55 protein-coding genes and 1 pseudogene (2 of these 56 cut by a window edge) are annotated in these 55,911 nt (G+C 65.7%); 33 read left to right on the top strand and 23 right to left on the bottom strand.

Features of this window, described 5'->3' with window-relative positions:
- From RCH15_RS08585 to RCH15_RS08620, 8 genes are all read left to right on the top strand, one after another.
- Window positions 1-633, top strand: the final stretch of a protein-coding gene (locus RCH15_RS08585) for an ABC transporter ATP-binding protein (RefSeq protein ID WP_326960015.1). 1,107 nt of this gene lie to the left of the window's left edge; only the last 633 of its 1,740 coding nucleotides appear in the window; the start codon falls outside the window, past its left edge; the stop codon is at window positions 631-633.
- Window positions 630-2,666, top strand: coding sequence for an ABC transporter ATP-binding protein (locus tag RCH15_RS08590; protein WP_326960017.1), 2,037 nt, complete (start codon window positions 630-632; stop codon window positions 2,664-2,666). Before RCH15_RS08585 ends, RCH15_RS08590 begins: the two co-directional genes overlap by 4 nt.
- Window positions 2,667-2,870: 204 nt before the next feature.
- Window positions 2,871-4,076 carry an MFS transporter gene (locus tag RCH15_RS08595; protein WP_326960019.1) on the top strand — a complete coding sequence of 402 codons (1,206 nt, stop codon included), beginning with the start codon at window positions 2,871-2,873 and terminating at the stop codon, window positions 4,074-4,076.
- Window positions 4,077-4,532: 456 nt separating this feature from the next.
- A complete protein-coding gene (locus RCH15_RS08600) occupies window positions 4,533-5,579 on the top strand; it encodes a CAP domain-containing protein (RefSeq protein WP_326960021.1) in 1,047 nt (348 codons plus the stop codon).
- 218 nt (window positions 5,580-5,797) lie between these two features.
- Window positions 5,798-6,361, top strand: a complete 564-nt coding sequence (locus RCH15_RS08605) for a dihydrofolate reductase family protein (RefSeq protein ID WP_326960023.1) — start codon at window positions 5,798-5,800, stop codon at window positions 6,359-6,361.
- 82 nt (window positions 6,362-6,443) lie between these two features.
- On the top strand, window positions 6,444-6,923 hold the full coding sequence (locus RCH15_RS08610; protein WP_326960025.1) for a hypothetical protein: 480 nt from the start codon (window positions 6,444-6,446) through the stop codon (window positions 6,921-6,923).
- Between the two features lie 306 nt (window positions 6,924-7,229).
- Window positions 7,230-7,988, top strand: a complete 759-nt coding sequence (locus RCH15_RS08615; protein ID WP_326960027.1) for a DUF998 domain-containing protein — start codon at window positions 7,230-7,232, stop codon at window positions 7,986-7,988.
- A complete protein-coding gene (locus RCH15_RS08620; protein ID WP_326960029.1) occupies window positions 7,985-8,944 on the top strand; it encodes an amidohydrolase family protein in 960 nt (319 codons plus the stop codon). The genes RCH15_RS08615 and RCH15_RS08620 overlap by 4 nt, the downstream gene beginning before the upstream one ends.
- Before the next feature lie 244 nt (window positions 8,945-9,188).
- Here the strand turns inward: RCH15_RS08620 and deoC are convergent, their stop codons facing one another.
- From deoC to RCH15_RS08650, 6 genes are read right to left on the bottom strand one after another with little or no spacing between them, the layout of a single operon-like run.
- Window positions 9,189-9,857, bottom strand: a complete 669-nt coding sequence (gene deoC / locus RCH15_RS08625; protein ID WP_326960031.1) for a deoxyribose-phosphate aldolase — start codon at window positions 9,855-9,857, stop codon at window positions 9,189-9,191.
- Window positions 9,858-9,892: 35 nt separating this feature from the next.
- Window positions 9,893-11,884, bottom strand: coding sequence for an ABC transporter permease/substrate-binding protein (locus RCH15_RS08630; RefSeq protein ID WP_326960033.1), 1,992 nt, complete (start codon window positions 11,882-11,884; stop codon window positions 9,893-9,895).
- On the bottom strand, window positions 11,881-13,371 hold the full coding sequence (locus RCH15_RS08635; RefSeq protein ID WP_326960035.1) for a sugar ABC transporter ATP-binding protein: 1,491 nt from the start codon (window positions 13,369-13,371) through the stop codon (window positions 11,881-11,883). The genes RCH15_RS08630 and RCH15_RS08635 overlap by 4 nt, the downstream gene beginning before the upstream one ends.
- A gap of 1 nt (window position 13,372) precedes the next feature.
- Window positions 13,373-13,777, bottom strand: a complete 405-nt coding sequence (rbsD, locus tag RCH15_RS08640; protein ID WP_326960037.1) for a D-ribose pyranase — start codon at window positions 13,775-13,777, stop codon at window positions 13,373-13,375.
- A 56-nt stretch (window positions 13,778-13,833) separates the two neighbouring features.
- Window positions 13,834-14,808, bottom strand: coding sequence for a ribokinase (locus RCH15_RS08645; protein WP_326960039.1), 975 nt, complete (start codon window positions 14,806-14,808; stop codon window positions 13,834-13,836).
- A gap of 21 nt (window positions 14,809-14,829) precedes the next feature.
- Window positions 14,830-15,855 (bottom strand): LacI family DNA-binding transcriptional regulator, encoded by a 1,026-nt coding sequence (locus RCH15_RS08650; protein ID WP_326960041.1) that lies wholly within the window; start codon window positions 15,853-15,855, stop codon window positions 14,830-14,832.
- 738 nt (window positions 15,856-16,593) lie between these two features.
- Here RCH15_RS08650 and RCH15_RS08655 point away from each other — a divergent pair.
- Window positions 16,594-16,770 (top strand): CsbD family protein, encoded by a 177-nt coding sequence (locus tag RCH15_RS08655; protein WP_326960043.1) that lies wholly within the window; start codon window positions 16,594-16,596, stop codon window positions 16,768-16,770.
- A gap of 19 nt (window positions 16,771-16,789) precedes the next feature.
- Here RCH15_RS08655 and RCH15_RS08660 read toward each other — a convergent pair whose 3' ends face one another.
- Window positions 16,790-17,662 (bottom strand): phosphatase PAP2 family protein, encoded by an 873-nt coding sequence (locus tag RCH15_RS08660; RefSeq protein WP_326960045.1) that lies wholly within the window; start codon window positions 17,660-17,662, stop codon window positions 16,790-16,792.
- 277 nt (window positions 17,663-17,939) lie between these two features.
- On the opposite strand from RCH15_RS08660, the gene RCH15_RS08665 reads away from it, so the two are divergent.
- The 4 genes from RCH15_RS08665 to RCH15_RS08680 all read left to right on the top strand — a co-directional run bounded on the left by RCH15_RS08665 (window position 17,940) and on the right by RCH15_RS08680 (window position 20,786).
- A complete protein-coding gene (locus RCH15_RS08665) occupies window positions 17,940-18,215 on the top strand; it encodes a hypothetical protein (protein ID WP_326960047.1) in 276 nt (91 codons plus the stop codon).
- A 163-nt stretch (window positions 18,216-18,378) separates the two neighbouring features.
- The gene (locus tag RCH15_RS08670) at window positions 18,379-18,894 is read left to right on the top strand and encodes an acylglycerol kinase family protein (protein ID WP_326960049.1); all 516 of its coding nucleotides are present in this window, start codon (window positions 18,379-18,381) and stop codon (window positions 18,892-18,894) included.
- 124 nt (window positions 18,895-19,018) lie between these two features.
- On the top strand, window positions 19,019-20,341 hold the full coding sequence (locus tag RCH15_RS08675; protein WP_326960051.1) for an ISL3 family transposase: 1,323 nt from the start codon (window positions 19,019-19,021) through the stop codon (window positions 20,339-20,341).
- Window positions 20,342-20,357: 16 nt separating this feature from the next.
- Window positions 20,358-20,786: a diacylglycerol/lipid kinase family protein gene (locus tag RCH15_RS08680; protein WP_326960053.1), complete on the top strand. Its 429-nt coding sequence runs from the start codon at window positions 20,358-20,360 to the stop codon at window positions 20,784-20,786.
- A gap of 33 nt (window positions 20,787-20,819) precedes the next feature.
- Here the strand turns inward: RCH15_RS08680 and RCH15_RS08685 are convergent, their stop codons facing one another.
- Window positions 20,820-22,076, bottom strand: a complete 1,257-nt coding sequence (locus RCH15_RS08685) for a phospholipase D-like domain-containing protein (RefSeq protein ID WP_326960055.1) — start codon at window positions 22,074-22,076, stop codon at window positions 20,820-20,822.
- A 327-nt stretch (window positions 22,077-22,403) separates the two neighbouring features.
- Here RCH15_RS08685 and RCH15_RS08690 point away from each other — a divergent pair, with 327 nt between their 5' ends.
- Window positions 22,404-23,792, top strand: coding sequence for a sigma 54-interacting transcriptional regulator (locus RCH15_RS08690; protein WP_326960057.1), 1,389 nt, complete (start codon window positions 22,404-22,406; stop codon window positions 23,790-23,792).
- A gap of 30 nt (window positions 23,793-23,822) precedes the next feature.
- The gene (locus RCH15_RS08695; protein ID WP_326960059.1) at window positions 23,823-25,826 is read left to right on the top strand and encodes a vWA domain-containing protein; all 2,004 of its coding nucleotides are present in this window, start codon (window positions 23,823-23,825) and stop codon (window positions 25,824-25,826) included.
- A 68-nt stretch (window positions 25,827-25,894) separates the two neighbouring features.
- Here the strand turns inward: RCH15_RS08695 and RCH15_RS08700 are convergent, their stop codons facing one another.
- On the bottom strand, window positions 25,895-26,926 hold the full coding sequence (locus RCH15_RS08700; RefSeq protein ID WP_326960061.1) for an NAD-dependent epimerase/dehydratase family protein: 1,032 nt from the start codon (window positions 26,924-26,926) through the stop codon (window positions 25,895-25,897).
- Window positions 26,927-27,107: 181 nt separating this feature from the next.
- On the opposite strand from RCH15_RS08700, the gene RCH15_RS08705 reads away from it, so the two are divergent.
- A complete protein-coding gene (locus tag RCH15_RS08705; protein ID WP_326960063.1) occupies window positions 27,108-27,275 on the top strand; it encodes a hypothetical protein in 168 nt (55 codons plus the stop codon).
- A gap of 40 nt (window positions 27,276-27,315) precedes the next feature.
- Window positions 27,316-28,095 carry a GOLPH3/VPS74 family protein gene (locus RCH15_RS08710; protein WP_326960065.1) on the top strand — a complete coding sequence of 260 codons (780 nt, stop codon included), beginning with the start codon at window positions 27,316-27,318 and terminating at the stop codon, window positions 28,093-28,095.
- Between the two features lie 52 nt (window positions 28,096-28,147).
- On the opposite strand, the pseudogene RCH15_RS08715 reads toward RCH15_RS08710, so the two are convergent.
- The 3 genes and pseudogenes from RCH15_RS08715 to RCH15_RS08725 all read right to left on the bottom strand — a co-directional run.
- A pseudogene (locus RCH15_RS08715) lies at window positions 28,148-28,367 on the bottom strand (type I methionyl aminopeptidase); the annotation flags it as partial.
- A gap of 1 nt (window position 28,368) precedes the next feature.
- A complete protein-coding gene (locus RCH15_RS08720) occupies window positions 28,369-29,262 on the bottom strand; it encodes an alpha/beta fold hydrolase (protein WP_326960067.1) in 894 nt (297 codons plus the stop codon).
- A 77-nt stretch (window positions 29,263-29,339) separates the two neighbouring features.
- On the bottom strand, window positions 29,340-30,071 hold the full coding sequence (locus RCH15_RS08725; protein WP_326960069.1) for an SDR family NAD(P)-dependent oxidoreductase: 732 nt from the start codon (window positions 30,069-30,071) through the stop codon (window positions 29,340-29,342).
- A 138-nt stretch (window positions 30,072-30,209) separates the two neighbouring features.
- Here RCH15_RS08725 and RCH15_RS08730 point away from each other — a divergent pair, with 138 nt between their 5' ends.
- The 3 genes from RCH15_RS08730 to RCH15_RS08740 all read left to right on the top strand — a co-directional run bounded on the left by RCH15_RS08730 (window position 30,210) and on the right by RCH15_RS08740 (window position 33,582).
- Window positions 30,210-30,824 carry a helix-turn-helix domain-containing protein gene (locus RCH15_RS08730; RefSeq protein WP_326960071.1) on the top strand — a complete coding sequence of 205 codons (615 nt, stop codon included), beginning with the start codon at window positions 30,210-30,212 and terminating at the stop codon, window positions 30,822-30,824.
- A 194-nt stretch (window positions 30,825-31,018) separates the two neighbouring features.
- Window positions 31,019-32,263 carry an acetylornithine deacetylase gene (argE, locus tag RCH15_RS08735; protein ID WP_326960073.1) on the top strand — a complete coding sequence of 415 codons (1,245 nt, stop codon included), beginning with the start codon at window positions 31,019-31,021 and terminating at the stop codon, window positions 32,261-32,263.
- Window positions 32,260-33,582, top strand: coding sequence for an MFS transporter (locus RCH15_RS08740; RefSeq protein WP_326960075.1), 1,323 nt, complete (start codon window positions 32,260-32,262; stop codon window positions 33,580-33,582). Before argE ends, RCH15_RS08740 begins: the two co-directional genes overlap by 4 nt.
- A gap of 75 nt (window positions 33,583-33,657) precedes the next feature.
- On the opposite strand, the gene RCH15_RS08745 is transcribed toward RCH15_RS08740, so the two are convergent.
- Together RCH15_RS08745 and RCH15_RS08750 are read right to left on the bottom strand one after the other, a co-directional pair.
- The gene (locus tag RCH15_RS08745) at window positions 33,658-34,479 is read right to left on the bottom strand and encodes a cytochrome c oxidase assembly protein (protein WP_326960142.1); all 822 of its coding nucleotides are present in this window, start codon (window positions 34,477-34,479) and stop codon (window positions 33,658-33,660) included.
- Complete coding sequence (locus tag RCH15_RS08750; RefSeq protein WP_326960077.1) at window positions 34,479-35,051, bottom strand: DUF2243 domain-containing protein; 573 nt, start codon at window positions 35,049-35,051, stop codon at window positions 34,479-34,481. The genes RCH15_RS08745 and RCH15_RS08750 overlap by 1 nt, the downstream gene beginning before the upstream one ends.
- 132 nt (window positions 35,052-35,183) lie before the next feature.
- On the opposite strand from RCH15_RS08750, the gene RCH15_RS08755 reads away from it, so the two are divergent.
- Together RCH15_RS08755 and RCH15_RS08760 are read left to right on the top strand one after the other, a co-directional pair.
- Entirely contained in the window at window positions 35,184-35,672 is a 489-nt protein-coding gene (locus tag RCH15_RS08755; RefSeq protein ID WP_326960079.1) for a GNAT family N-acetyltransferase, read from the top strand.
- Window positions 35,673-36,023: 351 nt separating this feature from the next.
- Window positions 36,024-38,243: a putative bifunctional diguanylate cyclase/phosphodiesterase gene (locus RCH15_RS08760; RefSeq protein WP_326960081.1), complete on the top strand. Its 2,220-nt coding sequence runs from the start codon at window positions 36,024-36,026 to the stop codon at window positions 38,241-38,243.
- Window positions 38,244-38,245: 2 nt separating this feature from the next.
- On the opposite strand, the gene RCH15_RS08765 is transcribed toward RCH15_RS08760, so the two are convergent.
- Window positions 38,246-38,557, bottom strand: a complete 312-nt coding sequence (locus RCH15_RS08765; RefSeq protein WP_326960083.1) for a hypothetical protein — start codon at window positions 38,555-38,557, stop codon at window positions 38,246-38,248.
- Here RCH15_RS08765 and RCH15_RS08770 point away from each other — a divergent pair.
- The 3 genes from RCH15_RS08770 to RCH15_RS08780 all read left to right on the top strand — a co-directional run bounded on the left by RCH15_RS08770 (window position 38,538) and on the right by RCH15_RS08780 (window position 40,876).
- Window positions 38,538-39,278, top strand: coding sequence for an SDR family oxidoreductase (locus RCH15_RS08770; RefSeq protein ID WP_326960085.1), 741 nt, complete (start codon window positions 38,538-38,540; stop codon window positions 39,276-39,278). The genes RCH15_RS08765 and RCH15_RS08770 overlap by 20 nt on opposite strands.
- A gap of 184 nt (window positions 39,279-39,462) precedes the next feature.
- Entirely contained in the window at window positions 39,463-40,392 is a 930-nt protein-coding gene (locus tag RCH15_RS08775; protein ID WP_326960087.1) for an NADP-dependent oxidoreductase, read from the top strand.
- Between the two features lie 247 nt (window positions 40,393-40,639).
- On the top strand, window positions 40,640-40,876 hold the full coding sequence (locus RCH15_RS08780; protein WP_326960089.1) for a hypothetical protein: 237 nt from the start codon (window positions 40,640-40,642) through the stop codon (window positions 40,874-40,876).
- A gap of 83 nt (window positions 40,877-40,959) precedes the next feature.
- Here the strand turns inward: RCH15_RS08780 and RCH15_RS08785 are convergent, their stop codons facing one another.
- Window positions 40,960-41,544: a histidine phosphatase family protein gene (locus RCH15_RS08785; RefSeq protein WP_326960091.1), complete on the bottom strand. Its 585-nt coding sequence runs from the start codon at window positions 41,542-41,544 to the stop codon at window positions 40,960-40,962.
- A 369-nt stretch (window positions 41,545-41,913) separates the two neighbouring features.
- On the opposite strand from RCH15_RS08785, the gene RCH15_RS08790 reads away from it, so the two are divergent.
- From RCH15_RS08790 to RCH15_RS08800, 3 genes are all read left to right on the top strand, one after another.
- The gene (locus RCH15_RS08790; RefSeq protein ID WP_326960093.1) at window positions 41,914-42,675 is read left to right on the top strand and encodes a C2 family cysteine protease; all 762 of its coding nucleotides are present in this window, start codon (window positions 41,914-41,916) and stop codon (window positions 42,673-42,675) included.
- 155 nt (window positions 42,676-42,830) lie between these two features.
- Window positions 42,831-43,841 (top strand): alkaline phosphatase family protein, encoded by a 1,011-nt coding sequence (locus RCH15_RS08795; protein WP_326960095.1) that lies wholly within the window; start codon window positions 42,831-42,833, stop codon window positions 43,839-43,841.
- Window positions 43,838-45,460, top strand: coding sequence for an alkaline phosphatase family protein (locus RCH15_RS08800; protein WP_326960097.1), 1,623 nt, complete (start codon window positions 43,838-43,840; stop codon window positions 45,458-45,460). The genes RCH15_RS08795 and RCH15_RS08800 overlap by 4 nt, the downstream gene beginning before the upstream one ends.
- On the opposite strand, the gene RCH15_RS08805 is transcribed toward RCH15_RS08800, so the two are convergent.
- Complete coding sequence (locus tag RCH15_RS08805; protein WP_326960099.1) at window positions 45,454-45,891, bottom strand: VOC family protein; 438 nt, start codon at window positions 45,889-45,891, stop codon at window positions 45,454-45,456. The two genes, RCH15_RS08800 and RCH15_RS08805, sit on opposite strands and share 7 nt — an antisense overlap.
- A gap of 134 nt (window positions 45,892-46,025) precedes the next feature.
- On the opposite strand from RCH15_RS08805, the gene RCH15_RS08810 reads away from it, so the two are divergent.
- Genes RCH15_RS08810 through RCH15_RS08825 form a run of 4 tightly spaced genes read left to right on the top strand, consistent with a single transcriptional unit; the run spans window position 46,026 to window position 49,214 of the window.
- On the top strand, window positions 46,026-46,799 hold the full coding sequence (locus RCH15_RS08810; protein WP_326960101.1) for a phosphatase PAP2 family protein: 774 nt from the start codon (window positions 46,026-46,028) through the stop codon (window positions 46,797-46,799).
- A gap of 10 nt (window positions 46,800-46,809) precedes the next feature.
- Entirely contained in the window at window positions 46,810-47,550 is a 741-nt protein-coding gene (locus tag RCH15_RS08815; RefSeq protein WP_326960103.1) for a DedA family protein, read from the top strand.
- Window position 47,551: 1 nt separating this feature from the next.
- Window positions 47,552-48,226, top strand: a complete 675-nt coding sequence (locus tag RCH15_RS08820; RefSeq protein WP_326960104.1) for a response regulator transcription factor — start codon at window positions 47,552-47,554, stop codon at window positions 48,224-48,226.
- Window positions 48,219-49,214, top strand: a complete 996-nt coding sequence (locus RCH15_RS08825; RefSeq protein ID WP_326960106.1) for a sensor histidine kinase — start codon at window positions 48,219-48,221, stop codon at window positions 49,212-49,214. The genes RCH15_RS08820 and RCH15_RS08825 overlap by 8 nt, the downstream gene beginning before the upstream one ends.
- A 59-nt stretch (window positions 49,215-49,273) precedes the next feature.
- On the opposite strand, the gene RCH15_RS08830 is transcribed toward RCH15_RS08825, so the two are convergent.
- From RCH15_RS08830 to pxpA, 5 genes are read right to left on the bottom strand one after another with little or no spacing between them, the layout of a single operon-like run.
- Window positions 49,274-50,260, bottom strand: a complete 987-nt coding sequence (locus RCH15_RS08830; RefSeq protein ID WP_326960108.1) for a biotin-dependent carboxyltransferase family protein — start codon at window positions 50,258-50,260, stop codon at window positions 49,274-49,276.
- Complete coding sequence (locus tag RCH15_RS08835) at window positions 50,250-51,155, bottom strand: 5-oxoprolinase subunit B family protein (RefSeq protein WP_326960110.1); 906 nt, start codon at window positions 51,153-51,155, stop codon at window positions 50,250-50,252. The genes RCH15_RS08830 and RCH15_RS08835 overlap by 11 nt, the downstream gene beginning before the upstream one ends.
- Window positions 51,152-52,504, bottom strand: a complete 1,353-nt coding sequence (locus tag RCH15_RS08840; RefSeq protein WP_326960112.1) for an acetyl-CoA carboxylase biotin carboxylase subunit — start codon at window positions 52,502-52,504, stop codon at window positions 51,152-51,154. The genes RCH15_RS08835 and RCH15_RS08840 overlap by 4 nt, the downstream gene beginning before the upstream one ends.
- A gap of 2 nt (window positions 52,505-52,506) precedes the next feature.
- Window positions 52,507-52,746, bottom strand: a complete 240-nt coding sequence (locus RCH15_RS08845; RefSeq protein ID WP_326960114.1) for an acetyl-CoA carboxylase — start codon at window positions 52,744-52,746, stop codon at window positions 52,507-52,509.
- Window positions 52,747-52,782: 36 nt separating this feature from the next.
- Window positions 52,783-53,526, bottom strand: a complete 744-nt coding sequence (gene pxpA, locus RCH15_RS08850; RefSeq protein ID WP_326960116.1) for a 5-oxoprolinase subunit PxpA — start codon at window positions 53,524-53,526, stop codon at window positions 52,783-52,785.
- 119 nt (window positions 53,527-53,645) lie between these two features.
- Here pxpA and RCH15_RS08855 point away from each other — a divergent pair, with 119 nt between their 5' ends.
- The gene (locus RCH15_RS08855) at window positions 53,646-55,091 is read left to right on the top strand and encodes a PucR family transcriptional regulator (protein ID WP_326960118.1); all 1,446 of its coding nucleotides are present in this window, start codon (window positions 53,646-53,648) and stop codon (window positions 55,089-55,091) included.
- Window positions 55,092-55,151: 60 nt separating this feature from the next.
- Here RCH15_RS08855 and RCH15_RS08860 read toward each other — a convergent pair whose 3' ends face one another.
- A protein-coding gene (locus RCH15_RS08860) for a LacI family DNA-binding transcriptional regulator (protein WP_326960120.1) crosses the window boundary here: on the bottom strand, window positions 55,152-55,911 show its 3' portion. 266 nt of this gene lie beyond the right edge of the window; only the last 760 of its 1,026 coding nucleotides appear in the window; its start codon lies off the right edge, out of view — the gene reads right to left on this strand; the stop codon is at window positions 55,152-55,154.

The following is a 55,911-nucleotide window of genomic DNA, read 5'->3' on the forward strand; positions in this document are numbered from 1 at the left end:
GGCGCCACAGGCTCCGGCAAGACCACCCTGGTCAACCTCATGCCGCGCCTGTTCGACGCCACCTCCGGCGCGGTGCGGATCGACGGCGTGGACGTCCGGGAACTGCACCCGGACCTGCTCTGGGGCCACATCGGCCTGGTCCCGCAAAAGCCCTACCTGTTCTCCGGCACGGTCCGCAGCAACCTGCTCTACGGCAAACCCGACGCCACCGAGGACGAACTCTGGCAGGCGCTCGCGATTGCCCAGGCGGAGGATTTCGTCCGGGAAATGGAGGGCGGACTCGACGCGCCCATTTCCCAGGGTGGCACCAACGTCTCCGGCGGGCAGCGGCAGCGGATCGCGATCGCCCGGGCCCTGGTGAAACGGCCCGAACTTTACATCTTTGACGACTCGTTCTCCTCGCTGGACACCGCCACGGACGCCCGGCTGCGGCAGGCACTGCAGCGGCACACGGCCGGCGCCACCCTGGTGATCATCGCCCAGCGGGTGTCCAGCATCGTGGACGCGGACCAGATTTTGGTGCTCGACGACGGCAGGATCGTGGCGCTCGGTTCGCACGAGGAGCTGTTGGAGGCCTCGGAGACGTACCAGGAGATTGTGAATTCCCAGCTCGCAGCGGAGGAGGCGGCATGAGCGCTCCGCACCGCGCCGGCCCGCAGGCCGCAGCCGACGGGCAGGCCCGCGGCGGGGCCGGGGCACCCGGCGGGGCTCCCGCCGTCGAACGCATTCCCCGTCCGCGCGGCGGCCCCGGCCACGGCGGACCGTTCGCGGGGATGAACGTGCCCGCGGAGAAGGCGATGAACTTCGGCCCGTCCGCCAAAAGGCTGCTGGGCCAGCTCCGGCCCGAGCGGCTCTGGCTGATGCTGGTCCTGGCGCTCGCGGTGGTGAGCGTTGCGTTCTCCGTGATCGGGCCGCGGCTGCTCGGGGAGGGCACCAACCTGATCTTCGCCGGCGTCGTATCCAAACAACTCCCCGCCGGGGTGGGCAAGGAGCAGCTGATCACCCAGTTGCGCGCCGCCGGGGAGGGCCAGAAAGCGGACATGCTCAGCGCCATGACGCTGACGCCGGGCATCGGAATCGACTTCGGCGCGCTGTCCAGCGTGCTGTTGTGGGCGCTGGTGCTGTACGTGCTGGCGTCGGCGTTCAGCTGGGTGCAGGCGTATGTGCTCAACGGCGTGGTGCAGCGCACCGTGTTCCGGCTGCGTGAGCGGATCGAGGCCAAAATCAACCGGCTCCCGCTGCGCTACTTTGACTCGGTGCAGCGCGGTGAGCTGCTCAGCCGGGTCACCAACGACGTTGACAACATTTCCCAGAGCCTGCAGCAGTCCATCAGCCAGGCGGTCACCTCGCTGCTGACCGTGCTGGGGGTGCTGGTGATGATGTTCATCCTCTCGCCCACGCTGGCGCTCATTGCGCTGGTCACCATTCCGCTGACGCTGGTGACCACCGCGCTGATCGCCAAGCGCTCGCAGAAGCTGTTCGTGGCGCAGTGGAAGCACACCGGGGAACTGAACGGCCAGATCGAGGAGACCTACACCGGGCACGCGCTGGTGAAGGTGTTCGGCCGGCAGCGTGAGGTGGAGGAGCGGTTCCGGCAGAAGAACGCGGAGCTGTACCAGGCCAGCTTCGGCGCGCAGTTCATTTCCGGGCTGATCATGCCGGCCATGACGTTCATCGGGAACCTTGTCTATGTGGGGATCGCCGTGGTGGGCGGGCTGCAGGTGGCGTCCGGGGCCATGCAGCTTGGCGATGTGCAGGCGTTCATCCAGTACGCGCGCCAGTTCACCCAGCCGCTGGCCCAGTTGGGCTCGATGGCGAACCTGCTGCAGTCCGGGGTGGCCTCGGCGGAGCGGGTGTTCGAGCTGCTGGACACCGAGGAGCAATCGGCCGATCCTGTTCCCGGGGCCGCGCCGGAGTCCAAGCGCGGACGGCTCGTGTTCGAAAACGTGTCCTTTGCCTACACGCCGGATAAGCCGCTGATTTCCGAGCTGAGCCTCGTGGCCGAGCCCGGGCAGACCGTGGCGATTGTCGGCCCGACCGGGGCCGGGAAGACCACGCTGGTGAACCTGATGATGCGGTTCTACGAACTCGATGCCGGGAGAATCACGCTCGACGGCGTTGACGTCACCGCGATGACCCGCAACGAGCTGCGCTCGCGGATGGGCATGGTGCTGCAGGATACGTGGCTGTTCGGCGGCACCATCCGGGACAACATCGCCTACGGCCGGCCCTCTGCCTCGGAGGCGGAGATCCTTGAGGCGGCGAAGGCGACGTACGTGGACCGGTTCGTCCGGTCCCTGCCGGAGGGATACGACACCGTGCTCGACGACGAGGGCGCCAACGTGTCCGCAGGGGAGAAGCAGCTGCTGACGATTGCCCGGGCGTTCCTGGCCCGCCCGTCGGTGCTGATCCTGGACGAGGCAACCAGCTCGGTGGACACCCGCACCGAGGTGCTGGTACAGAAGGCGATGAGTGCGCTGCGCTCGGACCGGACCAGCTTCGTGATCGCGCACCGGCTCTCCACCATCCGCGACGCCGACCTCATCCTGGTGATGGAGGCCGGCCAGATCGTGGAGCAGGGGACGCATGCCTCGTTGTTGGAGGCGGGCGGGGCGTATGCCGCATTGTATGAGGCGCAGTTCGCGGCGCCGGTGGCGGAGGTATAGGGAGCGCTGGCAAGCCGCCCGGTCGTGCCGGGCCCACATCCGGCCACCCTCTCGCGTCTGAAAGACGGGCATTACGAGTCCGACGTAGGGTAAATTGTCGGCAAAACCGGAAAGCCTCGTCAGAGATTGATTCTGTCTGGCAAAGCTGGAAATGCGGGAAGCGCGGACGCGCTCCTCACCTCTCGAAGGATGGAAGAACGCCCGATGCCTGCTGCCACCCGGAACGCGCCGGACCGTACTGCCAGGCTCGGGTTTGCTTTCATCGGAGTGCTGCTCATCGCCGTCAACCTTCGGGTGTCCTTCGTCAGCGTGGGACCGGTGCTCGGGAACATCAGCAGCGACCTTGGGCTATCCAGTGCCGCGGCAGGGTTCCTGACAGGCCTTCCACTCGTTGCTTTCGCCGTGTTCTCGCCCCTCGCGCCCGGCTTCGCTTCGCGCCTGGGCCTGGACCGGGCGCTGTGGATGTCCCTGCTGATCCTCGCGTCGGGCATCGTGCTTCGGTCCCTGCCCTTGCCCGGCGTCATCTGGGCCGGCACCGCACTGATCGGTTTGGCTATCGCCTTTCTCAATGTCCTGGTGCCTTCCCTGGTAAAGCGTGACTTTCCGCTGAGAGTCAGCCAGGTCACCGGAGGCTACACCGCAACGCAGGCCGCCTTCGCCGCGATCGGGGCGGCCGTCGTCGTACCCGTGGCGCAAACGTCCCCGGCGGGGTGGCGCCTTGCCCTCGGAATCTGGGTGGGGCTGGCTCTCATCGCCATGGCCGTGCTCCTGCCCTGGCTGCGCCGGCACAGGTCTAGCACCGCTCACGCGGCGACGCCGGAGGTCGCCCACCGGTCGCCCTGGTCCTCGGCCCTGGGCTGGCAGGTGACCGTCTTCATGGGGCTGCAATCGATCGCCTTCTATGTCCTGATGGCCTGGCTGCCCACTATCGAACAAAGCCAGGGGGTTCCCGCCACGACTGCAGGCATCCACCTGGCCATATTCCTGCTCATCAGCGTGTTCGCCAGCCTTGCCGCAGGAGGCATTCTCCACCGCGGTTCGGACCAACGGCTTGTATCGTTCACGAGCGGTGCGCTCACGTTCGTAACGTTTCTTGGGCTGGCACTGGCGCCGGAACTCGTGCTGCTGTGGGTCCTTCTCGGGGCCATCGGGTGTGGGAGCCTCATTGTCATCGCCCTGTCCCTGTTCAGCCTCCGGACCGTGAATTACCCGCAGGCAGCATCCCTGTCCGGCATGGCGCAGTCCGTCGGCTACGGTCTCGCCGCGGTGGGGCCGGTCTTGTTCGGTGGGCTTCGCGACGTGAGCGGAGGCTGGACGCTCCCGCTTCTGGTCACCGCCGGAATTATGGCGGTTCTCGCCGTCACGGGTCTGCTGGTTGGACGTGACCGGGTGATCAGCGCTTCAGCGTGACATGGCCGTCAGCGGCATGTGAGGATCAGCCGGGGGAGTGTCTCCAGGGAGCCCCCTGAAGGGGCATCTTGCCTTACCTCGGCTCAGCAAGAACAGGAAGATCGCCCCGGCCCGAAATACCGTACCGATGTGCCGACACGACGCCGCCGCCCCCACCCCGGCAGCTCGGACGACCATCGTTTTTCGGGACCGCGATCTTGGCTGTGCCGGCCGCGCTTTTGCCCTGGGCGATCCCGGACGCCCGCAGCGCCGGGGCGGAGGCCCGGGAGCACCTCACCACGTGCTCCGTGTGACCATGCCCTCCAACGGTTCATGTCTCGAAACCGTGGCTGTCGGTTCCGCAGGATCTGCCAAGAGTTCCCCCACCAACCCACGAAACCGTCCAATCACCCGTTGATGCCCGGCAGACTTGTCCCGTCTCCCAGCGATCCCACCCGGCACTCAATCTAGGGACTTATGAAATTACGTTCTACCCGCGCGACCGCAGTGGTTTTCGGTCTCCTGCTCTCACTGTCCGGCAGCCTCCTCGGCGCTAGCGCCTCTACTGCAGCACCGGTCAAAGCCGGGATGCCGTCATCCGCCTACTCGGACACCTTCGCGAAGAAGACCCATAATCTTATCAACGCCGAACGCGCCAAAGTTGGTGCCCGGCCGCTGGCCTGGAACCAGCGGATCGCTAACGTATCGCAGGACTGGGCGAACCGCCTCGGAGTCGCTACCAAGGACCCCGGATTCGACTTTGGCAAAATCCACCGTCCGGACGCCGGCGGCTCCCTGATACCTTCCGGCGCCACAATGTACCGCGAGATCGTGGGCTTCAACTCCACCCCAGAGCAGATCGTCGCCTGGTGGATGAGCTCCCCCTCGCACAAGGCTGCAATGCTGGATTCACGACTCACTGATGACGGGATCGGCTATGTTGTACCGACCTCCGGGCCGTACCGGGGCTGGCACCTGGTGGTTTCCAACCTGGCAGCCTACTCGACGACGGTCAGCCCGGCCGTTCCGGCCAAGGCGCCTCTCTCGCCCATAGCGGCCAAGGCCGCCTCGTACCGCGGCGGTCTGGGCCGCGCCACCAGCGCAGAAGTTTCCGGGCTCAAAAACCGCGGCTCCTACCAGTGCTTCGCGGTCGGTTGCATCCTGTACTCACCGGCCAGCGGCGCCCGGCTGACAAAGGGCGCCATCCGCTCGGCGTGGGCTAAGACGGGTTTCGAAAACGGTATCCTCGGCTACCCCGTCACCGACGAGGTCACCGGGCTCCGGAGCGGCGGCGTGTACCAGAACTACCAGAACGGGGCCATCATCTGGTCCCCCAGAACAGGCGGCTTTGTATCCTTCGGCGGGATCCGCTCCCTTTGGGCTAAGACCGGTTTCGAGAACGGCCGGCTCGGATACCCGACCAGCAACGAGTACGTTACCGGCCGGGGAGGAGCCGTCGCCCAAAATTACCAGGGCGGCGTAATCCACTGGAGTCCAACCGGCTCGCGGGTCACCTACAAATAGACCCGCCCACAAGCACCCCTTGCGCATTCCCGCGTTGGGGGTGCTTGGCGTATCACGGCACTACTGGAGGTCGGTCCGTCGAGCAACAACCCCTCGCATAGAACATGTCGAGCGGCTCGTATTTGGTGGTCAACTGGCCCTCGGTGTGGCCTGACCGATGATTTTTCCGCGCCGTGCTGGTCTGTACAACCAATACCGGCTCACGGGAGACTGGCGCCATGCGCAAACTGACCTTCGGCATGAACGTGAGTCTGGACGGTTACATCGCCGCGCCCGGCGACGACCTCGGCTGGAGCGTACCGAGCGACGAGCTGTTCCAATGGTGGTCGGACCGGGTGGGGGCGACGGGCCTGGCGCTGTACGGGCGCAAACTGTGGGAGACGATGAGCTCACACTGGCCGACCGCCGACGGGCAGCCTGGTGCCACACCGGCGCACATCGAGTTCGCGCGCCGCTGGCGGGACATGCCGAAGGTGGTGTTCTCCTCGACGAGAAGCACGGTCGACTGGAATACCCGCCTGGTCACCAGCGACGCGGTCACCGAGATCGCCCGGCTCAAGGCCGACGACGGCGGCCCCATGGACATCGGCGGTGCCACACTTGCCGCGGCGGCCATGCGCGCCGGGCTGATCGACGAGTACGTGATCGTCACCCATCCGGTCTTGGTAGGCGGCGGCACGCCGTTCTTCACAGCCCTCGACAGCTGGGTGGACCTGAGCCTGGTGGAGACGCGGACGTTTCCCGACGGTGTGGTCCTTACCAGGTACGAGACCAGGAGCTGAGTGGCCGACGTCGGATCAGCGCGGGCTTCGGGCCAACCATGGATCTCGTGGCGCTGTGTTCCCTCATCGGTAGGCTAAGCCCATGACGCTGGGGGACGCGGCGCAGCCGCAGGCAGTTCAGTCACAAAGAGTGGTCCTGGATGCCTACGCGTTCATCAAGGGCTGGCTCATCGCCACCACGCTCTGGGTGGGCGTGCTACTTCTCCTAGTGGCGGCAGGCTATGGCGTGCCAGCCGTGCTGGACGGCACCGCCGCCGGCCATGTATGGGGCCTTTTGGGAATGGCTATTCTGTATGGCTTCGGAGTTTCCCTGGTGGTCGCGGCACCACTGGCCTGGGTGTTGGCCTATTGCTTGCGCCCGGTCCGGCATCAATGGATCCACATCGGAGCCTTTTTCGCAGTGCCTAGCCTTGTGTTCTGGCTGCTGGGAGACCTCCTGGGCCTCGGCTGGCAGCCGTGGCTATTGCTCCCATGGGCCACCGTTGGCGCAGCGGCAGCCATCGGCCGTTGGGCAGTCTGCAAAGACGTTGCTGCCTCGCATTCTGCAGCTGATCCATCCTGACCGCCCGCGGTGCGATCCACAACGGGCGGGCTATGCAGACGACTTTGGACATTCTGTACGGTCGATTTCGGACCTTTCATGGTTGGTCTCAAGCAGCAAGTTGTTGCAGCTGCCGGAAAATGGTCCGGCGAGGTGCCGCTTCAGGACACCCTTGATAGCCGGACAAGGCTGACACTGCCCACGGAATGCGGCCGCGTGGGGGCGGTTCATGCCCGGCCGGGACCAACGGCTCTGTCCTCTTTGCCTGTCCCGGCGCATCGTGCATTCAAGCCCGCCTTGGGTGTTATGGAGTTTTGGGGAGGTCCCATGTCCAGTTCCGCTTCCGGCGCGCAGCCCCCGGCCATGGACCCTGCAGGGTCACGGAGGGGGGTCAGGGCGCTGCTGGTGTGCGGAATTGTGTCCTCGCTGCTCTGGCCGGTGACCAGCGAGGTGCTGGCGGCGTTGCTTTACAAGGACTACAGCTCTTTTGCCCAGACCATCAGCGAGCTGACCTCGATCGGTGCACCGACCAGGACGGCCCTTATCGTGGAGGGTTTCTTTTACGAGGGGCTGATCATCGCGTTTGGTATCGGTGTCTGGCAGTCAGCCCGGGGAAAGACCGCGCTGCGTGTGACCGGTTCCCTTTTCATCGCCTATGGGGCAGTGGGGCCGTTGTGGCTTCCGTTCCCGATGACCGCGCGCGTTGACATCATGCCGACGGCCGCGTTCGCGGTCACGGACGTCATGCACCTCATCCTGGGGGCTGTGGACGCTTTGCTGTATGTGGCGATTCTAGGATTCGGGGCTGCTGCCCTGGGCAAGGGGTTTCGTGTCTATTCGATCCTGACACTCGTCGTCGTCCTCGTCTTCGGCGCTTGGACAAATTCGTTTGTCCCCCTGGTTGCCGCCGGCCAACCAACTCCCTGGTTAGGGGTGGTCGAACGCGTCATGATCGGGGCGTTCCTGCTCTGGGTGGTGGTTCTGGCCCTCCTCCTTCTGCGACGAAGCAGCCAGTCCCCCGGGCACCCTGAACCCGGTCAGGCACCCCCGAAGCCGGTCCGCCATGGGTTGGCGGAATCCGGATGAGCGGACCGTACCGCATCGACACGCACCAGCACATCGTTCCGCCGGGCTACGCGCGCTGGATGCACGAAATGGGTATCCGCCCTGGTGGGGTGGACCTGCCGCCCTGGTCGGAGCGCTTGGCGTTGAAGTTCATGGACAAGCATGGCGTGCAGACCGGGATTCTGTCCTTGTCCACCCCCGGCGTGTACTTCGGGGACGCGGCGGAGACGCGGCGGTGGGCGCGGGAGGTCAATGAGTTCAGCGCGGAGGTGGTGGCCGCACGGCCCGAGCGGTTCGGGTTCTTCGCGACCCTTACCCTGCCGGACGTGGAGGGCGCCCTGGCGGAAGCCCGGTACGCCCTGGACGCGCTGCATGCGGACGGGATTGTGCTGCTGGCTAACAATGACGGCCGCTACTTGGGCGACCCGGACTTTGAGCCTCTGCTGGCGTTCCTGCATCACCGCCGGGCCGTCGTGTTCGTTCACCCGGGTGAACTGCCCGCACCGGGGGTTCCGGGCGTACCGGCCTTTGCCGCGGATTTCCTGCTCGACACCACCCGTACGGCGCTCAGCCTGATCCTCGCCGGTGCGATGGAGAAATACCCGGGAATCAGGTTCATCCTGGCCCACGCGGGCGGCTTCGTACCGTTCATCGCCTACCGGATCCTGCTGGCAATGCTCACCACCAAGGACCTGGCGCTGAGCGCATTGGCGGCGCTGACGGACAAGAACCAGTCCGTCCTGCGGCGGTTCTATTATGACGTCGCCTTATCCGCGACCCCGTCGGCGCTGCCAAGTCTGCTGGAGGTCGCCGACCCGGGCCGCATCACGTATGGAACTGACTTTCCGTTCGCCCCCCCGGCGGCGGTCGATTTCCTGACCGCGCAGTACGAGAGTTACCCGCTGGAGCTTTCCCTGCGCGCGGGGATAGACCGCGGCAATGCCGAGGCGCTGTTTCCCCGTCTCGGGGGACGATAAGGGCTATGCGGCGTCTCTGCCCGGGTGGGGTTGTCCATCGGCCGGTGTTTTCCGCGGGTCGTGATGGGGCTGATGCGCGAAAAGTAGGGGCCGACGTTCCGGCCGCACACACGTTTCTGATGCGTCTTCTCGTGGGCACTGGGCTGGTTAGCCTTCGGTCGAAGCAGTAGGAGTCGCTGTATTTTTCCGGGTAAGGTGACCCCCCCCTGCGGGCCAGTCCCGGCTGCCCGCAGGGGGTTGGGTTTCAGTATCCGGTGCTGCGTCCGCCGGTGAGGACCTCTGCCGTGCCGGACAGCCCCAGCCGGGTGGCGCCCGCCGCGATCATCGCCTGCGCTGCGGCCCAGTCCCGGATGCCGCCGGATGCTTTGACCCCAAGACGCGGCGCCACCGTCCGTGCCATCAGTTCAACTGCGTGCACCGTGGCTCCGCCGTCCGGGTGGAAACCCGTGGAGGTCTTGACGAAGTCGGCACCGCTGTTTTCGGCGGCGGCGCAGCTGCGCACGATCTGCTCGTCCGTCAGCGCCGCCGTTTCGAGGATGACCTTGAGGACCGTGGGTGCCGGGACGGCCTCGCGGACGGCCGCGATGTCGCGTTCGACGGCGTCGAAGTCACCGGACCGGACCGCTCCGACGTCGATCACCATGTCGATCTCGTGGGCGCCGTTGCTCACCGCTTCAGCCGCTTCGGCGGCTTTGACGCTGCTGTGGTGCTTGCCGGACGGGAACCCGCACACGGCTGTGATCCGGGTGCCCGTGCCGGCCAGGGGCAGCATCGACGGCGAAACGCACACTGAGTACGCGCCCAGCCGGGTGGCTTCAGCGGCCGCGTGCTCCGCCTCGGCCCTGGTTCCCGTGGAGTGCAGGAAGGTGTGGTCCACCATCGCGGCCAGGCCGGCCGCTTTCAGTTCAGTCATGATTCTCCTTGGAAGTGCGGGGAAGGTGGGTGGTGCTACTTGCAGGTTGCCGTGTCGCCGATGCCGCGCAGGTACGAGCAGAACTCCTCGACGCCGCTGCCGGTGACGAGCTTGCCCTGCAACACCCGGGACTCTTCGACTTTCTCGCCGCTGGCCACGGCATGGCCGATTTTGGCGACTTCCTGGCCCAGGGCGAAGGGGGATTCGGCGTTCGTGGCGTACATCTCCCCGCTCTTCACGGCGGCCAGGGCATCGCCGATGCCGTCGTTGCCGACGATCTTGATGGTGGCCAGCAGGCCGCGGGACTTGACGGCGGCCACCGCTCCGAGCGCCATTTCGTCGTTGGCGCCGTAGATCCCGGTGATGCCCGGGTTCGCCTGGAGGATGTTGGTGGTGACATCCAGTGCCTTTCCGCGGTCGAAGTCCGCGGTCTGCACGGCCACCACCTCGACGCCGGGGCATTCCTTCATTCCGGCTTTGAAACCCTCGGACCGGTCCCGGGCAACGCTGGTGCCAAGCAGGCCCTGGAGTTCGGCCACCTTGCCGGCGCCGCCGACCGCTTCGCAGAGGGCCTTGGCACCGTTCTTGCCGGCCTGGACGGCGTCGTAGCCGATGAACGCTGCCAGCTTGCCCTGATCGGGTACGCGGTCAAACGCGACGACGGGAACGTTCGCCTGGTTGGCTTTGACGGTGATCGATCCGCCGGCTTCGCTCGACGTCGGGTCCAGCAGAAGCACGCCGGGCTTCTTTACCAGCGCGGTGGTGGCCTGGTTGAGCGAGGACGTGTCGTTGTTGTTGGCGTTCTGCACATCCAGGGCCACGCCCAGCTTGGCCGCCTGGTCCCTGGCGCCGTCCCCCACGGAGACGAAGAACGGGTTGTTCAGTGTGGAAATGACAAGGGTGGCTGATTTCTGCTGCGACCCCGCGCTCCCGTTGTCCGTGGAGCGCACTGCTGTGGTGACGCCGGCACCGACCAGCAAGAGGGCCACCACGGAGATCATGGCAACCTTCGGAAGGAGCGGCGCCGGGGCGCCGGGGCCGGCTGCAGTCGCCGTCGCGGGCGCTTCAGCCCTGGCCGGACCGGACCGGAAGACCCGCATCAGCACACCGGAGTTTCGGTCCACGAACACGGCCAGCAGGATCACGGCGCCCTTGACGACGCTCTGCAGGAACGGGGAGACGTTGAGCAGGTTGAGCCCGTTGTCGATCATTGCCAGCAGCACCGCGCCGACGAGGGTGCCCAGGAGGGCTCCGCGGCCGCCGGCAAGGCTGGTGCCGCCGATGATCACGGCGGCGATGGCGGCGAGTTCCAGGCCGGTGCCCGCGGTGGGCTGCGCCGTTCCGAGGCGGGCGGTGAGGATGAACCCGGCGGTGGCGGCGAGGACACCGGAGATCATAAAGGCCAGGATCTTGACCCGGTCCGTGCTGATGCCGGCGAGGCGGGCGGCGTCGGCGTTGTCACCGGTGGCGTAGAGTTCGCGGCCGAAGCGGGTGCGGGCCAGGATGTAGCCGAACAGCACGCCCAGGATCAGCATGATCCAGATGGGCGTGGGGATGCCGAGGAGGTTGCCCTGGCCCAGTGCCAGGAACGCTGCGTCCGTCACTTTGACGGGGTTGCCCTGGGAGAACTGCAGCGTGAGGCCGGCGAAGATGGACATGGTCGCCAGGGTGGCGATGAACGAGGGCATCTTGGCTTTGGTGACCAGTACACCGTTGATCAGGCCCGCCAGGGCGCCGACAGCGAGGCCCGCGGCGAGCCCGGCGACAACACCGTACTGGCTGATGACGCTCGCGGTGGTGATGGCGCTGAAGCCAAGGACCGCGCCGACGGACAGATCGATCTCGGCGAGGATAATCACGTAGGTCTGGCCTGCGGCGATCAGGGCGACGACCGCGGCCGTGAGCAGCACGTTGAGCATGTTGGACGGCTGCAGGAACAGGGGGGTGGCGAACACAAGCGCGATGGCCACGAAGGCCAGCATCCACACCGCGCGCAGCTGGTCGTTGAAGAGGGATATTTTTTTCATCGGGATACGGTCTCCATTGCGTGTTCCAGGACGGACTGCTGGGTCAGGGCGTCGGAGGACAGTTCAGCGTTGATGCTGCCCCCGCGCATGACCAGCACCCGGTCCGACATTTCGACAAGTTCGGGAAGGTCTGATGAGACAAGGACGACGGCGACGCCCTGGGCGGCGACGTCGTTGATGATGGAGTAGATCTCCGCCTTGGCACCGACATCGACGCCGCGGGTGGGTTCTTCCATCAGCAGGATCGCCGGATTGCCCAGCAGGCAGCGGGCCAGGAGGACCTTCTGCTGGTTACCGCCGGAAAGCGTCCCGACGGCGTCGTCAATGCTGTTGCATTTGACGCTGAGCCGGGTGGAAATTTCCTGACACCGGTCCCGTTCGCGTTTGAGTGCCACGATCCCGTTGCGGGTGATGGCCCCGAGGGTGGCCAGGGACTCGTTGTGCGAAATCGGCTGGGCGAGGGTGAGCCCCTCCGCCTGCCGGTCGGGGGTCAGGTAGGCAACGCCGGCGCTGATGGCATGCCGGGGGGACTTCAGGATGAGCGGTTTCCCGTCGATGCTGACGGTGCCCGCGGCGTCGTCCAGGCCAAAGAGGGCCCGAAGGACATCCCCCTTCCCACTGCCCATGACCCCGCCGATGCCGAGGACTTCGCCGGCGTGGACTTTGAAGGACACCCCGTTGACGCCGGCCGATTCGAGGCCCTGGACGTCGAGCCGCACCCGGTCCGTGGCGTGGTGTTCCTTGGGGTAGAAATTCTCCACTTCGCCGCCCACCATGGCCGCCACGACGGCGGCTTCGGTCAGCTCAGCGGCAGTGCCGGTCTTGGACACGCGGCCGTCGCGCATCACCACGATGCGGTCGGAGAGGGCGAAGACCTCCGGGAGCCGGTGGCTGATGTAGATAACGGCGACACCGGCGGCCTGGATCTTGCGGACCTGGGCAAACAGGAGTTCCGATTCCCGGTCGTCCAGGGCCGCCGTTGGCTCATCAAGGATGAGCAACTTGACCGAGTGGTTGAGGCAGCGGGCGAGCTGGACGAGCTGCTGCTGGCCGAAGCTGAGTTTCCCCACGGGCAGGCGGGTGTCGACCTCGATCCCCACCTGGCTCAGGAGCTCGGCGGCGCGGGCATGCATCTTGTCCTTGTTGACGAACATCCGGCCGAACTCGCCGGCACCGTCGTGGGCAAAGATGTTCGAGGCCACGTCCAACTGCGGGAACAGGTTGTTCTTCAGCTCCTGGTAGATGACCTGGACGCCGGACGCCATGGCATCCTGCGGGCCGCTGAACTTCCGCACCTCGCCGTCCAGGATGATCTGTCCGGAATCGGGCTGGTAGGCCCCGGCGATGATCCGGGTCAGGGTGGATTTTCCGGCGCCGTTTTCCCCAACGAGGGACACAATTTCGCCTGGTTCGATGCTGAGGTCCACACCGCGGAGCACGCGGTTGGGCCCGAAAGACTTGGTGATGCTGCTGAGGGTGACTGTCATGTCAGTACACCACTCCAGCCACAAGGATCACGTTGGCGTAGGGGGTGAATTCCCCGGACCGGACGGCGGCCCTGGAGTTTCTGGTCCGCTGTTTGAAGTCTGTGTGCGGGACGAGTTCCAGCGGAACGCCGCGGTCGCCGAGCCGTTCCTTGAGGGCCTCAAGGAGTTCAGGGCTGTGCTCGGCTATCTCCGACGCCGCGATGGCGCCTTCCACCTCGACTTCGGCCAGGACCACGTCCAGGCACTCAAGGAACCGCGGAACGTTGGCCGTCAGGGCGAGATCGATCCGTTCCACTCCGGCCGGGATTGGCAGGCCGGCGTCGGTCACGACGAGTTCGTCCGTGTGGCCCAGTTCTGAGATGACCCGGGCGAGGGCTGCATTGAGGGTACCGCTGTTTTTGCGCATAGTTGCTCCACTGCGTTGTAGAGGATGGGACTTCGGGGTGGTCTGGTTGCCCGCGGTCAGCGGGATGTGGCCGTCCGGGCGGCGAGGAACGAGTCGATGACGTCGCGCCGGGGCAGGCTCGGGCTGGCGCCGGCCACGGTGACCGCCAGGGCGCCGCCGGCCATGGCGCGACGCAGCGACTCATCCCAGTCCAGCCCTTCGGCCAGCGCGCTGCCCAGCACACCGGCAAAGGCATCGCCGGCGGCTGTGGTGTCCACCGCCGTGACACGGAAGGGTTCCTGCAGGGTCACGGCCGTGCTGTCCGCGGAAGTCCGTTCAACGATGACGGCGCCTGCCCCGGCCAGCGTGACGACGGCGCGCCGCACGCCGCGGTCGGTGAACCAGCGTCCGGCCGCGGTGGCGGATTCGCGGTCGGAAACCGCGATTCCAGTGATGAGGCGCGCTTCGGTCTCGTTGGGGGTGACGATGTCCACGTGGGGCCAGAAGTCCTCGTCCAGGGGCGCGGCCGGGGCCGGGGCGGGATCAAGAATCACGGTGATGCCGCGGGCCTTGCACGCACGTGCCGCTTCCAGCGCGGATTCGTGCGGGATTTCCAGCTGGATCAGGGCCACGTTGGCGGGACGCTGGGACTGGTTAAGGGCATCCCTGATGTGCCCGGGGCTCAGCCGGGAGTTGGCGAGCGGGATCATCACGATGTCGTTCTCCGCTGAGGCGTCCACCCGGATGTGGGCGATTCCGGTGGGTCCTTCCGTGCGCATCACGTGCGTGGTGTCGATGTGTTCCTCGGCCAGGGTCCCGAGGACCAGTTCGCTGAAGCCGTCGTTGCCCACGCTTCCGATCAGGGAGACCTGGCTCCCGGCGCGTGCCGCCGCCAGGGCCTGGTTGGCACCTTTGCCGCCGAGGACCATGGTGAAGGCGTTGCCGAGGACGGTTTCCCCCGGCTGCGGCAGCCGGTCGCTGAAACTGGTCAGATCGCAGGTGATGCTGCCGATCACCAGTACATTGCCGTTTCGGGGCACAGTTGTGGTCATGGGGTTCCTTAAGTGATGTGGTCAGTTGGAGGCAGGAGAGGCGCAGGACTGCCGGATGGTCAGGCTCACCGGCAGGATTTTGTGCTCCATGGGTGACTGGTTGGGGCTGCCGAAATGTTCAATCCGTTTAAGCAGGAGGTCCGCGGCCGCGTGGCCCTCCGCAATGGCGGGGCGTGAGATCACGGTGACGGGCGCGGGGAGCAGTTCCGCAAGGTCGAAGTCGTCAAAGCAAAGGAAGGAAAGCTGTCCGGGGATGGATACCCCTGCGGCGTGCAGGGAGAGCAGGGCACCCTGGGCCATGGTGTTGTTGCCAACGAACAGGGCCGTGATTCCGGCGGGCCGGCCGATCAGCTCCTGTCCGATCAGCTCCTGGGCGGCGCGGTGCCCGAAGTCACGGCTGAATTCGCCGATCTTGACGGCTTCTGCCGGGATCCGGATGCCGGCGTCGGCCAGGGCCTGTACGAAGACCTGGTGCCGGACCCGCCCCGGAACGGTGTCCTGGCGTCCGCTGATAATGCCGATCCTGCGGTGACCCAGGGAAAGGAGATAGTCTGCGGCGGCCTGGGCGCCGCTGGCGTTGTCCACATGGACCAGGTCGAAGCCCGGCTCTTCCCCCACGGTCCGGTCGATTAGCACTACCGGCTTGTTGAGGTCTGCCAGCATCCTGCGGGTGCGGTCGCCTTCCTCGGCCGGGACAATCGCGACGGCATCGACGGCGTCGATGAGGTTCCCCAGAACCTCCGATTCCGCGCTGAACTGCTCATCGCTGCTAGCCACGACGATGTGGAAACCCTGCGTCATGGCCCGTTCCTCGATGCCCCGGACCAGGGCGGCGAAGTAAGGGTTGGAGATGTCGGGAACAATCACGGCAATGCTGTGGTGCTTACCCAGGCGCAGGCCGCGGGCACTGGCGTTGGGCCGGTAGCCGAGATCATCGATGGCCCGCCGTATCGCCTCGGCGCTCCGGACGTTTTGCCCTGCCAGCATGCGCGAGACGCTGGCGATCGACACACCGGCACGTCTAGCCACGTCATGGATGTTTGCCACGGATGCCCTCTCCTTTGAGTCGGCCGGGTCGGCTGGTCCGGCCCATCCGGACCGGCATAAGGTGCCGGCTGTGAATCAACTCACGCCGGCATTTGAATACTGTAAACGTTTTCAGTTGGGATGACAAGGGCAGGTTCTCCACGCTGTTTCGGCCGCAAGGGCGATGCGGGCATCCTCTGGAGCGATGTCTGCGGCTGTCTTTGGCTCCTGAGAATGTCAGTCTCATGTGAGCCCGCTTGGGGCGGGAACGGCGGTCTGATCGGGACCCATTTCAGGGCGGATCCGGTGTTGCCCTGGTGAGGGGTTGGGGAGCCTCCACGATTTGTATTCCGGCGGGCAGTGGTGCCGGCTCTGAGATCTGGTTTCCCATATCATGGCGTTTTTGCGGCTGGCGTGGCGCAACTGAGGTGACTTTGAGCTGTCCCCGGTGGTGGACAGCGGAGAACAATCAGCTGATGGTGTCGAGGGTCGACCTGGCGTTAGTGGACTTCCGTTCGCCTGGTGTCCAAGGTGAAGTCATGACCTCCAACGGTTCTGTGCGGCGGGCGACGAACGCCGACGTTGCCCAGTTGCTTCTTGATTTCAACAGTGGGTCCTCGACGCCGGTCCCGGACAGCTGCGACCTGCGAGCGCGGTTGGCGGCGTTCCTGTGCTGGGGATGGCCGTCGCGTCGGGCGGCGGATAGCATGAATTTGTGATCCCCGGCAGCCTGCCGGGTGGTCTCCCAAGGCGGAAGCCATGGGTCTGGGTGACAAGATTCAGAATGCGGTAACAAAGCTGACCGGCAAGGCCAAAGAGGCCACCGGGAAGGCAAGCGGTGACAACCACCTCAAGAACGAAGGCAGGGGCGACCAGATCAAGGCGGACCTGAAGCAGGCTGCTGAAAAGGTAAGGGACGCCTTCAGGAAGCACTGATCCCGGCGACGGTGTTCAGCTACACGTCGATAACGTCGGTTTCCCGCGTGCTCCCGTCGGAGTGCATGGTCGGTGTTTCAGCGCGGTGGGTGCGCGTGGTGAGGTAGAGCCGGTGCGCTGTGATCACCAATGCCAGCCATGCAGCGCCGAGGGCCCAGGCGGCCAGGACATCGGTGAGCCAGTGGTGACCCAGGTACACGCGGCTCAGGCCGATGGTCGCGGCGAAGAGACCCGCGAGCAGTGCCGTGACTACCCTGGCCCGGGCAGATTGCAACCGGAGAATGATCAGGTAGGCGACGATGCCGGCAATGACAACCGAGTTCAGCGAATGGCCGCTGGGGAAGGACGCCGAGTACTCGTAAGGCGGAACTGCGTCGGTCAACTGGGGCCGGGTCCTGCCTATGAGTGACTTGCCCGCGATGGTCATCAGCAAGGAGCCGGCGGCGGCGATGACAATGAGGATGACCGGGGTCCAGGAGCGGCGTCGCAGGGCCAGCATGGTCATGACAGCCAGCGCCAGGATGGGCATGCCGATGGTCCCGCCCACGTCGGTGTACCCGGTAGCGATAAGGTCCAACGCAGGGGAGCGGACCGTCTTGGCCGCAGCCAGGACGGGATGGTCCAGGCCGGCGACTCCGTCGGCCTCGACAACGGCTTCGTAGACCTGCGCGAAGACCGCGGTGAGGGAGACGGCCAGGGCCGCACCAACCGCCAACGTCAGGATCAATGCCGCATGCGGGCCGAGAAGACGGCTGACATGCCCGACGACGAACGCCAAGAACCGGCCGAACCGGGTGTGCCAGCGCGTCAAGTCATTTCCGCCGATGAAGCGGTCCTGTCGGACTTCGCCTTGCACGCCTGCCTCGGGCGGTTGCTTATTTTCCTGCGTCACGCTCGGCGCCTCTCTTGCTACAGCTACGCGGATAATAAGTAAGCTTAGCATCTGCTGGTTGTCGCCAGATTGCTGCGGCCACCGAGAGGTCTCGCCTGTGGTTTCCGGGTGCGCTGCCGGCCGCCCTTCCGAGAAAGTAAGTAGGCTTGCTATTTGGCAGACCAGCCTGTAACTTCTTCGAGGTAGAGAAGTTGTTGTCACTGGTTTCTGAAGCGGGACCCTGATTGCACGACCGTTCTGGCCCCTCACATCACCCCCCACTAACCAGGAGACACCCATGGCTGCAAACACCACCCAGCACGTCCGAACTGACGCCGCGCAGAACGCTAACGACATCAAGATCTCCACCAGGACCCTTGAGTTTGCTGTGTACGTCGCCGCCGTGCTCGCCACGATCATTACGTCCGCTGTTGTCGGGGACGACGCACATGAAAACGGCGTGGACGTCTTCAACGCCCATGACGCCATGCAGCTCATTACCTGGCTCACCGTTGGTCTTATGGTGGCCCGCGGCCTGGCCAAGGCGGGCAACCGCAGCCACAACCACGCATAACCTCTGGAATGCGTCCGGCTGCGAGAGCGTCCGGACAAGCGGATCCTGGTGCGGCCCCCCGGAAGGGTGGCGGTGCCAGGATTTTTTGCTCGTAACGCGATATCGCGGGATTTGCAGAACCGGGAGCTGCCGGAAGCGGCTACGCCGTAGGAAGCAGCCCCCCATGAACCAGGAGAACACTATGGATTCTGTCCGGACTTTTGACAAGATTGTCATCATTTTCAACCCCAACAGCACCGGAGATGCGCCCAAGCTCGCGGAAGAGCTCCGTGATCGGCTGACTGAGCTTCTTACCTATCCGGTGGATCTCACGCTTCAACCGACCAGTCACGCCGGGCACGCCATCGACTTGGCCTGCGAGGCCGCCAACACAGGAGGTCACGTTCTGGTTGTGTCGGTCAGTGGCGATGGCGGCTACAACGAAGTGGTCAACGGCGTGAAGCAAAGCGATAACCCGAACGCTGTGTGTGCCGTCATGGCGGCAGGGAACGCGAACGACCATCGGCGGGCCGTCGGCACCAAGCCGCTCGAAGAGGCCATCGCCGAGGGCAACGTGCGCCACATCGATCTCTTGCGGATCCACGCAGGCGCAGGCGAAGACGCCCCGGCGTACGCGCACTCCTACATCGGATTTGGCCTGACTCCGGTAATGGGGCCCTTCGCAGATGAGCGTGGTTAGGGCGGTCTGAGGCTGGCGCCGCGGGGTCGGCCGTTGCCGCTGCGGCGTGGTGCGGTGGGAAAGAGGTCAGGGCCTCTTTGAATTGGTAGCGACCAAGCAACCAATATCCAAAAGAGACCCTGACATGACTAACTCTATGTCTTGTTCCGATGGCCGCTGGTGCACGCGCGCGGATGCGCTGCTCGGTGTCGAGGGCGTCCACGTCAGCTCCGTCACGGCAACCGGGGCCGGCCTGGTTCTGGGCGTCGAGACCGGGGAGGACGTCACCGGCTGCCCCGACTGCGGCGTCGTTGCGGTCGGGCACGGACGCCGGCAGGTCCGGCTCCACGACATCCCCTGTTTTGGGAGGCCGGTGCGGCTGCTCTGGGCCAAGCGTGTCTGGCGCTGCCCGGACCAGGGCTGCCCGAGAACGACGTTCACCGAGGAGCATCCGCTGGCCGGGCCCCGGGCGAAACTGACCGCCCGTGCCGTGAACTGGGCAACCGACGCACTCCAGCATTTCGACACCTCGGTATCGGCACTGGCCCACCAGCTCGGCGTCTCCTGGCACACCGTGTGGCACGGGATCAGGGCCGAGGCCGCGCGGCGGATCGCTGACACGGGCCGGCTGAAGGGGGTGAATGCGCTCGGCGTCGACGAACATGTCTGGGCCCACACCGGCCCTCCCGGCACGGGGATGGTCACCGGGATTGTGGATCACACCCGCGACGCGGACGGCTTTGTTCACGCCCGGCTGCTGGACCTCGTTCCGGGCCGGTCCGGGAAGGCCTACGCGGACTGGCTCAAAGACCGCGGCACCGGGTTCACCGCCGGGATCAAGACCGCCGCGCTGGATCCGTTCCGCGGCTACGCCAACGCGATCCGCGACGAGCTGCCCGAAGCCATCACCGTCCTGGATGCCTTCCACGTCGTGAAGCTGGGTTCGGCCATGCTCGATGAGGTCCGCCGCCGGGTCCAGCAAGACACTCTCGGGCACCGCGGCCGCAAGGGAGATCCGCTCTACGGGATCCGCCGGACCCTGCAGATCGGCGCCGAACACCTCACTGACAAGCAATCCGCACGGCTGGACGCGAAACTCACCGCCGGAGACCCCGACCACGAAGTCACCCTGGCCTGGCAGTGCTACCAGAAGCTCCGCAACATCTACCACACCCGCCCGGAGCGGGGCCGAGAACTCGTCAACGAAGTCATTGCTTCATTCCCGACCTGCCCGATCCCGGAAGTCGCCCGCCTCGGCCGGACACTCAAACAATGGAAGTCCGCGATCATCGCCTACTTCGACACGAACCGCGCCTCGAACGGCCCCACCGAAGCGATCAACGGCGTCATCGAAACCACCCGCAGAATCGCCCGCGGCTTCCGCAACTTCACCAACTACCGGCTCAGATGCCTACTCGCCGCCGGCGGCCACCGGCCCTACCGGGCGAAACAAATCAACCATGCTTAAATGCGAAGGGCCGGTAATGGCGATCGATATTGAAAAGGGCAGTAAAGGCGCGATCAAGGAAATGTTCTCCGTGATCCGGACCTTCGCGAAGTTCAAGCCGTTCGAAATACGCCAGACTGACGGTAAGCGCCGGAAGTTCGACAGCCTCGTTTTCGCGAACATCTCCGAGATGGCCAAATACGCCACCCTAAGCACGGCAGACAATGAACCTTCCGACGGGAAATTCGAAGTTATCCTCTTTCCGCACATGCCCAAGTGGCGGGTACTGCTGACGGCGCTGCGGGCCACCACCCGGGGGCTGGGCGACCAGCCAAGCGTGAGCAGCTACGAATTCACGACGCTCAAGCCCCTTCCCTACCAAATCGACGGCGAAGTGAAGTCCGTGGCCGCAAACACGTTGGTCAAGGTCGAATGCGACCGGGCAGCCCTGCCGATCCTCGGGTAGGGTCCACGCCGGCCGATACTGGCAGGACCGGACTCAGAGCAACGGCCGGAGCGGGACCAGTACTGCTTCGCTGAACCTGGCAAGCGAATGCCGGTCGCGCCATTCCTCCAGCGTCAGTACCCTGCAGTTCCCGCTGTCCACCGCGAAGATCTTCTGCATGTCCGAGGCGAAATTGTCGTCATGGATTTCGAGATTGATTTCATAGTTGCCGGTCAGACTCAGCCTGTCGATATTGGCGCTGCCCACGGTGGACCAGCTGCCGTCAATAGTCGCCGTCTTGGCGTGGATCATCGCGTTCCGGTAGAGCAGGACTGTCACTCCCGCCTCCAGCAGAGACCGGTAAAACCCGCGCGAGAGCCAGTCCGACAGGATGTGGTTTGAATCTTCGGGGAGGATCAGCCGGACGTCGACACCCCGGCTGCTGGCGGCGAGCAGCGCTTTGAGGATCTGCTGGTCCGGGATGAAGTACGCCATGGTGACAAAGATGTGGTCCCGGGCCCGGTTGATGGCGTCCAAATAGATGCCGCGGATCGGGTAGACGAGATCCGCCGGAATGTTGTTCACGGCACGGATCCGCGGCTCCCACCCGGCCGGCGTCGTGTGCGGAATCTCGGCCGGGGATCCCGCGGCGTGGTCGTTCCAGACGTTCACGAATGCCTGGCGGAGATCCCACACCGATGGACCCACGAGCCGGAGGTGGGTGTCCCGCCATTCCGTGGCGTACAGGGAACCGATGTTGTAGCCGCCCACGAAACCGATGTGGTCATCGACTACCAGGAGCTTGCGGTGGTCCAGCCCTGTGCCGCGAAGGGTTTGGAAGAGCATTGACGGGCGGACCACCGGGAATCGGTAGACGCGTATGTCCCGGTGGAACCGGAAGAAAGAGGATGGCACCACCAGGTTGGCAAACCCGTCATACATGATGGAGACCTCAACGCCGCGGGCGGCTGCCTCATTAAGCGCGTCCTTGAACCGGTGCCCGGTGTCGTCATCCTTCCAGATGAACGTTTCAATGAAGATCCGGTCTTCCGCCTCGTCAATGGCCTGGATCATGTCACGGTAGAGATCAGCCCCGTAGGTGTACGTCGTGACAGGAGTATCGGAGACCGTACTCTCAAAAGTTCCGGGGCGGGGAAACCCCGTGCGCCTGGTCCGGCGCCGTTTCTTGACCACGTCCAGAAGGACGAGCCCTGCGATCACCGCTCCCTGAACCGCCGCAAGTGTCAGTAATGAGCGGCCCACGGTCTTTCGGGCGATGGCCGCAACGGGCTCCGGGAGCAAATTAACCATCCACCAAGCTTAGTTTGCAGTCCGGGTGCCTCGGGCTGGGCTGTCAGCCCCAGAGGCTCTCAGCGTCCCGCCCCGGCAGCACCGTGCCCGTCGTCGGCGTCTCCCCGTGGCGCACCAGAAGAAGGAGCGTGCCCTGCTCCCTTGTGGGGCAGCGATGGTGCCCGTGGCGCTGCTGCAGTCATCAGCATCCAGCGTAATGTTCGGCGCCTCCCTGTGCCTTCACAGGCTCTGCCAGGGACCCCGGGCGGCTCCCTTCCTGTGTCCCAATCCGCGGGAATCTGAAGAAATTCCTCGATTCCCCGACGGGTAGAGGTCTACGGTAGGAGGGTGAATGACCGCCCCGATATCTTCACAGTTGGTGAACTGCGTGCCTCCGGCCACGTCCAGAAGGACCTGCGCCGCGAAATCCGCGACAACCTGCTCGCGGCGCTTGCCGCCGGCCGGGATCCCTGGCCAGGCATGTTCGGTTTCCGTCGCACCGTCCTGCCCCAGCTCGAGCGGGCGCTGCTCGCCGGGCACGACGTCGTCCTGCTCGGCGAACGGGGACAGGGCAAGACCCGGCTGCTGCGCACCCTCGCCGGGCTGCTGGACGAGTGGTCGCCGGTCATCGAGGACTCGGAACTGAACGAACACCCGTATGAGCCCCTCACCGAGCACTCCAAAGCCCGTGTCCTCACCGAGGGGGACCGCCTGCGGGTGGCGTGGCGCCACCGCTCGGAACGGTACGTCGAGAAACTCGCTACGCCGGACACCTCCGTCGCGGACCTGATCGGCGACGTCGACCCGATGCGGGTGGCCGAGGGCCGCCGCCTGGGCGACCCGGAAACCATCCACTACGGCCTGGTTCCGCGCTCCAACCGCGGCATCATCGCCATCAACGAACTGCCCGACCTCGCCGAGCGGATCCAGGTCTCCATGCTCAATGTCATGGAAGAGCGCGATATCCAGATCCGCGGCTACGTGCTGCGGCTGCCGCTCGACGTCCTGGTGGTCGCATCCGCGAACCCCGAGGACTACACCAACCGCGGACGGATCATCACGCCCCTGCGCGACCGCTTCGGCGCCGAGATCCGCACCCACTACCCGATCGAACTCGACGACGAGGTGGCCGTCATCCGCCAGGAGGGACAGCTGGTGGCCGGCGTCCCGCCCGTCATCCTCGAGATCCTGGCCCGCTACACCCGGGCGCTGCGGCAGTCCCCGGCGATCAACCAGACCTCCGGGGTATCCGCGCGGTTCGCCATCGCGGGCGCTGAAACCGTTGCCGCCGCGGCCCTGCGCCGGGCCAGCGTGCGCGGTGAAGACGAGGCCGTCGCCCGTATCATCGACCTGGCCGCCGCCGTGGAAGTACTCGCCGGGAAGATCGAATTCGAGTCCGGGGAGGAAGGACGGGAACAGGAGATCCTGGACCACCTGTTGCGCATGGCCACCGCAGAGGCCGTCCGCGCGCATTTCCACGGCATCGATATGGGTCCGCTCGTGGCCGCCCTCGACGGTCATTCCACGGTCACCACCGGTGAACTGGTCACCGCGCGGGAGTTCCTCGCCAACCTCCCGTCGCTCAACGGATCCCGTCTGTACGACGACATCGGTGAGCGCCTGGGTGCAAGCAATGACGGGCAGCGCGCGGCCGCCGTCGAACTGGCCCTGGAAGGTCTCTACCTCGCCCGCCGGATCTCCAAGGAATCCGACGACGAGGCGACGGTCTACGGCTAGTAGTTACAAGGGCTCAGGTCAGGAGGACCCATGGGCGTTCATAACCGGTCCCGGTATGGCCGGTACGCCGGCGGACCGGATCCGCTCGCCCCGCCGGTGGACTTGGCGGAGGCGCTGGACGCCGTCGCAGAGGACGTCATGGCCGGCTACTCGCCCCGGCATGCCCTGCAGGAGTTCCTGCGGCGCGGCAGCCGCAACCGGGAGGGCCTGGATGACCTCGCCGGCCGCGTCCAGCAGCGCCGCAACGAACTGCTGAGCCGCCACCGGCTGGACGGCACCTTGAACGAGGTCCAGAAGCTGCTGGACACGGCGGTGCTGGAGGAGCGCAAACAGCTGGTTCGCGACGTCCGGATGGACGACACCGACCGTGCGATCCGGGAGATGCAACTGCAGAACCTGCCCTCCTCCACGGCCGCAGCAGTGAACGAATTGGCCTCTTATGACTGGCAGTCCCGCACCGCCCGGGACGCCTACGAGCGGATCAAGGATCTGCTGGGCCGGGAAATCCTGGACCAGCGGTTCGCCGGCTTGAAGGAAGCACTGGAGAGCGCCACGGGGGAGGACCGCGCCGCCGTGGCCGGGATGCTGCGGGACCTCAACGAGCTTCTCAGCAAGCACCGGCGCGATGAGGACACGGACGCAGACTTCCAGGAGTTCATGGCCCGGCACGGCCAGTTCTTCCCGGAGAACCCGCAGTCCGTCGAGGAGCTCGTGGACGCGCTCGCCCGGCGCGCCGCCGCCGCCCAGCGGCTGCTGCAATCGATGTCCGCCGAGCAGCGCGAGGAGCTGATGCAGCTCTCCGCCCAGGCGTTCGGCTCGCCCGAGCTGATGGCGCAATTGGGCCAAATGGACGCCAACCTCCGGGCACTGCGCCCCGGCGAGGACTGGAACGGCTCTGAGCGCTTCGAGGGGGAGGAGGGGCTCGGGCTCGGTGACGGGACCGGCGTGCTCCAGGACCTCGCCGAACTGGACGGACTTGCCGAGCAGCTCTCCCAGTCCTACAACGGCTCCCGTCTGGACGATCTGGACCTGGACGCCCTCGCACGCCAGCTGGGACAGGATGCTGCCGTGTCCGCCCGTACCCTCGCGGAAATTGAGAAGGCCATGCAGGACGGCGGTTACCTCCGGCGCGGCGCCGACGGCGACCTCCGGCTCTCACCGCAGGCCATGCGCCGGCTCGGCAGGTCGCTGCTGCGCGACACCGCCAAACAGCTCTCCGGCCGGCAGGGGCGCCGGGACACCAGGGTTGCCGGGGCGGCCGGGGAGCAGACCGGCTCCAGCCGCCCGTGGGCGTTCGGCGACGCGGAACCGTGGGATGTCACCCGGACCATCACCAACGCCATCCGCCGGACCATTGCCGACGGCGGTGATCCGCGCCAGGGGCTGCGCCTGGCCATGGATGACATTGAGGTGACCGAGACGGAGGCACGCACGCAGGCCGCCGTCGTCCTGCTCGTGGACGTGTCCTTCTCGATGGCCGCCGAGGGACGCTGGGTGCCCATGAAACGCACTGCCCTCGCCGTCCACCACCTCGTCTCCACCCGGTTCCGCGGCGACCGGCTGCAGTTGATCACGTTCGGCCGGTACGCGCAGTCCATGGACATCGGCGAGCTCACGGCCCTTCCCACGCTGCGGGAGCAGGGCACCAACCTGCACCACGGGTTGCTGCTGGCCGGCCGGTTCTTCCGCCAGCACCCGTCCATGCAACCCGTCCTGCTCGTGGTGACCGACGGCGAACCCACCGCCCACCTGCTGGCCGACGGCGAGTCATGGTTCTCGTATCCGCCGGATCCGGAGACTATCCGGGTCACAGTCGCCGAACTGGACCGCCTGGGGCGGGCCGGGACGCAGGCCACGTTCTTCCGGCTTGGCGAAGACCCGGGCCTGGAACGGTTCATCCAGCGGATGGCCCGCCGCATCGACGGCCGGGTGGTGGCGCCGGAGGCCGGGGACCTGGGCGCAGCCGTGGTGGGGGAGTACCTCCGCGCCCACTTCCGCGGCCGCCCCTACGACGATGCCGACTGGGCGACCTAGACTGGCACGCCCCGGCACCCGGGTCCCGACGGCGAACTAGCCCGTGGGGCTCCCGGGCCGTGAACGGTCTACCGGGGCCTAAGCGGGGGTGATGCCTGCCGGCCCTTGCCGGCGCCCAGGCCCTCCAGCATTTCAGCCAACGCCTCGAGTGAGGACCGTCGGGGCATCCAGCCCAAGAGGTTACGCGCCCGCGTGGTGTCCATCACCGGTGCCCCTGCCGCCATGTCGATCCAGCCGCCGTCGGTCGCCTGCAGCCGCAGGCGCCAACTGATGTCGACAACACCGCGCAGCACTTGAAGCGGCAATCCCACCAGCCGGCGGACGTTCAATGCCCAGCCCAGGGCGTTCGGGTTGAGTACAGGTTCCGCCGCGATGTTGAACGCACCCTCGGCACGCCGCTGCACCACGCGCCAGTAGGCGTCCGCTACGTCATCGGCGTGTACTGCCTGGAAAATCAGCTCCTTCGGAAGGGGAAGCAAGGGCACCCACGGCTTGCGCGGGACGAGCCGCGGCAGGATCCGGCCCAGAAAGTAGCGGCCCACCTCACTGCCGGCGCCGGCGCTGAACGTCAAAGCGGGTCGGAGCCGCGCCACGACGATGCCGGGGTTTTCCTGGGCGAAGTCGTCCAGCAGCCGTTCCTGTGCCGCCTTGTCAACGCTGTAATGGGACCCCTTGATTCCGCCTGCCGGCCAATTCTCCGTGGTCCGCTGGTTCTTCGGGGCAGGAGAATAGGCGCCCACCGACGAAGCGCAGACGATTTGTCCCACTTCGGCCGCACGGGCCGCAGCGAGCACGTGGCCCGTCCCCGCCACGTTGGTCCGTCGCAAGAGCTCCCGGTCGTGGTTGGGCTGAATGAGCCAGGCCAAATGCACCACAGCGTCGGCGCCGGCGAAAGCTCCTGCCAGTGCGGTCTCGTCCTGCGGATCCCCGACGTCCAGGCTGTGCCACTCCACGTCCCGGTACGGTGCCTCGCTCTGATCGGGCGTCCGGCGGGCAACTCCCACGATCTGGAGATCAGCGCCTTCCGACCGGGCTTCCCGAAGCCGCTTCAGCAGCGCCGTACCTACGTGGCCGGTCGCTCCGGTGACAACAATGAGCATGGGCTTCTCCTCAGCGTGATGTGACGGATGTGCTGTGGCTGCACCTCGGGCTTCGCGGGTCGAGGCAGGCATGTCTTCGAGACCACCATAGCGTTTCGGGCGGCACTTGCACCCGGGTCTTGACCGCTTCTATTCCCGGGGACAGGATGAAAGCGGAATGAGCCGACGAAGGGAACCTGCCGTGAGTGAAACGCCAGAACAAGCCGAGCGCCGTCACTCCGACGCCCCGGCAGAGGGGGAGAGGGCCGCCGGCGGAGCGGGAGCGGGAGCGGACGAGCGAGCGCACAGCCAGGACCCGGCGGAGGGTGAAACGACAGAAGCCGACTCCGTCGAATCGGACGGGTCTTAATCCCTTGGTGGTGACGGCGTAACTGCGCCACGATCATCCTATGGACGCTGACACGCCGACGACCCCGGAGCTGAGCCTTCCCCAGGCTTTCCTCCTTCTCGCAACAAACGACAAAGACGGCAGACCGGAAGTGCCGCTGTTCGCACTCAGAACCACGCTCGCCGGAGCCATATTGGCGGAGCTGGACCTGATCGGTGCCATCGAGTTGCAGGGAAAACACGTCCGGGCAACCGGCGCAGCCCCGACGACGGATCTCCAGCACGAACTGGAGCTCATCCGAGGCAAATCCCGGCCCCACACACCCAAGCGCTGGGTTTCCATGCTGGAGGGCCGGGCCGAAGTGCAGCGCATCTATGAGGGGATGGCGTCCAAGGGCATCGTGGAACGCATCGGCGAGAAGCGCCTTGGCCTGTTCAGGTCCACCCGGTATCCGGAGAAGGACCACGGCCCGGAGGCTGCCCTCCTGGAGAAGGTCAGAGCGGCGCTCAGCGGCGCACCGCCCGAACCCGCGAAGGCTGACCCCGCACCACCTAAGCCCGCGGAGGCCGAGTCCAAAGCGGCCGACACCGGGAAACCGGAGTCGGATAAAGGCCCTGACGCCGCGAAACCCAAGGACGCCAGCTCCGCTTCCCAGACGCTCGATGACAGGACCGCCGCGCTGATAGCGCTGCTTCAGGCGGCCGGGCTGTTCGGCAAGCTCTTTCCCGCAGCGGACAGGGTTCGCGCAGACGAGATGGCAAAGGACTACTGGCCGGCACGCGCCGTGGAAGACGAACTCCGGCTGATCCGGCTGGCGCAGGAAGAAGCCGCGACGCTTTAAGGCTGACTGGCTGCCCCGCGGGAGCCGCCCAGACAGTGCCGTTCGACTGGCGTCACGGTTGCACCCGCTCCGGCAGAGTGAGAATTTCGGCGGCGTCGTCCGTGATGGCAATGGTGTGTTCGCTGTGTGCCGTCCGGCAGCCGGTGGTCCTGATGCATTGTTGACCCGATGCCATGACCGCCAAACCCGGTGTTGACCGGATATCCCGCTTCGCTGAGGACCGAGCCAATGCCGCGACGGCGACATCCACCCTGCAGGCCCAGGCCCGCTGACTTAGCCAAAAAGGCTGACCACGGCCCGTGCGAACGCAGCCGGATTCTCCTGGGGAACGTTATGTCCGATACCGGGAAGGACGCTCTGGCTGTAGGGGCCGGTGAATTTGTCCCTGCCTGCCAACGCCCCGGGGCCGCCGACGCCGTCGTCCCCGCTTTCGAGCACCACGGTCGGAACCGCTATGCGCGGCTCCTGGGCGATCAGGTCCTCGAACCGCTGGTACCGGGGGTCGCCGTCAGCCAGTCCGTAACGGTGCCGGTAGGAGTGGATGACGACGTCGACGAAATCGGGATTGTGCAGGCTCGGGGCGCTCGCAGGGAACGCCTGGCCCGCAGCAGCCCAGGTGGGCGACCAGGTCCGCCACAGCAGCTCGCACAGTTCGTCCCGGTTTTGTTCCAATCCGCGGCGCCCCCGCTCCGAGTGGAAGTAGTACTGGTACCAGTAGCTTCGCTCCCACTCCGGGGAGGCGGGTTCGCCGGAACGTGCGAGGTTGTGCATGTTGTACCCGCCGACGGAGACGAGGCCCGCGACCCGTCCGGGGTCCAGCGCAGCCACGATGCACGCCGCCCGGCCGCCCCAGTCGTAGCCGGCCACGACGGCCTGTTCGATGTTGAGGGCATCCATGAAATCGAGGAGGTCCTGCCCGAGAGCGGCTTGCTGGCCGGAGCGGATGGTCGTTTCCTTGAGGAAACGGGTCGGACCGAAGCCGCGCAGGTACGGGGCGAGTACGAAGGCGTCCTGGCCCGCAAGGATCGGGGCGACGTCGTCGAAGGCCCGCACGTCGTACGGGAATCCGTGCAGGAGGATGACCGGGGTTCCCCCCGGATCGCCCGCAGATTCGTAACCGATGTCCAGGACTGGGGTCTTGATACGGCCGAAGGAGGTAAAGCTCATGCAGCCATTCTGACCCTGCCGGTTTGGTGACCTTCGAATTCGCCCGGCGACGCGCCCGGCTTGGCGTCCCGGCGGACCTAGAGGAGGCGCTCTCCGGTGACCCGGGCCAGATGGTCCACCAGTTCCTCCTGGAAATGCACGTCGTGGACGGCGGGGTGGGCTTTCGCCAGGCGTTGATGGTGCCAGTAGCCGCCACTCGTCAGCGCCTCCTGGTCATCGCTGGTGGCGAGCCATTCCTGGGTGAGATGGCCCAGCCGCAGATCATCCGGCGCTCCCGGGCCGCCCATTTTCGTGGGCACCCAGCCGGGGTCCACTGCGTTACTGAGGACGTCCGGCCACAGCCGGGCGACGGCTGCCGCGAGGGCGGTGACGTAAAGCTTGCTGTCCGCGTAGGACGCGCTCTGCCCCGGTGCGTTCCAGTCGATGCTGGCGAGGCCGGTGTGGCCGCTGCGGTGCATGCCGCTGCTGAGGTAGATCAGCCTGCGGGGCCGGCCGATCAGGGCGGTGAGAAGGTACGGGGCGACGACGTTGACGTGGAAGACATGCGGGCCGTTCAACACCCCGGCGTTGTGGACCACCACATCCACGGGGCCGACCCGGTTCACCTGGTCGGCGATGTCGCGCGTCTGCCCGGCGTCGGACAGGTCCCCGACCACACCTGCCGCCCCGCGGTCAAGGAGGTCCTGCAGCGAGGCCAGGCGGTCAGCATTGCGTGCATGCACGATCACCTGATGACCCCTCCCAAGAAGGGACTCTGCGGTGGCCCGGCCCAGTCCGTCGCTTGACCCCGTGATGAATATGCTGCCCATCAGTTCCTCCTCGTTGCGCCAAGCCTAGTTGCTGACGCACCCGGCGGGCAGGGCAGGGCTGCCCCGGAGTTCCGGCGGCCGCCGTCTGCAGAGATTCATTATCTTGACGATATCTTCACTATGGCGGACGATCGTGGGATGGAGAATCACGGCTTCGGCCTCGCTGTAGACATGGAATTTCCCGGGGTGGAGGGCCAGGCCGAACGGGCGATGACTGCCGTGGGGGCGCTGGTTCTGCAGTTGCGGCGGGAGGCCGGATACAGCATCGGCAACCTGGCCGCAGCAGCCGGCCTCAGCCCCGGCCTGCTCAGCCAAATTGAGCGCGGCCAAGGCAATCCGTCGCTGACCACACTGATTAAGCTGTCCCAGGCCTTGAAAGTGCCGGTAGGGCGGTTCTTCGACACAAAAGACCAGGGCGGCGCGCTGGTGCGCCGCGAGGACCGGCGGCGACTGGAGGTTGCCGAGGACAACCTCATCTACGAACTTCTGACGCCGCACATGAGCGGGCAGTTGGGCATGCTCCGGGCCCAAATCGCAGCGGGCTGGGACAACGAGGATGCCCCCTTCAAACACGCCGGTGAGGAATGCGTAACCGTGCTGCAGGGCCGGCTGCACGTCTGTGTCAATGGTGTGGGATATGACCTCGCGGAAGGCGATTCGCTGACCTACGACTCCTCGCTGCCGCACTGGTACCGCAACTCCACGTCGGAGGATGCGGTGCTGATCGGCGCCATGACGCCGCCGTCGTTCTAGCTCTCGCTGCCGCAGGGATGCTGCCGGGGCGCCGGCACTGCAAGTTCAATAAAATGAATAAATCGCGTTCAAAGTGTTGACAGGGATGGCGGGTCCGCCAAATACTGAGGGGAGCGCATGGAGCCAGCAGGCTGCCAGGCCTGCCGCAGCCAGCCACCAGCGCCGGCCCATCAACCTTCCCGAGGAATCTGCCCATGACGCCCACCTCCGCACCGGCAACCGCCGTTCCAACAACAGCCGGCCCCGCCGGCACCGCCCCCGGCGCCGCCGCGCTCGCGTGGTCCAAGAAGCTGATCACCTTCGACACCACCAGCCGCAATTCCAATCTTGCGATGATTTCCAGCATGGCCGAGGAGCTCACCGCCCACGGCATCACCCCGGTGATCGTCCCCAGCCCGGACGGCAACAAGGCCAACCTTTTCGCTACGATTCCCGCCCGCGACGGCTCCGTCACTGGCGGCATCATGCTCGCCGGGCACACCGACGTCGTCCCGGTGGACGGCCAGGACTGGGACAGCGACCCCTTCACGCCCGAGATCCGCGACGGGCGGCTTTACGGCCGCGGTACCACGGACATGAAGGCTTTCAGCGGCGCCATCCTGGCCCTCCTGCCCGAGTTCCTGTCCTGTCCGCTGGCGGAGCCGCTGCACTTCGCCTGGACGTACGACGAAGAGGTCGGCTGCCACGGCGCCGTCGTCCTCCTGGACGAGCTTGCGGCCCGCGGAATCCGTCCCCGGCTGTGTTTTGTCGGTGAGCCCACCAGCATGCACCCCGTCTCGGCGCATAAGAGCAGCCAGCTTTACCGCGTCAGCGTCAGTGGAATTGCCGCCCACTCCGCCATGACCTCCACCGGCGTCAACGCCATCGAGTATGCGGCCCGGTCCATCGCCTTCATCCGCTCACTCGCTGACGAACACCGGCTGTCCGGCCCGTTCGATGCGACCTTTGTGGTGCCGTACACCACCGCCAACGTCGGCGTCGTCAGCGGCGGGGCCGCCGTTAACACGGTTGCCGAGAGGTGCGACTTCGAGTTCGAGTTCAGGACCATTCCCGGTGACGACCCGGAGGCCGTCGTCGCCCGTATCGAGGACAACCTGGCCGAACTCCGGGCCGCCATCCAGCAGGAGAACCCCGCCGCGGACATCCGGATGGTCCCGCTGGGCAAAGTCCCGGGCCTTAGCCCCGAGAGCCCGCGCGCCGCCCTCGAACTGGCGCAGCGCCTTACCGGCCACGCGGTCGAAGAAACCGTGGTCTACGCCACCGAGGCCGGGCTCTTCCAGCGGGCCGGCATCGACACCGTGGTCTGCGGGCCCGGCAACATGGACCAAGGCCACACCGCCAACGAATACATCGAACTGACCCAGATTGCCGCCTGCGAGCATTTCCTGCAGGCTCTCGCTGCCCACCTCGCTACGACCGAACGGACTGCACAGCCATGAGCCATCAAACCGCCCCCAGCATCGGGTCCAACGACCCCGTCACCAAGCCGCGTACGGCAGCGGAACTTGCGCTGGAACAAAGCAACGCCCGCAAAGCCGTCGTGGCCGCGTCCATCGGCAACGGACTCGAATGGTTCGACCTGATCGTCTACGGCACGTTCGCCGTCACCATTTCCAAGCTGTTCTTCCCGACGACGAACGAGACGGCGTCGCTGCTGCTGGCCTTCGCCTCGTTCGGGGTCTCTTTCATCATGCGGCCGCTCGGCGGCATCATCATCGGCCGCTACGCCGACAGGGCCGGCCGCAAGGCGGGCATGCTGGTGTCCATCCTCGTCATGTTCGCCGGCACCCTGCTCATTGTCGTTGCACCCACAGCGGCCGCCATCGGGGTCACAGCGAGCATCCTGGTGCTGGTCGCCCGGCTGCTGCAGGGATTCGCCACCGGCGGGGAGTTTGGCACAGCCACGGCCTACTTGATCGAATACGCCCCCAACCGCAAGGCGTTCTATGGCAGCTGGCAGGTGGCTACCCAGGGTGGCGGCATTCTGCTGGCCGGAATCTTTGGATTCGTTCTGAACACGTACCTCAGCACGCAGGCACTGGATTCCTGGGGCTGGCGCCTGCCGTTCATCTTCGCGCTGGCCATCGGACCGGTCGGCTGGTACATCCGGTCCAAGATGGAGGAAACGCCGGAATTCCTGGCCACGGAACGGTCCGCCTCGCCCCTGCGGGAGACCTTCATCGGCAACGGCGGCCGGCTCTGGGCCATCGTCGGCGTCGTTTCCCTCGGATCCGTCGGCGTCTACATCGCCCTCTTCATGCCCACCTACGCGATCGTAAACCTCGGAATGCCCAAATCCGTAGGCTTCCTCTCCACCTTGATCTTCGGGGTGGTCATGAGCCTGGGTTCGCCGTTCATCGGCATGCTGGCAGACAAGGTGGGTCCGGCCCGGGTCATGACCTGGGCGGCCGCCGGAACCATCGTCGTCGGCATCCCGGCATTCCTGGTGCTCATCGCGGCGCCGGCGCTGCCCACCATGATCGTGGTGGAACTCCTACTGTCGGTGCTGGCCACCGCCTACTTCGCACCGCTGCCGGCCATCATGTCCTCGATGTTCCCGGCCCGGATCCGGTCCACAGGACTCTCCCTGGGCTACAACATCGGGGTCACCGTCTTTGGCGGCTTTGCCCCGTTCATCCTGACGTGGCTGATCGGCAGCACCGGCTCCCTGCTGGTGCCGGGGTATTACCTGGTGACCATCGCGGTCATCGCAACGGTCAGCCTGACCATTGCCCGCAAGGTCTACCGCCAGGCCTGATCCAGGTATGGCCGGGTGCCCGTCGTAGCGGGACCCGGCCCGACTGGCCGGTGCAGGGTCTCGGACGGAGGTCTTTCAGGCCGGTTCCGGGTTTGAGGTCCGCCGCGGGCGCTGGCGCCGGATTCTCGCGGTGGGCCGCCAACTCGAGACCAACGCGAAAGCGAGGAGCAGTTCCGCGATGTCCCCGGCGTAGTACATCAGCTCGCCCGCTTGGCGCAGCTCTCCGATCGGCGCCGAAACCTTGACGAATAGTCCGGCGTAGAGAAGCTGGGAGATCACGGCGTGCCCGGCGATGGCCGCGCCCAGCACCCAGAGCCGTGCCGGCACCGACGGGCGGGCGGGGGCCGGATCGGGCCCCGCGACCACCCAGGCGAACAGGTACCCGGACGCCAGAAAATGCAGATGGACGAGGTGATGAAGAGCCGGTTCCCGTGCGGCGGCCGCATACAGCGGCGTGAAGTACAGGGCCGCGAGGCCGCCCAGGTTCAGCACCAGCGCAGTCACCGGATGCGCCAGCACGTGCAGGGGTGCGGACCGGAAGAACCTGCCGATACGCTTTCCCTGGCGCCGGGGCAGGGACCTGAGCAGCAGGGTCACCGGTGCGCCCAGGACCAGCCCGATCGGTGCATACATCCCGATCAGCAGGTGCTGGTACATGTGGCCGGGCAACCCGCCGCCGGCATATGGGGAAACCTGCGGGCTCAACCCCAGAGCTAACGTCACCACGCCGCCCAGGAAGGCCGCCGTGCGCCATCGGCTCCAGCCCCGCGGCTCCCGCTCCCGACGACGGGACAGCACCAGGTACCCCAGGGCCAGAGCCGCCAAGACGAGCAACGGAAGCACGTCGTCGAAACCAGCCGCAAGCTGCGGCGCTTGGCCGTCGTGAGCAGGTGCCATCACGACCGGGTCCGTGACGGGCCGCCGGGTCCGGCCAGATCCACTGGCTTGCCGGTGCGCTGCATCCACCAGCCGACGGCGATCAGCGCGGCGCCCAGGACCAGAAACAGGACGTCAGCCAATGTCTGGTATTCCCCGCTGAGCACATGGTGGATTCCCAGGATCTGATGGTCCACCAGGCCTTCCACCACGTTGAAGACACCCCAGCCCAGGATGATCCACCCCCACAGCACCCGGGAGGCCCACACCCGCCCCCGCGATCCCAGGACGCGGGCGTACAGCATCCCCAGCCCCACCAGCACGGCCAGCCATGTGAAGGTGTGGAACGCCCCGTCCCACAGGGTATTCATCTGCAGGCCGTGCACGGTGGTGACCGGATAGGAGCCAATGTCGATGTTCGCCGTGTCAGAACTCGAGAGCATGTGGTGCCACTGGAGTATCTGATGCAACAGGATGCCGTCCACGAAGCCGCCCAGGCCGATGCCCAGGATGGTACCGGGCAACCCGATTCCCTGCGCTTGGGTTCCCCGCGGTCCCGCTGCCGTGCGGTTGCCGCCCGAGGTGCTGACCATGTTTGCTCCGATCCCTGAGTTCCGCCTGCTCTACTAATGGACAGTAGGCTTATCATTCCGCCTAGGACAAGTGCGTGGGGCTGTCCCGCGTGCAGGGCGGGCGCCGACGCCGGTGGCTGGAATACTGGGCGGATGATTCCCGCAGAACTCAAGCTGGCCGGCCGCCCCTTCACGTTGCGGAGGGCCCAAGCGTCCGACGTCGGCCCTATCCTGGGGCTTCTGGCGGACGATCAACTCAGGTCCGCCGTCGACTCGGCCGCCATAGAGAACCGCGGCCCCTACGACCATGCCTTTCAGGCAATCAGCGCCGATCCCGCCCAGCTTCTGGTCGTTGTCGTCGGGGCTGACACTGACGTGGTCGCGACCATGCAGCTGACCTTCATTCCCGGACTCGCCCGGGGAGGAGCAACACGGCTGCAGATCGAGGCGGTGCGCGTCCGGTCGGACCTGCGGAGCAACGGCCTCGGAGGGGCGATGATCGCGTGGGCGGTCGCCGAAGGGCGTCGGCGCGGCGCAAAACTGGTGCAGCTGACCTCGGACGGTTCCCGGGTCGCAGCGCACCGGTTCTATGAGCGTCTGGGGTTTGAGGCGTCGCATGTAGGGTTCAAACTCTTGCTCTGAAGGCAGGCGCGGGGCCGGCCGGTGTTGCCGTTCGATCACAGTCAAGGATTCCTGGCCGCTGTGCATTACGCGCTCCTGTTCCCGGCCGATAGGGATACTGGGGCGCACCGTCCCGCTCGAAGGAGAACCATGACCCGCAGCAACACCGGGGTGCGCGCCGCCCCCGACAGCAACGAGTTTGCAGGGGTCGAGCAGGACCCCGGTCCGCCGACGTCCGGCGAAAATCAGGGGCAGTGACGACTGATGGTCTTCCAACAACTCATAACGAGCCACGGCCTCCGACGCGGGGACCGCAAAATCTGGCTGGTACCTGGCGCCTTGCTTGCCGTAGCCGGTGCGTACGCGGCCGGAGTGACCTTTCGGATATCGGCCGACTTCGATTTCTTCGTTGATGGGTTCCTCGCCTTGCTGGTGGTGTGGCTTCCGGCCGCAGTGGGCTGGTGGACGGTCGGCTGGCTGAAGGGCCGGCAGACGGAAATTCTGCTGTCCGCCGGGGCGCTGTCATGCCAGGCCGCGGGTGATACCTACTACGTCCTGCAGGCGGCAGCCGGCGAGAACGTTCCTTTGCCGTCGCCGGCGGACATCGGCTATTTAGGTTTCTATGTCCTGATGCTGGCGGCCTTGGCCGTCATTGTCCGTGACCGTTCGCGTGACATGACGTGGCCCGTGATCTTGGACAGCGCCGTCGGAGCCCTCGGTGCCGCCGCTGTTCTCACAGTGGTGCTTAGCCCGGTCCTGAACTCGGCACTGGACGGTACGGCGACCTGGACGGTCGCGGTCGGGGCGGCCTACCCGCTCCTGGATCTTCTGCTGGTGGCGGCCGTCATTGGAATCGCGGCGACCGCGCGGCCGGCGCTGGCAGGTGGATGGAGCTTGCTGGTCTTAGGACTCATCACCTTTGCGGGCGCTGACATCGCTTACGCCCTGCTGGAAATCAGCGGCATGTACGTCATCGGCACACCGCTGGATGCCGCGTGGGGAGCCGGTACGGCGCTCATCGGTTCCTGGATTGTGTTCCAGGGCCGAGCCGAGAGATCCGACGGCGGTCTGGGAGCCGCAGTTCCCGCGCAGGCCGTTCCGGCGCTCGCGACAGCCGCCGGTTTGGGTGTCCTGATCCTGGCTTCCCAGCAGCGGGTGGTGGTCCTCGCCGTGGTGCTCGCCAGCCTCACCCTGGCCATGGCCGCCCTGCCGTTGGTGTTCCGTCAGCGGCTCCGCCTGTCGGACGCCAACCGGCAGGCCAGAACCGATGAACTGACCGGTCTTTCCAACAGGAGGGCTCTCTACACCGACCTTCCCCGGCGGCTGGCGGCCGACGCACGGCACCCCAGTGCGGTGCTGCTGCTGGACCTCGACAAGTTTAAGGAAATCAACGACGGACTCGGCCACGACGTGGGGGACCGGCTCCTCATCCAGGTCGCGGAACGCCTGTCGGGGCAACTCCGCGCCGTCGATCTCCTCGCGCGAATGGGCGGTGACGAGTTTGTGGTCCACGTTGCGAACTGCGGGCCCGCCGACGCGCAGGCGGTCGCACTGAAACTCCGGGCCGCGCTCGCAGAGCCCTATGACCTGGACGGGGTAACGGTCCAAGTCAACGCAAGCATCGGCATTTCCTGTTACCCGGAGCAGGGCCGGGACCTGAGCCTGCTGCTGCGCAAAGCAGACCTGGCCATGTACTCCGCCAAGACCATGCACAGCGGCCACTGCCTCTATGCGGACGGCGCAATCGACGTCGTCCCCAGCCAGTTCCACAGCGTGCAGGCGCTGAACGACGCGCTCCTCCAGAATCAACTGGTCCTCCACTTTCAGCCGAAGATAAATCTCGCATCGGGGGATATCCGGGGAGTGGAAGCCCTGGTCCGCTGGGAACACCCGGCGCTGGGTCTGCTGCAACCCGACACCTTCTTGAAGCGGTTCGAAGAAGCCGGGCTCATGCCCGCGTTGACGGGGGTCGTCCTCGCTCAGGCCTTGGACCAGGCCGCTATCTGGGCGGCCCGGGAGCGGCCGCTCTCCGTGGCTGTCAACCTCTCCGCCAGCTCCGTAATGGACTCCGGGTTGCCGGCGCAGGTGGCAGCGATGACCGCTGCCCGCGGGCTGTCACCCTCCGCGCTGGTCCTCGAAATCACCGAAGACGTTCTGGTCGCCGACCGCAACCGGGCCTGCACCATCCTTTCTGAGCTCCGGGATATGGGTGTTCGGATTGCGGTGGATGATTTCGGGAAGGGCTACAGCTCACTGTCCTACCTGCGGGAGCTGCCCATCGACGAGCTCAAACTCGACAAGTCCTTCATCCTGACCATGATGGATGACGCGCGGGCCACGGCCCTGGTGGTCTCGACGATCGATCTGGCCCACAGCCTGGGCCTGGAGATGACGGCCGAGGGCGTTGAGGACGCGCAAGCTTTCCGGGCACTGAGCGATTACGGCTGCGACCTTGCTCAGGGCTATTTCATGTCCAGGCCGGTTCCCCCTGCTGAACTGGACGCCTGGCTCATCAGCCACGCCCTTTTACCGTCCCCGGACAAGTATGCAGTCCCCAGTCACCTCCCGGAGAAGCCCTTTCCGACGGCGTGATTTTACGTCCCGCCCGGGTATTCGGTGTCAGTGAGCTTGGCGCACCAAACCGTCTCGGGTTCGCCGCCGCCGGCAGCGGCCTCCCACAGGGCGAGGTGGCACATGAAGTTCTCCCGGGTTGCGCCGTGCCAGCCGTGCCAGTGCCACTCGCCAGCGGGAGTGGCTAATAGGGGTTCTGGCAGACCCTCCCAAGGGGTACCGGCCGCGTCTGCAGCAACAAGGCGGGTATGGTCGCCGCCAAGCCCATAGGTACGCCCGCCAGGAGCAGTGGGGATGATGTCGTAGGATCGGCCAATGACTGAGTTGCGTCCCATAGCATTGATCACCGGCGTCGGGCGTCCGATCTCCATCGGTACGGAAATCGCCCGCCAACTTGCCGCGGACGGGTGGGACATCGCCGTTGCTAACCACCGTCCGGAACGGGACTTCGTGGCGGACCTCACTCTTGAGCTGCACGAACTGGGGGCCAGGACCTTCGCGGTGGAGACCGACCTGGCAGATCCGATGGCGCCCGGGGCCCTGGTGCACGCCGTCACAGACCGGTTTGGGCCGGTCCGGGCGCTGATTGCCAGCCACGCAGAGTCAGTGGACAGCAGCATCCTCAACACGTCCGTCGAGAGTTTCGACCGGCACTTCGCAGTCAATGCCCGTGCCAACTGGCTGTTGATCAGGGCCTTCGCGCAGCGATATTCGGCGGCGCCCGGGCTGGGGCGCATAGTGGCGCTGACGAGCGACCACACCACCCACAACCTCCCGTACGGAGCCAGTAAGGGCGCGCTCGATCGAATTGTCATCGCGGCAGCCGGCGAACTGGGGCACCTCGGGATCACGGCGAACCTGATCAATCCGGGCCCGGTAGACACCGGCTGGATCAGTCCTGACTTCGCAGAGACGCTGCGCAGCGAGACCGCGCTTGGCCGGCTTGGCACCCAGCGGGACGCGGCCAGCCTGGTGTCCTTCCTCCTCTCCGAACGCGGCGGCTGGATCAACGGCCAACTCCTGCATTCCGACGGCGGTTTCCACCTGCCCGTCTAGGGCGCGGGCCCGGGACGGGCCCGCTCTTCCGGCAGAGTTGGCCGCCTACGTTCCCAGGCCAACGACGCCCGTACCGTTGATTCCAATGGCTGATCGGATCAAAGCTCCTGCCGCCCCGCGGTGATCTGCCGCACCCGTCGGCAGGTTCCGGAATAGCGTCCCCAGTTCGGCTGTTCTCCCCTCTATGAAAGCAATGACTTACAGCGAATACGGCAACCCCGACGTCCTTGAACTCACAGAGCAAGCGGCGCCGAAGGTGGGGCCCGGGATGGTCCTGGTCAAGGTCAAGACGGCCTCGGTGAACCCGGTCGACTGGAAGATCATGGCCGGGCACCTGGACCAGGCCATGGACCTGCAGTTCCCGGCGATACCCGGCTGGGACGTGGCCGGCGTCGTCGAGTCCGTTGGCATCGACGCGCCGCACTTCCAGCCCGGCGATGAAGTCATTTCCTACGGCCGGAAAGACTACGTCCACGGCGGAAGTTTCGCCGAGTATATTGCCCTGCCCGAACGACGTCTCGCCCGCAGGCCCGCATCTCTGGGGTGGAACGAATCCGCCGGTCTTCCCCTTGCCGGCCTGACGGCCTATCAGGTCCTCACCCGACTGGGCCTCAAGACGGGTGAGACAGTGCTGATCCACGGCGGCTCCGGCGGCGTCGGATCCCTGGGCATCCAGATCGCCGCAGCACTGGGCGCGAGGGTCATCGCCACCGCGTCGGAAAGGAACCACGACTTCCTGCGGTCCCTCGGAGCCGAGCCCGTGAGTTACGGTCAAGGGCTCGCGGACCGGGTGCGGGTCTTATGCCCCGAGGGCGTCGATATTGTCGCAGATTTCGTCGGCGGCAACCTCGATACCACCCTGGCGGTCCTGGCTGACGGGGGCCGCCACGCCTCCATCGCGGACAGCGACGTCGAGCAGCACGGTGGCACCTGGATGTGGGTCAACCCCGTGGGCGCCCAGTTGCAGGACCTCGCCGATCTGGTGGACCGGCACAACATCCGGGTGGAAGTCGCACGGACCTTCCGTTTGCCGGAGGCGGCCGAAGCCTTCCGCCTCAATATGGAAGGTTACACCCGCGGCAAGATCGTCATCACTGTCGACGACGCCGTGTGACGCGGAGCGGCGCCTGCTCTCCCGCGGCATCAGCTATCTGATCGGCCGGCACCCCGGCGGCCAGGGCGGCAGCGATCTGCACTTCACACGCAGCCGTCGCCTGGTCAAGGGCCCATTCAGTGGCCTCGACCTCGCCGACGCGGGTGACCACTGCGGCCAGCAGGGTAGTGCCGCCAGCCCTCGGCCGTGGTTCCGACTTGGGTTTTGGGGGTCGAGAACCTGATACCCGAAGTGGCACAATGCGGCCATGAGTATCGAACAATGGTGGCCGAATCTAAAACCCTCGACGCAGGACTGGCTCATCAAGAACAACGGAGATGCCGTGCCGGAGGAGATCATCGCCGAGATCACGCGGGCTGGTGGATCAGTCGCTGCCGATGCCTGGTGGGCTGGTGAGAGCCAGCCCTCGGGCTTCTATTTCTCGGATGAAGGCGTGGACTGGATAGAGGCAGCCGGGAACGGCGAAGTGCCCGAACCCGGCTAACCGGCGCCTTCTGCGACCAGCGGACGGTGCGCAGGTTCCCGTTCCTGTTGCGGTTCCTCGCCGGTTGGCGGACCCTCCAAAGGTCAGCCGGGAATGCCGGCGGCAACCCGCTCCCCGTTGAAGTACTCAAGCTGCCAGCCGTTGACCGGATGGTGGTGGACCAGATTGAGAACAGCGTTGTCGATGCTGGGCAGCGTGCGGCCGGTGGCAAGGCTGAGGCTCACTCGGAGCAGCGAGCCGTGGGTGACCACCAGGACGCGGCGGCCACGGAACTCCTCGGCGAGGGCTTCGAGCGACGCCAACCCGCGCTTGGCGGCCCCGTCCTCGTCTTCGGCGCCGCGGAAGCCACCGGGTATGCGCAGTGCGTCCAGTTCAGGACCGTTCTGCATGCCCTCCGCGGGCCCGAAGCAACGCTCGGTGAGCTGCGGTACGCGCCGGGTCACGGTCAGCCCCAGGCCCGCCGCGATGAGGTCGGCCGTTTCTGCGGCCCGGCTCAGCGGCGAGGACACGATGGCGTCCCACCCGTAACCAGACAGGACGGCGACGGCGTCGTGCGCCTGGCCGCGGCCGACGTCGTTCAGTGGAATGTCGGTGGACCCCTGCAAACGGCGCTGGGCGTTCCAATCCGTCTGACCAGGGCGGACAAGGGCGAACGTTGTGAGGGTCATGCTGTCCATTCTTGCAAACCGCCCCGTCCCTGTGACTTCCCCAGCATTTGCCTGTGAATCGTTCGCATCTTCTTGCACGAGTCTGGTTGCCTGCGACAAGCTGTTGGTGACTTGATGAACAAAAGTCAGCCACACCGGTCGGCGAAGGCGCCGTCGGCAGATGCCTCCGCGATGTTGTTGCTCCTGCAATAGCCCGCAGAAGGGACGGCGCAGATGTTTAAACGTGCAGAACCCAGGCGGTCCAGATATCGCGCCATCGTCATCTACTCACTCATTGCCGTGTTCGTGATGGTTGGGATAATGTCGCTTCTTAATACCCGGGCCACTTTCCTGCCCGATCCGACCGCCCCGCCGGCTGTGGGAGGAGCCGTGCCTTCCGTGAAGAATCCCTCGGTAAAGAACGGGACTTTCCAACAGATCCCGAATCAAGTCCTCTTCACCCTCGACAGCGCAGGCAAACCGGACATCTCCGGAAACCTCACGAACATTGCCCAGGGCAAAGTGGGTGACTGCTATTTCCTGGCAGCGTTGCTGACAGTAGCCGCCCGGGCCCCCGAGACCATTTCGAATATGGTCCACGACAACGGCAATGGCACGTACACCGTGTCCTTCCATAGCAAATACGACGGTAAACCCGGTCCGGTGACGGTGACAGTCAACGGAGAACTTCCCTACCGCCGCAACAAGCCGCTCGAGAACGGCGTCGAAAACATTGGCGGCAAGAACGTTTCCTGGGCGGCGATCATCGAGAAGGCCTGGGCGGCCGCGAACGGCAACAGCTACAAGGGCATCGAAGGCACCGACCTCAGCAATGCCCAGGACCACGATGTGCACAACGCCCTCTACGCCATCACGGGAAAAGTGGGCGTCGACCGCAATCCCGGCGGCCCTATGTCGGGAGTGAGCTTCGAGCAGGTGCAGCAGGATTTCACGAACGGCCTCGTCACCCTGGGCACCTCCAATTCCAAAGGCAAGCTGGTTGCAAACCATTCATACGCATTGCTGGGCGTGAACTCTGCCGATGAGACCGTGGTGGTGGGGAACCCGGAGGGCGGTCAATCCACGCTGAGTTTTGCAACCTTCCAGTCCACGAATATCAACCAGTACATCGCCATCCCGACCTACCCCTGAACATCAAAATTTCCCGGACGGCTGGCGGGTAGGGCTGCCGCCCGGCAGACGGGAACACCGAGATGTTCTTCCCAGTGCGCTTGAGAAAAATACGGCCACGATGGCGGCGGCGCTTCAGGCACGGGCCCGGAACATTGCTTGCCCTGGCAGTGCTCATGGTCAGTACTGCCGGCTGCCAACCGCAGCCGGTCCCGGCCCGGCCCGGCACCCCCGGGCATGTGTTCGTGATCAACCTCGAAAACAAGGGCTACAGCCGGGTGTGGGACACCGTGCCGGCGGCCCCTTACCTGGCCGGGCCGCTGCGGTCCCAAGGGGTGCTGCTCACGAACTACTACGGCATAGCCCACAACTCACTGCCAAACTATCTTGCCCAAATCTCCGGCCAACCGCCCAACGGGAGCACCCGCAAGGACTGCCACACTTTCACCCGGTTGAACCTGTCCGGCACCGATTCCCAGGGCCGGGTGCTGGGTGACGGGTGCGTTTACCCTGCCGGGGTTCCCACCCTTGCCGGGCAAATGACGTCGACGGGAAAGTCGTGGCGGGGCTACATGGAAGATATGCCGTCGCCCTGCCAGCACCCTGTCCTCGGTGCTGAGGATAACCACGTGAAGGCTTCCGCCGGAAACCAGTACGCGACCCGCCACAACCCCTTCGGCTATTTCGAATCCATCACCTCATCCGCAGACTGCAGGAAAAATGTCGTCGACTTTTCGGCACTGCAGCCGGACCTGAGATCCGTGGACACCACTCGGAACCTCTCGTACATCACTCCTAATCTTTGCCACGACGGGCACGACAGTCCGTGCGTGGACGGCAGCCCGGGAGGGATGGCGTCGGCGGACACATGGCTCAGCGAGAATGTACCGGCAATTCTTGCCTCCCCGGCATTCCAGCAGGACGGGTTGCTCGTCATTACCTTCGATGAGGCCGACGGCGGCGCCGTCGGCCCCGCTGAGGGCGTGGCGGGAGGAACGGCAGGAGGACGAGTCGGAGCCCTGGTCATCTCACCGTTCACGCAGGCCGGAACGACCTCCGACCGGCAGTACAACCACTACAGTCTCCTGGCCAGCATCGAGGACATCTTTTCCCTTCCCCGGCTTGCCGGCGCCAGTGAACCGGCAGTCAACGCCTTCGGCGCGGACGTTTATCGGGCCCGACCGTGAAGTTCCTGAAGGCTCGCCGCACCCTCGTGGCTGCCGTGTCAGTCCTCATTCTCTGGCTGGTGGCCGTGGTCCCGTCCGGCGAGGGGCCTTCTGCCGGGCGGCGGGTCCAGGGAGACCTGTCCCAGATCAAACACGTCGTGATCATCATGCAAGAAAACCGATCTTTTGACAGCTACTTCGGCACGTTTCCCGGAGTTGACGGGATTGCAATGAACAACGGGGTGCCGGTGGCCTGTCTGCCGGACCCCGGCCACGGCGGCTGTGTCCGGCCGTTCTACAATGCCGCAGACAGAAACGCCGGTGGACCACACAGCCACGCAGATGAGATCGCGGACGCCCACCACGGCGCCATGGACGGCTTCGTTGCGCAGGCGGAGAAGGGACTGGCCGGCTGCAAACCGGCAGCAACCACCTGTTCTTTCGGGACCCAACAGACCGACGTCATGGGATACCACGACGGGCGCGACCTGCCCAACTACTGGGCCTATGCAAAAAACTTCACCCTTCAGGACCACATGTTTGCGGCGGCCGCGTCCTGGAGCCTGCCAGCCCACCTCTATCTGGTGTCGGAATGGTCCGCCAAGTGCGCCAAAGCGGGCGACCCGGCGTCGTGCGTGAACGCGTTACAGAATCCTGACAGCGGCCCGGATCCGGAGATGATCAACCACACCCTGATCGGCAAATGCCGGGCCGGCCTCGATCTCCAGCCGTGCCAGGAAGCCCTCCGGTCCGCGGGCATCAGTCCGGATCTCGCCACGGAGATTGACCAGCTCATCAGCGCCAGCTGCAAGCCCACCGATTCGTATCCCACCTGCCAGGCAGCCGTTGACGCCGCCACGGTGCCCGAAGGCCTGAAGAAAAAACTCACCGAGGCCGCCAAAAAACTTGAACTGCCCGACTACGCCTGGACCGATCTGACCTACCTGCTCCACCAACAGCACGTCCCCTGGGCTTACTACGTCTTCGACGGCACCGAACCCGACTGCCGCAACGACACCGCCACCTGCGCCCCGGTGAAGCAGAACGCCAAAACCCCCGGGCTGTGGAACCCGCTCCTCTATTTCGACACCGTGAAGGAGGACGGCGAGCTGGGCAACATCCAATCCCAACAGAACTTCTACGACGCCGCACGCCAGGGCACTCTGCCCGCCGTCAGCTGGGTGGCACCGACCGATAAAGTCAGCGAGCATGCCCCCGCCCGGATCAGCACCGGCCAGGCGTACGTTGCCGGGCTCATTAACGCCATCATGAACGGCCCCGACTGGGGAAGCACCGCCATATTCCTCACCTGGGACGACTGGGGCGGATTTTACGACCACGTGGCGCCCCCCGTGGCGGATGCCAACGGCTACGGCTTCCGGGTCCCGGGCCTGATCATCAGCCCCTACGCCAAAAAGGGGTACGTTGACCACCAGACACTGAGCCACGACGCCTATATCAAGTTCATCGAGGACGACTTCCTGCACGGCCAGCGCCTGGATCCCGCCACGGACGGCCGGCCCGACGCCCGCCCCGGGGTCCGGGAAACCAGCCCTATCCTGGGCGACTTGTCCGTTGCCTTCGACTTCAACCAAACACCGCTGAAGCCGCTGATCCTGCAGAACGCGGCCACCTACTGAAGCGACGGACGCCCAACCGAACCGCGGTGCTTCGCGGGTGCACCCAGGTGGGCATCCCGGACGGCGGGAGCCGTGGCGCCCTGGATGACCCAGCGGTTGCCATCCGGGTCAGCGAAGAAAGCGAAGTGCACCCCGCCCATATCCTGGACGTCACTGATATCGGCGCCGCGCCTCAGCAACTCCGCCCGCACGGCAGCCAAATCAGGTACCACGAGCTGCAGCCCTTCAAGGCTGCCCGGCGCCATGCCCGTCATCGACGTGCCAATGACGATCGAAGCAGCCGAACCCGGCGGCGTCAGCTGCACCACCCTCATCCCGGGGATGTACTCGACGTCGTGGTCGAGGACAAAGCCCAGCTTCTCCATATAGAAGGACTTGGACCGGTCGACATCTGCCACCGGTACTTGCACGACTTCCAGGCGCATTTCCATGGGCTTTAGAGTACCGCCGCGTCGAGCAATGTGCCGCTGCCCGGTTCCACAACTTCTTAAGCCATTCTTAAGAGCCCCCCGCGAGAGTGGAAGAAGGCGCCGGACAGCGCCCTTGCGCCGACCCGGAGGACTCCATGCCTGCACCAGCCCTTGTAGACCGCGGAACAGCACCACCGGATCCCGCCGGCACGAGCCAGGGCGCCGGTCAGCAGTTCCGGCCCATTCCGCAGGCCCGCCACTGGCTGTTGTGGGGTTTGCTGCTGTCGGCGGCCGTGCTCGTTCTGGGCCTGACGGTACAGCTTGCACCCGGCGGCAACGCAGCCGAACTCGGCGTGGACCAGAACCTCAGCCTGCACCACGCCGCGCTTCTGACCGGTGTCGCAATGATCCTGAACGTGGTCTTCGGCCCGGTGGCCGGGGCTGCCCTCGTCGCCGTCCTCGCGTTGTATCTCTGGCTGGTCCGCCGCTCCATCGGCAAGGCCGTCGCGTTCGGACTCGTCGCCGGCTCAGGCTGGGTGGCCAGTGAGGTCTTCAAGCTCATCATCGCCCGCCAGCGGCCCGACCCGGCCCTGCTCTTCGATCCGCTCTCACCCGAGACGGGGTCCAACAGTTTTCCCAGCGGGCACGTCTCCTTCGCGGTCGCCCTGGGTTTTGCGGTCTATTTCCTGGCCTGCGGCACGCGGTGGGCCAAACCAGCAGCCGCCGCCGCGGTGCTGCTGGCACTGCTCGTGGCCTGGTCGCGGCTGTATATCGGAGTCCATTACCCTACTGATGTTGCGGCCTCTTTTCTCGCTGCGAGTGCTGCAGTCCTGCTCCTGGGCGGGCTGTGGAACCGGTTCGCTCCGGACGCCCTGAACCGCCTGACGAGCGCCGCTGCGTCCCGTTCAGCCCGTTCACCCCAAACCTAAGGACGCGCCCATGCACCCCATTTTCGCTACAGGCCTCGCCCCGGTGTTGTCCGCGGCGGCCGGAAGCCCGTCCCTTCTTGACCCTGCGAGCCTGCTGGAGGGCCTCGGCCCGGCGGCGCTCGGCATCATCGCCGTGATGGTATTCATCGAATCCGGCGTGCTGTTCCCCTTCCTCCCCGGGGATTCGCTGCTCTTCACCGCGGGGCTGCTGCATGAACAACTGCAAGTGACGCTGCCGCTGCTCATCGGCGTCGTCACGGCCGCCGCCGTGGCAGGAGACCAGGTTGGCTATATGATCGGACGCAAGTTCGGCCGCCGCTGGTTCAAGGACGACGCGCGGATCCTGAAGACTGCGCACCTGGCCACCACCGAGGACTTCTTCCGACGCCACGGCGGCGCCGCCGTCGTGCTGGCCCGCTTCGTGCCCATGGTCAGGACCTTTGCGCCCCTGAGCGCCGGCATCGGCCGCTACGGGTACCTCTCGTTCACGCTCTGGAACGTTGCCGGGGCCCTGGCCTGGGCCGCCTCCGTGACCTTGCTGGGAACCTGGCTCGGTCACTACGAGATCATCGCCAAGAACATCGACGTGATCGCCGTCGTCCTGGTGCTCGCCTCGGTCCTGCCGGGGGGCATCCAGCTCCTCAAGCGCCGGCGCCGGAACCGGAAGCCCGGGGCCGGGGCGACGGCTGAGCCGGGCGACGACACTGCGGGAAACCTGCCGGCGGAGAGCCTGGCGGGCGAGAATAGCTGACATGACAACTGATGGCCGGCCCTTTCTGCTGCTGGTGGAGGATGACGTCGTGCTGGGACCGCTGATCGCCGAACTGCTGGACCCGGACTACCGGATCCAGCTGGCAACCAACGGCCGCGACGGCCTGCACCTGGCGCTGACCGGGACCTGGGATGTGCTGGTGATCGACCGCGGGTTGCCGGTATTGGACGGCGTAGCACTGGTCGCGGCGCTTAGGTCCAAGGGGGTTTCCACGCCGATCCTGATTCTCACGGCCCTGGGGGCTACGGACGAAAAGGTCCGGGGCCTGGACGCGGGCGCCAATGACTACATGACCAAGCCGTTCGACGCCGGCGAACTCGCGGCGCGCCTGCGCGCCCTGACGCGCACCTTCACCCCGGCACCAGCGCCCGTCAGCATTGGGGACTGGGAATTCGATCCGGCGTCCCGGTCCGTGCGCTCGATTTACGGGCAGCTGGTGTCCCTGACGGCCAAGGAAGCCGGACTCCTGGCCGCCCTGGCCGCCGAACCGGGCAGGGTATTCCTCCGGGAAGAATTGCTCGGCGAGCACTTCCAAGCCGCCGACCAGCCGGGTCTGATCGACACGTACGTCCATCACCTGCGCAGGAAGATCTCCAAGTCCGTGGTCCGCACGGTCCACGGCGTCGGCTATCAGATTGGTGACGCTCATGAATAGGGGCTCTCCCGGGTCAGGCGAACCAGACCGCGATACCCTCCGGCGTGCATCGCTCAAGGTCGCTGTGCGGATCAGCGCCGCTTGCGCGGTGCTGGTGCTCTGCCTCCTCTCTGCAGCGACCATCTACCTGATGAACAAGCTGGCGCACCCCGATCTGCCTGGCTCCGCGGCCGGGAAGGCCTACACCTACCTTGATTCCCGGGACCTGTTTGAGGCGATGATCATCGCCGGAATTGCGGGAATCGTACTGGCCGGCGTCGTCGGGTGGCTCAGCGCCCGCAGCGCCATCCGGCCGCTCGGAGAAGCCCTGGCTTTGCAACGGCGCTTCGTCCAGGATGCCAGCCATGAACTGCGCACGCCGCTGACCATCCTGGACGCGCGCATCCAGCTCGCCCAGCGCGACGCCGTTCCCGACTCCAAACCGGGCAGGGATCTGGCCAGGATCCGTGAAGACGCCGCCGCCCTGGCCGGGATCGTCAACGAACTCCTGCTGGCGGCAACCGGGGCCGCGCCGGATCCCGCCGCGGAGCCGGTGGAACTAGCCGACGTCGCCGGGTCCGTCACGGAAAGCCTGCAGGAGATTGCGGCGCGGCAGGACGTCCGGCTCTCCTTCTCGGACAGCGGCAGGCCGCTGGCGCGCATCGACCGGAACGCCCTGCGCCGGGCCGTGCTCGCCCTGGCCGACAATGCGCTGGCTCACACGCAGACGGGCGGGAGCATCACCATCGGCACCGGAATCGACGGCGACCGGGCCGTTGTTCGCGTGACCGACACGGGATCAGGGATTACGGGCGTGGACCAGGATCGGATTTTCGAGCGCTTCGTCAGGACCCCCGGCCCGGACGGTGCCCGGGTCCAGCGGAGCTTCGGCATCGGCCTGGCGCTGGTCCGGGAAATCGCCACGACGGCCGGCGGCACGGTCGAGGTGGCCAGGACCGGGCCAGGGGGTACGGAGATGAAACTTACGCTTCCGCTGGTCCGGCGCTGAGGTGGTCCGCAGCGCGGCAGGAGCCAGGAATATCCCGGGTCCTGCCGCTTGGCCGTGGATCAACTGCTGGCGCCGAGTGCCGCACGCGCGTTCTTCTTGCGTTCGGCAAGTTCCCTGCGCGCTTCCAGGGCTTCATCCAGACTGATGGCAACGAACCTGGTGGATGTGCCCGGAGCGGCGCGGGCTACCAGATCCATGTCGGCGCTGATGACCGTGCCCACCATGGCGTAGCCGCCGCCGGAAACGGCATCCCGGTGCAAGATGATGGGCTGGGTGCCGCCGGGAATCTGGATGGAGCCGACGGCGTAGCCGGCATCGACGATGTTGGACGGGTCGGAACCGGCCCCGAATGGCTGCTCCCGTTCCTTCCACTTCACGCCGGGGCCGGAGTACCGCAAACCCATCCGGTCGGCCACTGGGGTCACCTTCCACTCGGCCTGGAGAAGGGCATCCAGCCCTTCCTTGGTGAGGCGGTGGTCGTAGAGGCCCAGCACTATCCTGACTGTCTGCTCCTTTGAGAAAAGCGGGCGGAATTCTTCCGGGACCGTGCCGGCGCCGGCAGGTGCTGCGCCGTCGGCCGGGCTGCCGACGGGAACCAGATCGCCGGCCTCCAGCTTGCGGCCGTGGAAACCGCCGATTGCGCCCAGGCTATAAGTGGACCGGCTTCCCAGTACCTCGGGCACATCGATTCCACCCTGGACTGCTATGTAGTAGCGCGTGCCGCCCCGGATGACCCCGAAGCTGAGTTCATCGCCGGCCCTTAGCTCCAGCCGCGCCCACTGCGGCCGGGTTTCACCGTTGACCTTCACGTCAACCGGGGCCCCGGTGACGGCGATGACAGCCTCTTGGTCAGTGGTCAGCACAGGTCCCAGGTACGTGCATTCCAGGACCGCCTCCTTGGCCGTATTCCCGACCAGGAAATTGCCGAGCTCCGCGGAGTATTGGTCCATGGAACCGCTTTGCGGGATGCCCACGTTGTAGTGGCCGGTACGTCCCTGGTCCTGGACGGTGGTGGCCAGCCCGGGGCTCTTGATGTCAAACGCCATTGAGGGCCTCCATAAGTTTCCGGTTGTAACTTTCGGGACTCGCCAGCGCCTGGGACAGATCAAAAGTTACGGGTGCCTGCCGGTAGCGGAACGTCCCCGCGGATATCTCGGCCTGAATGCCGTTGTATTCGTCCTCGGTGACTGGTTTGAACTTCACAATGTCGCCCGGCCGGAAGAACACCATAAAGTCCTTGAAGTCGGCCAGCGACTGGGCAGGATCGAAGATGGGCGCGGCCGCGACTCCGAACATCTGGTACCCGCCGGCGCCCCGCACGGAATAGATGCAGCCGAAGCAGCCGCCGTGACCCACAGTCAGCTTTGGCGTGTCTGTGCGCGGACTCAGATATTTGGGAACTTCCAGCTGTTTCTCACGGTCAACCAGCTGGAAGAGGAACGGCAGGCCGGCAACGAACCCGACCATCGAGACAAGCCAGGGCTGCTCATGGTGCCTCTTGATGAATTCCCCGGCATCCTTGAGATTGTTAACTCTGGCGGCGTAATCGATGTCGCTGCCGCCCGGCTCCTGATGGAATCCCTCGCGGAAACGCCCGGCCACTTCTGCGGTGAAGGGGTCGTTGTACCAGACGGGGACCTCTACGATCCGGGTCTCGAGTGCTTGCACCTGGTGGTGGGCCAGGTCCCCTTCAATTGACCGCACGGTCTCTTCAAGGGTCGACGGCGGCAGGAGGTCGGGGTCGAACCTCACCAGCAAGGACGCGTTGGCAGGACAGACGTCCACGATGCCCGGTAGCTCCATGGCCGAGAGCTTCGCGGCGATGGACATGACTCTGAAATTGGCACTGAGACTCATGGACTCCGAGACTTCAACGAATAAGAATTCGTCTCCGCCCCACGTGTACCGGGCCTCCAGCGTTGCGGGTTCGGCGCTACTCATGGTGACTCCATCAGATCGGGGACGGTCTCTATGAACTTCGAGTGGTGGCTCACAGCCGCGAATTCAGGTCGGCCCAACAATTTCTTGTGCACCGGGATGGTGGTCTTGACGCCTTCGATCCGTGTCCTGTCCAGCGCATTCAGCATCGCTGCGACGGCAGCGTCGCGGGTGTCCTTGTGGACGATGAGCTTTGCGAGCATGGAATCGTAGTACGGGCTGACCGCCGAGCCGACCTCCACTCCGGTGTCAATCCGGATCCAGTCACCGGCGGGCCATTCCAGGGCTGTGATGACGCCGGGGCTGGGGAAAAAGTTGTTATCCGGATCCTCGGCATTGATCCGGCACTCGATGGCGTGGCCGGTGAAGTGGATGTCGTCCTGGGCGACGGACATGGATCCGGTGGACGCAATGAGCAGCTGTTCGCGGATCAGGTCAACGCCGGTGATTTGTTCGGTGATCGGGTGCTCAACCTGGATCCGCGTGTTCATCTCGATGAACGCGGCCTCGTGGCCGGCCGGATCATAGAGAAACTCGACCGTTCCGGCGCCGCTGTAGCCGCATTCCCGGGCGAGTTCCACGGACGATTCCCGGATGGTCCTGCGGACGGCGTCGGGAAGGTCCGGTGCCGGGGCTTCTTCAATGATTTTCTGCGAGCGCCGTTGCATGGAACAGTCGCGGTCTCCCAGATGGATGAAGTTGGTTCCGTCTCCGAGGACCTGTACCTCGACGTGTCGGGCATGCTCCACAAAGCGCTCCAGGTAGACGGTCGGATCGCCGAACACTGACGCCGCTTCCCCACGCGCCATCTCAATGGTCTCCAGAAGTTCATCTTCGCTGTGCACGAAGCGGATGCCCCGGCCCCCGCCGCCGGCGGAGGCCTTGACGACCAACGGGTAACCGACGCTGCGGGCGACCTCCAGGGCGTCATCCTTCGGGTCGAGCGGGCCGTCCGATCCGCGGAGCACCGGGACCCCTGCCTTCCGGGCGGATTCCCTGGCCATGGACTTATTGCCCATCGTTTCGATCGCGTCAGCGTCAGGACCCACCCAGACCAGGCCCGCTTCTGCAACGCGCCGGGCGAACCCGGCGTTTTCCGACAGGAATCCGTAGCCCGGGTGCACAGCATCGCAACTGTTCTCCAAAGCTGCAGCCAGGATGGCGTCCTGGTTCAGGTAACTGGCAGGGGCAGGCGCCGGTCCCACCACAACCACGTTGTCAGCCGTATGCGCTGCGAGGGAATCAGCGTCGGCTTCGCTGGCGGCCAAGAGCGTCTCGATGCCCATTTCACGGGCGGTTCGGGCAATCCGCACCGCGATTTCGCCACGGTTGGCGATGAGTAGTTTCTTCACAACTATCCTTCGCGGACGACGATTATGGTGTCGCCCGGATTGACCATTTCGCCCTCGTCGACCTCAAAGGATTCGAGGATACCCGCGACATCGGATTGGATTTCGGTGAACTGCTTCATGATTTCGATGATGCCCACGGTCTGCCCGATTTGTATGGTGTCGCCTTCATTGGCGAACGGCTCCTTGCCGGGTCCGGGCTTGCGGTAAAAAACCCCGGGAAGGGGGGAAATGATGTTTGCCACGTGGTGCTCTCTTTCAGCGGGTTGGATGGAGCAGATTTAGCCGAGGACCCTGCGCACGGCGCTGGCCACAGCGGTTGAGTTGGGTGCGTCGGAGTGCACGCAGACGCTGCGGAACGGAATGTTCAGCTCGGTGCCGTCAACGGCGAGGACCGGGCCGCCGGCCAAGGCACGGCGAACGCGCTCGGCTGCGGCCTCGGGATCGGTGGGCGCCGGGCGGCGCTGAATCAGCAATTCCCCGGCAGGACCGTAGTTCAGGTCGACGTAGAGTTCGGGGATGAATTCGACGCCCATGGCCCGGCACACTGTTTCGTGGGCGGTACCGGCGAGACCGTAAAACGGCACCGCAAACTGCAAGGCGACTCCGGCGGCGGCCTGCATCAGATCCTCGTCACCGGCCAGCATTCCGTATAAGGCGCCATGCGGTTTGAGGTGGTTCAGCTCGAGCCCGTGCTTTCCCAGGAACCCCGTCAAGGCTCCGGTCTGGTACAGAATGATCGATTCCACCTCGTCAGGGCTGAGCACCATCCTGCGGCGCCCGAAGCCCACAACGTCCGGCAGCCCGGGGTGCGCACCGACGGCCACACCGTGCTCAGCGGCGAGAGCCACGGTCCGGTTCATGACGTCGGGATCGCCGGCGTGGTACCCGCAGGCGACGTTCGCGACGTCGATGATCCGCATGAGCTCCTCGTCGTTGCCGAACTCGTGGAGGCCCAAACCTTCGCCCATATCCGAATTCAACAACACGCGCCTGGAGGTGTCGGTAATCACGTTGGTTTGCATGGTGCAACGCTACTCAGCATCACCCGTCCGGGATACTGTGCAGTCCGCCGAATCCGGCACGCTGAATTATGCTGGACGCACTATGCAAAGGGCAGATGCCGCTGGGTCTGGAGGCCGTCATGATAATTTCTGACCTGCTTGACGATTCCGATCTCAAGATTCGCCTCCGCGTGCCGGGGGGCGAGGGCCGTCTCACACGGCCCATCACATGGTGCGCCCCCACGGAACATATGGACCCTACGCCCTTCCTTAGCGTCAACTCCCTGGTACTGACAACTGGCATGGGCTTGAACGTCAGGGACTTCCGGACATGGGACGCCTACGTGGAACGGTTGGTGTCCGTGCCCGTCTCCGGACTGGCCTTCGGCCTGGGAGCGGCGCACCGCGAGCTTCCGGCAGGCCTGCTCCAGGCCTGCGAGGTGCATGGGTTGCCGCTGATGGAGCTTCCCCCGGAGGTGCCGTTTGTGCTTGTGCTGCGGCACGTGGATCGGGTTATCGCCGCCGAGCGTTACGAGGAACTGCGGAAGGGCTGGGAACTGGCGGACGAATGCACCCGGTTGGCAGCCGACGGACACTCCCTGGCCGAGGTGCTCAAAAGCGTGGCGAACGCCGTCAACGCCAGAGTGGCGGTGATCGACCTGAACGCGTTCGAGCTTGTCTCCGCCGGAGAAACTCACGGCGGGACCGCGCGGACCACGCTGCGTCTGCCCAGCGGAGCATCCGAGCAATTCCGACTCGCCATCGAGGGCATCGGGAGTGATATGGTGCTGCAGCCAATTCTGGGCCCCGTGGCCGCTGTGATTGGCATGCAGCTCAGCTACACCCTTGCGTCACGATCGCCACTGCATTCGAGGGAAGCCGCGCGCTTCCTGGAGGCCCTCTACGCGGATCGCGGCGAGCCGTCCGAGCCCTTGCGCCGTTATGCAATCGAGTCCGGCTTCGATCCCGCCGGAGCCTGGAGCTTGGTGCTGATCGGCAGTTCAGAGGAAGTGGTCCCCGCCAAGCTGCGTGCCGTCGCGTGGCGCGCGCGGGTGGGTTTGCAGACGACGTTCAGCACGGTGAGGTTCATGGAGGAGGCCGGCCTCACGTCTCTATTGCTGCAGGACCGGCACGGACCGGCGGACCTGCTGGCCGCAGCGAGGGAATTCTTTCGCGATGCCCCGGAGCTGTCGGTTGTCGTCGGCGAGTCCGCTAACCTCAGCGAACTCCCGCTGACCCTTCAGCTCGCCCGCCGGCATGTGGGCCGGCCCGGCGTGTACCCTGCGCCGCCGGCCGATCTCGCCGGCATTGTGCAGGGGCTGCCCAGCCCGGGCCTGGTGGCCATGTGCCAGCGGCTCTTGGCCCCGTTGGCTTACGACGGCGCCGGCGCGCTCCGGGAAACCTTTGATGCCTACCTCCGCCACAGCGGGAGTTCTACAAAGATTTGCGAGGAGCTTTTCATTCATCGAAACACGCTCAGCTACCGGCTGCGGAAGATCGAAGACCTGCTGAAACTTGATCTCACCGACGGAGGTGTGCGCGCGACCTGCATGCTGGCCCTGGGCATCGTAGCCGCACCACATTGAGCGGAGCGACATTCGGGGCATGCGCCACCACCAAGAGGTTCCCACGCACACGGCGCCACCTCAGGCGCTGCTCTCCCGCACGCACAAGGTCGGCTTGAGAAGGACTGGTTCGGCGTGTTCGCCCTCAAGCACCCGCTTCAGGAGATGCATGGCGGTCCGTCCGATTTCCAGCATGGGGGAGCGGACCGAGGACAGCGGAATGGGGAGCTCCGCGGCCAGAGAGGTGTCGTTGAAACCCACGACCGCCACGTCACGGCCAACCGTCACGCCATGGGACCGCAGGGCGCCCATGGCGCCGATCGCAGCAAAATCATTGACTGCGAAAAAGGCGGTGGGGTGGGGGGCGGGGCCGGTCAGGATCGTTTCGGCGGCTTCCCGTCCCCCCGCCGTGTCGAACCGTGACCACACCACGGCTTCCTCTGGAATTCTGCCGCCCAGGGACCGCCACCGATCCACAAAACCGGCTGTCCGGTCAACGGCGGTGCTGGCGTAGGGTTCACCTGCGATCACGGCCACGGCCCTGTGACCCTTGCTCCACAGGTGCTCGGCCGCGAGCTGGCCGCCGAGGACATCGTCGCAAGTAGCCGACGGGTAACCGGGAACACGGCGGTTCATGAGGACGAAGGGAACCTTGCGTGCGGTCAACTCCCGCAACCGGCTGCCGTCCAGATGCGCATCGCCGATGATCAGCCCGTCCACCCGGCGGGCCAGCATCGTCTCCGTTTTCCGGCGTTGTTCCTGCGGGTCATCCCGGGAGTTCATGACAAACGTGGAATATCCGAGCTCAGCCGCGGCTTCTTCGATGCCCTCGTACATAATG

The sequence above is a fragment of the Arthrobacter sp. MP_M4 genome (assembly GCF_035984855.1).
Classification (GTDB): Bacteria; Actinomycetota; Actinomycetes; order Actinomycetales; family Micrococcaceae; genus Arthrobacter.

Coding starts and splice junctions, on each gene's coding strand:
- RCH15_RS08590 (WP_326960017.1), top strand. CDS start 630: ATGAGCGCTCCGCACCGCGCCGGCCCGCAGGCCGCAGCCGACGGGCAG.
- RCH15_RS08595 (WP_326960019.1), top strand. CDS start 2,871: ATGCCTGCTGCCACCCGGAACGCGCCGGACCGTACTGCCAGGCTCGGG.
- RCH15_RS08600 (WP_326960021.1), top strand. CDS start 4,533: ATGAAATTACGTTCTACCCGCGCGACCGCAGTGGTTTTCGGTCTCCTG.
- RCH15_RS08605 (WP_326960023.1), top strand. CDS start 5,798: ATGCGCAAACTGACCTTCGGCATGAACGTGAGTCTGGACGGTTACATC.
- RCH15_RS08610 (WP_326960025.1), top strand. CDS start 6,444: ATGACGCTGGGGGACGCGGCGCAGCCGCAGGCAGTTCAGTCACAAAGA.
- RCH15_RS08615 (WP_326960027.1), top strand. CDS start 7,230: ATGTCCAGTTCCGCTTCCGGCGCGCAGCCCCCGGCCATGGACCCTGCA.
- RCH15_RS08620 (WP_326960029.1), top strand. CDS start 7,985: ATGAGCGGACCGTACCGCATCGACACGCACCAGCACATCGTTCCGCCG.
- deoC (WP_326960031.1), bottom strand. CDS start 9,857: ATGACTGAACTGAAAGCGGCCGGCCTGGCCGCGATGGTGGACCACACC.
- RCH15_RS08630 (WP_326960033.1), bottom strand. CDS start 11,884: ATGAAAAAAATATCCCTCTTCAACGACCAGCTGCGCGCGGTGTGGATG.
- RCH15_RS08635 (WP_326960035.1), bottom strand. CDS start 13,371: ATGACAGTCACCCTCAGCAGCATCACCAAGTCTTTCGGGCCCAACCGC.
- rbsD (WP_326960037.1), bottom strand. CDS start 13,777: ATGCGCAAAAACAGCGGTACCCTCAATGCAGCCCTCGCCCGGGTCATC.
- RCH15_RS08645 (WP_326960039.1), bottom strand. CDS start 14,808: ATGACCACAACTGTGCCCCGAAACGGCAATGTACTGGTGATCGGCAGC.
- RCH15_RS08655 (WP_326960043.1), top strand. CDS start 16,594: ATGGGTCTGGGTGACAAGATTCAGAATGCGGTAACAAAGCTGACCGGC.
- RCH15_RS08665 (WP_326960047.1), top strand. CDS start 17,940: ATGGCTGCAAACACCACCCAGCACGTCCGAACTGACGCCGCGCAGAAC.
- RCH15_RS08670 (WP_326960049.1), top strand. CDS start 18,379: ATGAACCAGGAGAACACTATGGATTCTGTCCGGACTTTTGACAAGATT.
- RCH15_RS08675 (WP_326960051.1), top strand. CDS start 19,019: ATGACTAACTCTATGTCTTGTTCCGATGGCCGCTGGTGCACGCGCGCG.
- RCH15_RS08680 (WP_326960053.1), top strand. CDS start 20,358: ATGGCGATCGATATTGAAAAGGGCAGTAAAGGCGCGATCAAGGAAATG.
- RCH15_RS08685 (WP_326960055.1), bottom strand. CDS start 22,076: ATGGTTAATTTGCTCCCGGAGCCCGTTGCGGCCATCGCCCGAAAGACC.
- RCH15_RS08695 (WP_326960059.1), top strand. CDS start 23,823: ATGGGCGTTCATAACCGGTCCCGGTATGGCCGGTACGCCGGCGGACCG.
- RCH15_RS08700 (WP_326960061.1), bottom strand. CDS start 26,926: ATGCTCATTGTTGTCACCGGAGCGACCGGCCACGTAGGTACGGCGCTG.
- RCH15_RS08710 (WP_326960065.1), top strand. CDS start 27,316: ATGGACGCTGACACGCCGACGACCCCGGAGCTGAGCCTTCCCCAGGCT.
- RCH15_RS08720 (WP_326960067.1), bottom strand. CDS start 29,262: ATGAGCTTTACCTCCTTCGGCCGTATCAAGACCCCAGTCCTGGACATC.
- RCH15_RS08725 (WP_326960069.1), bottom strand. CDS start 30,071: ATGGGCAGCATATTCATCACGGGGTCAAGCGACGGACTGGGCCGGGCC.
- RCH15_RS08730 (WP_326960071.1), top strand. CDS start 30,210: ATGGAGAATCACGGCTTCGGCCTCGCTGTAGACATGGAATTTCCCGGG.
- argE (WP_326960073.1), top strand. CDS start 31,019: ATGACGCCCACCTCCGCACCGGCAACCGCCGTTCCAACAACAGCCGGC.
- RCH15_RS08740 (WP_326960075.1), top strand. CDS start 32,260: ATGAGCCATCAAACCGCCCCCAGCATCGGGTCCAACGACCCCGTCACC.
- RCH15_RS08745 (WP_326960142.1), bottom strand. CDS start 34,479: ATGGCACCTGCTCACGACGGCCAAGCGCCGCAGCTTGCGGCTGGTTTC.
- RCH15_RS08750 (WP_326960077.1), bottom strand. CDS start 35,051: ATGGTCAGCACCTCGGGCGGCAACCGCACGGCAGCGGGACCGCGGGGA.
- RCH15_RS08755 (WP_326960079.1), top strand. CDS start 35,184: ATGATTCCCGCAGAACTCAAGCTGGCCGGCCGCCCCTTCACGTTGCGG.
- RCH15_RS08770 (WP_326960085.1), top strand. CDS start 38,538: ATGACTGAGTTGCGTCCCATAGCATTGATCACCGGCGTCGGGCGTCCG.
- RCH15_RS08765 (WP_326960083.1), bottom strand. CDS start 38,557: ATGGGACGCAACTCAGTCATTGGCCGATCCTACGACATCATCCCCACT.
- RCH15_RS08775 (WP_326960087.1), top strand. CDS start 39,463: ATGAAAGCAATGACTTACAGCGAATACGGCAACCCCGACGTCCTTGAA.
- RCH15_RS08780 (WP_326960089.1), top strand. CDS start 40,640: ATGAGTATCGAACAATGGTGGCCGAATCTAAAACCCTCGACGCAGGAC.
- RCH15_RS08785 (WP_326960091.1), bottom strand. CDS start 41,544: ATGACCCTCACAACGTTCGCCCTTGTCCGCCCTGGTCAGACGGATTGG.
- RCH15_RS08795 (WP_326960095.1), top strand. CDS start 42,831: ATGGTCAGTACTGCCGGCTGCCAACCGCAGCCGGTCCCGGCCCGGCCC.
- RCH15_RS08805 (WP_326960099.1), bottom strand. CDS start 45,891: ATGGAAATGCGCCTGGAAGTCGTGCAAGTACCGGTGGCAGATGTCGAC.
- RCH15_RS08810 (WP_326960101.1), top strand. CDS start 46,026: ATGCCTGCACCAGCCCTTGTAGACCGCGGAACAGCACCACCGGATCCC.
- RCH15_RS08815 (WP_326960103.1), top strand. CDS start 46,810: ATGCACCCCATTTTCGCTACAGGCCTCGCCCCGGTGTTGTCCGCGGCG.
- RCH15_RS08820 (WP_326960104.1), top strand. CDS start 47,552: ATGACAACTGATGGCCGGCCCTTTCTGCTGCTGGTGGAGGATGACGTC.
- RCH15_RS08825 (WP_326960106.1), top strand. CDS start 48,219: ATGAATAGGGGCTCTCCCGGGTCAGGCGAACCAGACCGCGATACCCTC.
- RCH15_RS08830 (WP_326960108.1), bottom strand. CDS start 50,260: ATGGCGTTTGACATCAAGAGCCCCGGGCTGGCCACCACCGTCCAGGAC.
- RCH15_RS08835 (WP_326960110.1), bottom strand. CDS start 51,155: ATGAGTAGCGCCGAACCCGCAACGCTGGAGGCCCGGTACACGTGGGGC.
- pxpA (WP_326960116.1), bottom strand. CDS start 53,526: ATGCAAACCAACGTGATTACCGACACCTCCAGGCGCGTGTTGTTGAAT.
- RCH15_RS08855 (WP_326960118.1), top strand. CDS start 53,646: ATGATAATTTCTGACCTGCTTGACGATTCCGATCTCAAGATTCGCCTC.